Source organism: Neptunicella sp. (assembly GCF_048268085.1).
In the GTDB taxonomy this organism is placed as follows: Bacteria; Pseudomonadota; Gammaproteobacteria; order Enterobacterales; family Alteromonadaceae; genus Neptunicella.
On sequence record NZ_JBLWWF010000004.1, the window covers coordinates 57,672 to 115,342 of the forward strand.

At 43.9% G+C, this 57,671-nt stretch carries 51 protein-coding genes (2 of these 51 cut by a window edge); 21 read left to right on the forward strand and 30 right to left on the reverse strand.

Annotated features, from left to right (window positions below; all coding sequences use genetic code 11):
- The 4 genes from trxB to infA all read left to right on the forward strand — a co-directional run.
- On the forward strand, positions 1-759 hold the 3' portion of the coding sequence (trxB, locus tag ACTD55_RS04125) for a thioredoxin-disulfide reductase (protein WP_438863044.1). Its footprint begins 192 nt before the window's first position; the window shows 759 of its 951 coding nt (coding positions 193-951); its start codon lies beyond the left edge, outside the window; it ends in the stop codon at positions 757-759.
- A 48-nt stretch (positions 760-807) separates the two neighbouring features.
- Positions 808-1,518, forward strand: a complete 711-nt coding sequence (aat, locus tag ACTD55_RS04130) for a leucyl/phenylalanyl-tRNA--protein transferase (RefSeq protein ID WP_438863045.1) — start codon at positions 808-810, stop codon at positions 1,516-1,518.
- Position 1,519: 1 nt separating this feature from the next.
- Positions 1,520-2,218: an arginyltransferase gene (locus tag ACTD55_RS04135; RefSeq protein WP_438863222.1), complete on the forward strand. Its 699-nt coding sequence runs from the start codon at positions 1,520-1,522 to the stop codon at positions 2,216-2,218.
- Between the two features lie 124 nt (positions 2,219-2,342).
- Complete coding sequence (gene infA / locus ACTD55_RS04140) at positions 2,343-2,561, forward strand: translation initiation factor IF-1 (protein WP_006003271.1); 219 nt, start codon at positions 2,343-2,345, stop codon at positions 2,559-2,561.
- A gap of 87 nt (positions 2,562-2,648) precedes the next feature.
- Here infA and clpA read toward each other — a convergent pair whose 3' ends face one another.
- Positions 2,649-4,910, reverse strand: a complete 2,262-nt coding sequence (clpA, locus tag ACTD55_RS04145) for an ATP-dependent Clp protease ATP-binding subunit ClpA (protein ID WP_438863046.1) — start codon at positions 4,908-4,910, stop codon at positions 2,649-2,651.
- Between the two features lie 155 nt (positions 4,911-5,065).
- Complete coding sequence (gene clpS / locus ACTD55_RS04150; RefSeq protein WP_438863047.1) at positions 5,066-5,386, reverse strand: ATP-dependent Clp protease adapter ClpS; 321 nt, start codon at positions 5,384-5,386, stop codon at positions 5,066-5,068.
- Positions 5,387-5,593: 207 nt separating this feature from the next.
- Here clpS and cspD point away from each other — a divergent pair, with 207 nt between their 5' ends.
- Entirely contained in the window at positions 5,594-5,806 is a 213-nt protein-coding gene (cspD, locus tag ACTD55_RS04155) for a cold shock domain-containing protein CspD (RefSeq protein ID WP_438863048.1), read from the forward strand.
- A 68-nt stretch (positions 5,807-5,874) separates the two neighbouring features.
- Here cspD and ACTD55_RS04160 read toward each other — a convergent pair whose 3' ends face one another.
- Entirely contained in the window at positions 5,875-8,100 is a 2,226-nt protein-coding gene (locus ACTD55_RS04160) for an NADP-dependent isocitrate dehydrogenase (RefSeq protein ID WP_438863049.1), read from the reverse strand.
- A gap of 163 nt (positions 8,101-8,263) precedes the next feature.
- Between ACTD55_RS04160 and ACTD55_RS04165 the strand changes: the two genes are divergently transcribed.
- From ACTD55_RS04165 to ACTD55_RS04185, 5 genes are all read left to right on the forward strand, one after another.
- On the forward strand, positions 8,264-8,833 hold the full coding sequence (locus tag ACTD55_RS04165; RefSeq protein ID WP_438863050.1) for an rRNA large subunit pseudouridine synthase E: 570 nt from the start codon (positions 8,264-8,266) through the stop codon (positions 8,831-8,833).
- Positions 8,834-8,921: 88 nt separating this feature from the next.
- Positions 8,922-10,019, forward strand: a complete 1,098-nt coding sequence (gene mnmA, locus ACTD55_RS04170; RefSeq protein ID WP_438863051.1) for a tRNA 2-thiouridine(34) synthase MnmA — start codon at positions 8,922-8,924, stop codon at positions 10,017-10,019.
- A 1-nt stretch (position 10,020) separates the two neighbouring features.
- Entirely contained in the window at positions 10,021-10,656 is a 636-nt protein-coding gene (gene hflD / locus ACTD55_RS04175) for a high frequency lysogenization protein HflD (protein ID WP_438863052.1), read from the forward strand.
- 17 nt (positions 10,657-10,673) lie between these two features.
- The gene (gene purB, locus ACTD55_RS04180) at positions 10,674-12,044 is read left to right on the forward strand and encodes an adenylosuccinate lyase (protein ID WP_438863053.1); all 1,371 of its coding nucleotides are present in this window, start codon (positions 10,674-10,676) and stop codon (positions 12,042-12,044) included.
- 87 nt (positions 12,045-12,131) lie between these two features.
- Positions 12,132-13,340 carry an adenylate/guanylate cyclase domain-containing protein gene (locus ACTD55_RS04185; RefSeq protein WP_438863054.1) on the forward strand — a complete coding sequence of 403 codons (1,209 nt, stop codon included), beginning with the start codon at positions 12,132-12,134 and terminating at the stop codon, positions 13,338-13,340.
- A 7-nt stretch (positions 13,341-13,347) separates the two neighbouring features.
- Here the strand turns inward: ACTD55_RS04185 and ACTD55_RS04190 are convergent, their stop codons facing one another.
- The 8 genes from ACTD55_RS04190 to ACTD55_RS04225 all read right to left on the reverse strand — a co-directional run bounded on the left by ACTD55_RS04190 (position 13,348) and on the right by ACTD55_RS04225 (position 26,201).
- Positions 13,348-14,550, reverse strand: a complete 1,203-nt coding sequence (locus tag ACTD55_RS04190; RefSeq protein WP_438863055.1) for an MFS transporter — start codon at positions 14,548-14,550, stop codon at positions 13,348-13,350.
- Positions 14,551-14,578: 28 nt separating this feature from the next.
- Positions 14,579-16,312, reverse strand: a complete 1,734-nt coding sequence (locus ACTD55_RS04195; RefSeq protein ID WP_438863056.1) for a serine hydrolase domain-containing protein — start codon at positions 16,310-16,312, stop codon at positions 14,579-14,581.
- A complete protein-coding gene (locus ACTD55_RS04200) occupies positions 16,303-17,910 on the reverse strand; it encodes a tetratricopeptide repeat-containing sulfotransferase family protein (protein WP_438863057.1) in 1,608 nt (535 codons plus the stop codon). Before ACTD55_RS04200 ends, ACTD55_RS04195 begins: the two co-directional genes overlap by 10 nt.
- Positions 17,911-18,001: 91 nt before the next feature.
- A complete protein-coding gene (locus ACTD55_RS04205; protein ID WP_438863058.1) occupies positions 18,002-20,428 on the reverse strand; it encodes a TonB-dependent receptor in 2,427 nt (808 codons plus the stop codon).
- A 119-nt stretch (positions 20,429-20,547) separates the two neighbouring features.
- On the reverse strand, positions 20,548-21,396 hold the full coding sequence (locus tag ACTD55_RS04210; protein WP_438863059.1) for a carbon-nitrogen hydrolase family protein: 849 nt from the start codon (positions 21,394-21,396) through the stop codon (positions 20,548-20,550).
- A 126-nt stretch (positions 21,397-21,522) separates the two neighbouring features.
- The gene (locus ACTD55_RS04215) at positions 21,523-23,337 is read right to left on the reverse strand and encodes a PLP-dependent aminotransferase family protein (RefSeq protein ID WP_438863060.1); all 1,815 of its coding nucleotides are present in this window, start codon (positions 23,335-23,337) and stop codon (positions 21,523-21,525) included.
- A 30-nt stretch (positions 23,338-23,367) separates the two neighbouring features.
- Complete coding sequence (gene gabT / locus ACTD55_RS04220; protein WP_438863061.1) at positions 23,368-24,654, reverse strand: 4-aminobutyrate--2-oxoglutarate transaminase; 1,287 nt, start codon at positions 24,652-24,654, stop codon at positions 23,368-23,370.
- 89 nt (positions 24,655-24,743) lie between these two features.
- Positions 24,744-26,201, reverse strand: coding sequence for an NAD-dependent succinate-semialdehyde dehydrogenase (locus ACTD55_RS04225; protein ID WP_438863223.1), 1,458 nt, complete (start codon positions 26,199-26,201; stop codon positions 24,744-24,746).
- 103 nt (positions 26,202-26,304) lie between these two features.
- Here ACTD55_RS04225 and ACTD55_RS04230 point away from each other — a divergent pair, with 103 nt between their 5' ends.
- The 3 genes from ACTD55_RS04230 to ACTD55_RS04240 are packed head-to-tail and all read left to right on the forward strand — an operon-like array spanning position 26,305 to position 28,868.
- Positions 26,305-27,240, forward strand: coding sequence for a LysR family transcriptional regulator (locus tag ACTD55_RS04230; RefSeq protein WP_438863062.1), 936 nt, complete (start codon positions 26,305-26,307; stop codon positions 27,238-27,240).
- Between the two features lies 1 nt (position 27,241).
- The gene (locus tag ACTD55_RS04235) at positions 27,242-28,384 is read left to right on the forward strand and encodes a cupin domain-containing protein (protein WP_438863063.1); all 1,143 of its coding nucleotides are present in this window, start codon (positions 27,242-27,244) and stop codon (positions 28,382-28,384) included.
- 25 nt (positions 28,385-28,409) lie between these two features.
- Positions 28,410-28,868, forward strand: coding sequence for a GNAT family N-acetyltransferase (locus ACTD55_RS04240; protein ID WP_438863064.1), 459 nt, complete (start codon positions 28,410-28,412; stop codon positions 28,866-28,868).
- Positions 28,869-28,901: 33 nt separating this feature from the next.
- On the opposite strand, the gene ydiJ is transcribed toward ACTD55_RS04240, so the two are convergent.
- Complete coding sequence (ydiJ, locus tag ACTD55_RS04245; RefSeq protein ID WP_438863065.1) at positions 28,902-31,925, reverse strand: D-2-hydroxyglutarate dehydrogenase YdiJ; 3,024 nt, start codon at positions 31,923-31,925, stop codon at positions 28,902-28,904.
- Between the two features lie 191 nt (positions 31,926-32,116).
- Here ydiJ and ACTD55_RS04250 point away from each other — a divergent pair, with 191 nt between their 5' ends.
- On the forward strand, positions 32,117-32,344 hold the full coding sequence (locus ACTD55_RS04250) for a PGPGW domain-containing protein (protein ID WP_438863066.1): 228 nt from the start codon (positions 32,117-32,119) through the stop codon (positions 32,342-32,344).
- Between the two features lie 81 nt (positions 32,345-32,425).
- Here ACTD55_RS04250 and ppsA read toward each other — a convergent pair whose 3' ends face one another.
- Positions 32,426-34,798, reverse strand: coding sequence for a phosphoenolpyruvate synthase (gene ppsA, locus ACTD55_RS04255; RefSeq protein ID WP_438863067.1), 2,373 nt, complete (start codon positions 34,796-34,798; stop codon positions 32,426-32,428).
- A 223-nt stretch (positions 34,799-35,021) separates the two neighbouring features.
- On the opposite strand from ppsA, the gene ppsR reads away from it, so the two are divergent.
- Positions 35,022-35,834 carry a posphoenolpyruvate synthetase regulatory kinase/phosphorylase PpsR gene (gene ppsR / locus ACTD55_RS04260; protein ID WP_438863068.1) on the forward strand — a complete coding sequence of 271 codons (813 nt, stop codon included), beginning with the start codon at positions 35,022-35,024 and terminating at the stop codon, positions 35,832-35,834.
- A gap of 28 nt (positions 35,835-35,862) precedes the next feature.
- Complete coding sequence (locus ACTD55_RS04265) at positions 35,863-36,546, forward strand: DUF2461 domain-containing protein (protein WP_438863069.1); 684 nt, start codon at positions 35,863-35,865, stop codon at positions 36,544-36,546.
- A 69-nt stretch (positions 36,547-36,615) separates the two neighbouring features.
- Here the strand turns inward: ACTD55_RS04265 and ACTD55_RS04270 are convergent, their stop codons facing one another.
- From ACTD55_RS04270 to ACTD55_RS04290, 5 genes are all read right to left on the reverse strand, one after another.
- Positions 36,616-37,956, reverse strand: coding sequence for a class II 3-deoxy-7-phosphoheptulonate synthase (locus ACTD55_RS04270; protein WP_438863070.1), 1,341 nt, complete (start codon positions 37,954-37,956; stop codon positions 36,616-36,618).
- A 101-nt stretch (positions 37,957-38,057) separates the two neighbouring features.
- Positions 38,058-38,813, reverse strand: a complete 756-nt coding sequence (locus ACTD55_RS04275; protein ID WP_438863071.1) for an ATP-binding cassette domain-containing protein — start codon at positions 38,811-38,813, stop codon at positions 38,058-38,060.
- A complete protein-coding gene (locus tag ACTD55_RS04280) occupies positions 38,810-39,793 on the reverse strand; it encodes a FecCD family ABC transporter permease (protein WP_438863072.1) in 984 nt (327 codons plus the stop codon). The genes ACTD55_RS04275 and ACTD55_RS04280 overlap by 4 nt, the downstream gene beginning before the upstream one ends.
- On the reverse strand, positions 39,790-40,263 hold the full coding sequence (locus ACTD55_RS04285; protein ID WP_438863073.1) for a low molecular weight protein-tyrosine-phosphatase: 474 nt from the start codon (positions 40,261-40,263) through the stop codon (positions 39,790-39,792). The genes ACTD55_RS04280 and ACTD55_RS04285 overlap by 4 nt, the downstream gene beginning before the upstream one ends.
- A 103-nt stretch (positions 40,264-40,366) precedes the next feature.
- Positions 40,367-41,272, reverse strand: a complete 906-nt coding sequence (locus tag ACTD55_RS04290; protein ID WP_438863074.1) for a LysR family transcriptional regulator — start codon at positions 41,270-41,272, stop codon at positions 40,367-40,369.
- A gap of 108 nt (positions 41,273-41,380) precedes the next feature.
- On the opposite strand from ACTD55_RS04290, the gene ACTD55_RS04295 reads away from it, so the two are divergent.
- Complete coding sequence (locus ACTD55_RS04295) at positions 41,381-42,286, forward strand: DMT family transporter (protein WP_438863075.1); 906 nt, start codon at positions 41,381-41,383, stop codon at positions 42,284-42,286.
- Here ACTD55_RS04295 and htpX read toward each other — a convergent pair.
- A complete protein-coding gene (gene htpX / locus ACTD55_RS04300; protein WP_438863076.1) occupies positions 42,283-43,155 on the reverse strand; it encodes a protease HtpX in 873 nt (290 codons plus the stop codon). The genes ACTD55_RS04295 and htpX overlap by 4 nt on opposite strands.
- Positions 43,156-43,318: 163 nt before the next feature.
- Here htpX and pepE point away from each other — a divergent pair, with 163 nt between their 5' ends.
- Entirely contained in the window at positions 43,319-44,020 is a 702-nt protein-coding gene (gene pepE, locus ACTD55_RS04305; RefSeq protein ID WP_438863077.1) for a dipeptidase PepE, read from the forward strand.
- 48 nt (positions 44,021-44,068) lie between these two features.
- Here the strand turns inward: pepE and bioD are convergent, their stop codons facing one another.
- The 4 genes from bioD to bioB are packed head-to-tail and all read right to left on the reverse strand — an operon-like array spanning position 44,069 to position 47,778.
- Positions 44,069-44,740 (reverse strand): dethiobiotin synthase, encoded by a 672-nt coding sequence (bioD, locus tag ACTD55_RS04310; RefSeq protein WP_438863078.1) that lies wholly within the window; start codon positions 44,738-44,740, stop codon positions 44,069-44,071.
- A gap of 2 nt (positions 44,741-44,742) precedes the next feature.
- Positions 44,743-45,543: a methyltransferase domain-containing protein gene (locus ACTD55_RS04315; protein ID WP_438863079.1), complete on the reverse strand. Its 801-nt coding sequence runs from the start codon at positions 45,541-45,543 to the stop codon at positions 44,743-44,745.
- Positions 45,533-46,696 (reverse strand): 8-amino-7-oxononanoate synthase, encoded by a 1,164-nt coding sequence (gene bioF / locus ACTD55_RS04320; protein WP_438863080.1) that lies wholly within the window; start codon positions 46,694-46,696, stop codon positions 45,533-45,535. Before bioF ends, ACTD55_RS04315 begins: the two co-directional genes overlap by 11 nt.
- A gap of 32 nt (positions 46,697-46,728) precedes the next feature.
- Positions 46,729-47,778: a biotin synthase BioB gene (gene bioB / locus ACTD55_RS04325; RefSeq protein WP_438863081.1), complete on the reverse strand. Its 1,050-nt coding sequence runs from the start codon at positions 47,776-47,778 to the stop codon at positions 46,729-46,731.
- 133 nt (positions 47,779-47,911) lie between these two features.
- Between bioB and bioA the strand changes: the two genes are divergently transcribed.
- Positions 47,912-49,174, forward strand: a complete 1,263-nt coding sequence (gene bioA, locus ACTD55_RS04330; RefSeq protein ID WP_438863082.1) for an adenosylmethionine--8-amino-7-oxononanoate transaminase — start codon at positions 47,912-47,914, stop codon at positions 49,172-49,174.
- Positions 49,175-49,176: 2 nt separating this feature from the next.
- On the opposite strand, the gene ACTD55_RS04335 is transcribed toward bioA, so the two are convergent.
- Positions 49,177-49,647, reverse strand: a complete 471-nt coding sequence (locus ACTD55_RS04335) for a hypothetical protein (RefSeq protein WP_438863083.1) — start codon at positions 49,645-49,647, stop codon at positions 49,177-49,179.
- Between the two features lie 80 nt (positions 49,648-49,727).
- On the opposite strand from ACTD55_RS04335, the gene asnS reads away from it, so the two are divergent.
- Positions 49,728-51,125, forward strand: a complete 1,398-nt coding sequence (gene asnS / locus ACTD55_RS04340; protein ID WP_438863084.1) for an asparagine--tRNA ligase — start codon at positions 49,728-49,730, stop codon at positions 51,123-51,125.
- Positions 51,126-51,196: 71 nt separating this feature from the next.
- On the opposite strand, the gene ACTD55_RS04345 is transcribed toward asnS, so the two are convergent.
- Both ACTD55_RS04345 and ACTD55_RS04350 read right to left on the reverse strand, forming a co-directional pair.
- Complete coding sequence (locus tag ACTD55_RS04345) at positions 51,197-51,748, reverse strand: NAD(P)H nitroreductase (RefSeq protein WP_438863085.1); 552 nt, start codon at positions 51,746-51,748, stop codon at positions 51,197-51,199.
- A 75-nt stretch (positions 51,749-51,823) separates the two neighbouring features.
- A complete protein-coding gene (locus tag ACTD55_RS04350) occupies positions 51,824-52,456 on the reverse strand; it encodes an HvfX family Cu-binding RiPP maturation protein (protein WP_438863086.1) in 633 nt (210 codons plus the stop codon).
- A gap of 89 nt (positions 52,457-52,545) precedes the next feature.
- On the opposite strand from ACTD55_RS04350, the gene ACTD55_RS04355 reads away from it, so the two are divergent.
- A complete protein-coding gene (locus ACTD55_RS04355) occupies positions 52,546-52,734 on the forward strand; it encodes a hypothetical protein (protein ID WP_438863087.1) in 189 nt (62 codons plus the stop codon).
- A gap of 130 nt (positions 52,735-52,864) precedes the next feature.
- Here the strand turns inward: ACTD55_RS04355 and ACTD55_RS04360 are convergent, their stop codons facing one another.
- The 4 genes from ACTD55_RS04360 to ACTD55_RS04375 form a co-directional block, all read right to left on the reverse strand.
- Positions 52,865-53,185, reverse strand: a complete 321-nt coding sequence (locus ACTD55_RS04360; protein ID WP_438863088.1) for a P-II family nitrogen regulator — start codon at positions 53,183-53,185, stop codon at positions 52,865-52,867.
- 71 nt (positions 53,186-53,256) lie between these two features.
- Positions 53,257-56,394, reverse strand: coding sequence for an efflux RND transporter permease subunit (locus ACTD55_RS04365; RefSeq protein ID WP_438863089.1), 3,138 nt, complete (start codon positions 56,392-56,394; stop codon positions 53,257-53,259).
- A gap of 83 nt (positions 56,395-56,477) precedes the next feature.
- Complete coding sequence (locus ACTD55_RS04370; protein ID WP_438863090.1) at positions 56,478-57,413, reverse strand: efflux RND transporter periplasmic adaptor subunit; 936 nt, start codon at positions 57,411-57,413, stop codon at positions 56,478-56,480.
- Positions 57,410-57,671 carry the 3' portion of a TolC family protein gene (locus ACTD55_RS04375; protein ID WP_438863091.1) on the reverse strand. Its footprint extends 599 nt past the window's final position, so only the last 262 of its 861 coding nucleotides appear in the window; the start codon falls outside the window, past its right edge; it ends in the stop codon at positions 57,410-57,412. Before ACTD55_RS04375 ends, ACTD55_RS04370 begins: the two co-directional genes overlap by 4 nt.

The window sequence follows — 57,671 nt, forward strand, 5'->3', positions numbered from 1 at the left end:
TTAATGGTTCGTATGCAAAAACACGCTGAAAAATTTAACACCGAAATTATATTCGATCACATTAATAAAACTGATTTTAGCCAGCGCCCTTTCACGTTAACCGGTGACAATGGCACCTATACCTGTGATGCATTAATTATCGCGACAGGGGCATCGGCCAAGTATTTAGGCATGGAAAGTGAACAAGCCTTTATGGGTAAAGGTGTTTCAGCCTGTGCAACTTGTGATGGATTTTTCTATCGCAACCAGAAAGTCGCCGTTGTCGGTGGTGGTAATACTGCTGTGGAAGAAGCCCTGTACCTTTCCAACATCGCCTCTGAAGTTCACGTTATCCATCGTCGTGATAGCTTCCGCAGTGAAAAAATTCTAGTCGATCGTTTAATGGATAAAGCCCAAAACGGTAATGTAACGTTGCACCTGAACCGCACGCTTGATGAAGTCATGGGCGACGAAATGGGCGTGACTAAAATTCGCATCAAAGATACCCAGTCTGATAGCACTGAAGAAGTTGATATTATGGGCTTGTTTATTGCCATTGGACACCAACCCAACACAGCAATTTTTGAAGGTCAGCTTGAGATGCAAGATGGCTATATCAAAGTGCAAAGTGGTTCTGAAGGAAATGCTACTCAAACCAGCGTAAAAGGTGTTTTTGCTGCGGGTGATGTATCCGACCACATTTATCGCCAAGCAATAACCTCAGCGGGCACCGGTTGTATGGCCGCATTGGATGCCGAAAAATATCTTGATGCTTTATAGTAAGATAATGATATAAAGGCCTCTTTTGAGGCCTTTATATTCTTCTCCATGTCCTTAGTTCTGACCAAAATAAATCAACAATTAACCTTCCCGGACGTGGAAATGGCACTGGATGAGCCTGATGGTTTATTAGCATTTGGAGGGGATCTATCCATAGCCCGGCTTTTATTAGCCTATCAAAGCGGCATTTTCCCTTGGTTTAGTCAAAATGAACCCATTATGTGGTGGTCTCCCTCACAAAGAGGCGTTTTACCTTTAAGCGACTTTCATTGCTCCAAAAGTCTTAAAAAATTAATCCGCAAAAATCACTATCGGATTAGTTTAAATCAGGATTTTGAACAAGTTATTCAATTGTGCGCCAATATTCCAAGAATGGATAATGGTACCTGGATCACCAATTCAATGATTCAAGCCTATCAGCGACTCCACCACCATGGTCATGCACATTCCATTGAAGTCTGGCAGCAAAATGAATTAGTGGGTGGTTTATATGGAGTGTCTGTTGGACGGGTGTTTTGTGGTGAATCCATGTTTCATCTCCACGCTAACTGCTCAAAACTGGCAATGTTTTGGTTAGTGCACTATTTACAACTACATCAATTTGATTTTATTGACTGTCAAATGGTTACCCCGCATTTGGCAACCATGGGGGTCATCGCTATGCCACGTAAACAGTTTATTGACGCCCTGAATTTGTCAGTCAATCGTCAGGATACCTTGCCTGATGATATATGGAGTGCAAAAGTACTCAATGGCTAATATGAAATTCGGCATTACTCAAGTTTTTCAATGTGCTTATTTACCCGATCAGCAAGAGCGATTGATCGTATTAGCAGAGCAATCCGCAGAACTTCAACAACCCTATGAAAAATTACTCAATTCCGGTTTTAGGCGCAGCGGTGAGCAAATATATCGTCCACATTGTATAAATTGCCAAGCATGTCAGTCATTACGTATCCCCGTTGACGCATTCAAACCATCGCGTAGCCAAAAGCGCATTATGAATAAAAACCAAGATATAAAAATAGTCATCAATCGCATCGAACAAGATAACTATTACGCTCTCTACCAACGCTATATTAATCAACGCCATCATGACGGCAGTATGTTTCCGCCTAATAAAGAACAGTATGAAAGCTTTCTAACTCAAGATGTTGCCAAGCAATTGTTTATTGAACTGTGGCTGGATAATCAACTGGTTACTGTAGCTGTCACCGATGAAGTATCTAATGCGCTATCCGCGCTATATACATTTTATGCACCAGAATTAGATGAACGTTCACTTGGCACTTATGCCATACTATGCCAGATTAAGCAGGCCAAGATGCTCGGGAAACCCTATCTTTATCTTGGCTACCAAATTGATGCCTGCTCAAAAATGAACTATAAGGCGAAATATTACCCACATCAGCGCTTTATCGACAATAAATGGCTGGATTTCGTAAAAAATACAGACTAATGCTTTACTCTTAGCCGTTTATTGGGCAAAATCTGCGCGGCTTTTTATCATTGATCAAAACGTAACGTTATTCAGCAAAAATATATGATTGAGCGTTACTTTAAAACAGAGGTTTTTTAACTAGATGGCGAAAGAAGATTGTATTGAAATGGAAGGTACTGTTCAGGATACCCTTCCAAATACTATGTTTCGAGTTGAACTTGAAAATGGTCACGTTGTAACTGCACATATTTCCGGCAAAATGCGCAAAAACTATATCCGTATTCTGACTGGTGACAAAGTGACCGTTGAAATGACGCCATACGATTTATCTAAAGGTCGGATTATTTATCGCGCCAGATAGTGCTGTTTAAGCTTAATATAACCAAGCTTGGTACCAACAAAAAACCCAACTATAAAGTTGGGTTTTTTAGTATCTGTATTTGAGACGTTATTTCACTTTCTCTTTTTGCACCTGGTATTTGAAGTCAAGCTGATCATCTTTAACATCAATCACCACATCTCCCCCTTGAGCTAACTCACCAAATAATAGTTCATTAGCTAATGGTTTTTTGACTTGCTCTTGAATCATACGGGCCATTGGTCTGGCTCCCATACTCTTATCATAGCCTTTTTCAGCTAACCAAAGGCGAGCGGCATTGCTCACTTCGAGAGACACGCCTTTCGCATCCAGTTGAGCTTGCAATTCAACCACAAACTTATCAACCACTTGCAAGATAACCTCATTATCCAGATGATTAAACCAGACGATGCCGTCGAGACGATTACGAAACTCAGGAGTAAACACTTTATTGATTTCACCAAGCGCATCATGGCTGTGATCCTGCTGTTTGAAACCAATAGATTTGCGAATAGTTTCAAGTACCCCGGCATTGGTTGTCATTACTAACACAATGTTCCTAAAGTCCACTTTGCGGCCATTATTATCGGTTAGGGTACCGTGATCCATTACTTGCAATAAAATGTTGTAGATGTCGCTATGGGCCTTCTCAATCTCATCTAACAATACTACGGAATAAGGGTTTTTGATTACCGCATCGGTTAGCATACCACCTTGTTCAAATCCCACATATCCGGGAGGAGCGCCAATTAAACGACTGACCGCATGCCGCTCCATATATTCGGACATATCAAAACGAACCAGTTCAACTCCCATTATTTTGGCTAATTGTTGGGTCACTTCTGTTTTACCTACCCCGGTTGGGCCGGCAAACAGGAAGCTACCAATGGGTTTTTGTTCATTACCCAAACCAGAACGTGATAAGCGGATTGCATTAGTTAATGTATCGATAGCCTCATCTTGCCCAAATACCACCATTTTAAGATGGCGATCCAGGGTTTTGAGTACTTCTTTGTCAGAAGCGGAAACGGATTTTTCCGGAATACGGGCAATTTTGGCAATGATATGTTCAATATCGGCCACGCTAATGGTTTTCTTGCGCTTCGAGACAGGCAATAAACGTTGACTAGCTCCCGCCTCGTCCATTACATCAATAGCCTTATCCGGTAAATGCCGTTCATTAATGTATTTAGCCGATAATTCTGCCGCAGCCTTGATCGCCTGACGAGTAAAACGCACGCTATGATGTTCTTCATAGCGACTTTTTAAACCCAGCAAGATTTTAGTGGTATCTTCCACACTGGGTTCAACAATATCGACCTTCTGGAAGCGACGCGCCAGCGCCCTATCCTTCTCAAAAATACTTTGATATTCCTGATAAGTAGTAGAGCCAATACAACGCAACTCGCCACTGGATAGCTTGGGTTTTAATAAATTAGAGGCATCCATTACCCCTCCGGAAGCAGCCCCGGCTCCAATAATGGTATGGATCTCATCGATAAATAAAATCGCGTCCGGATCTTTTTCCAGTTCGTGTAATATCGCTTTTAAACGTTTTTCAAAGTCACCACGATATTTAGTGCCCGCTAATAAACTGCCTAAATCCAACGAATATACGGTGGCGTTCTCGATTACCTCGGGAACATCTTTTTGTACAATCCGGTACGCGAGTCCTTCAGCTATAGCGGTTTTACCCACTCCAGCTTCACCCACTAGCAAAGGATTATTTTTGCGACGACGACATAGTATCTGAATAGTACGTTCAACTTCGCCATCCCGGCCAATCAGAGGATCAATCTTTCCTTGTTCAGCCATCAAATTAAGATTACTGGAATAGCGTTCCAGCACACTGGTACGATCATCACCATCGCCAGATTCTTGTTCGGTTTCAATTTGAGCTGGGCGGTCTTCTTCGCTCTTGGACACACCATGAGAAATAAAATTGACCACATCCAATCGGGTTACATCGGACTTTTTCAGAATATATACCGCTTGAGATTCCTGTTCAGAAAAAATAGCCACTAACACATTAGCACCCGTTACTTCTTCTTTACCGGACGACTGCACGTGAAAAACAGCTCGCTGTAATACTCGTTGAAAACCTAAGGTAGGCTGAGTTTCTCGCTCGTTACTTTGCTCTTCTAAAATAATTGGTGTGGTGTCTTTTACAAAATCTTCTAATTCATTCTTAATACTTTGTATATTGGCTCCACAGGCTTGCAACGCTTCACAGGCCGAAGCATTGCCTAACAAGGCCAGCAACAGGTGCTCTACGGTCATAAATTCATGCTTATGCTCCCGAGCAAAGATAAAGGCTTCATTCAGGGTTTGTTCCAGATCTTTATTTAACATCTGTTGGATCCTCATACTGCGTCATTATTCAGTTCAGGCCAATGATCGTACTGTTTTAACTATCAATATCGTGATCAACTTTATCAATCACCTATCAGTTAACAGCATCCTATTGCTAAACCATCGCATGAATACTTCTATTCTATATGTCCAGTTTACGCCTGTTCCAATGAACACATCAATGGATGTTGATGTTTACGCGCGTACTGATTAACTTGCATCACTTTTGTTTCTGCCACTTCTGCACTATATACGCCACATACGGCTTTACCTTCATAATGCACAGTCAGCATAACTTGATTCGCTTTTTCAATATTCATATTAAAAAAACTCACCAATATCTCGACGACAAAATCCATTGGGGTGTAATCGTCATTATTTAGCATCACTTTATACATTGGCGGCGGTTGTATTTTTTTCTTAACCGCATCCAGCTGTTTTTCGTGGCTTATTCCTACTGCATTCACTTCTTTCATAAAATAATAGCTGTTGGGGTCTACTTTAACCCTATTTATACCGCGAAAGTGACTATTTAATAAAATAATTAAATTAGACTTGACACATTTAGGTTAAAAAACCTACAGTTTTAGGGAACATTTGGATTTCTCCAGATGTTTATGTCCCAATTAACAATATTGGGACAAGCAAGAGATAGTTCAAGGGATTACAGAGGAAACAGAAGTATGGCAGTTGGCAAAGTCAAGTGGTTCAACAATGCAAAGGGTTTCGGTTTTATTGTACCTGATGATGGTGGTGAAGACGTGTTTGCACATTATTCAACTATTCAAATGGATGGATATCGCTCCCTTAAAGCAGGTCAGGAAGTTAATTTTGAGGTAGAAGCCGGACCTAAAGGTTTGCATGCAGCAAACATATCCGCAGAACCCCAACAATAAATCATATAAACAATAAAAAAGCAGATGATAATTCATCTGCTTTTTTTTATGGTCAAAGAATAATAATTTTAACCAATAATATTATTCAGCGTATCGCTCGGGCGCATCACTTTGGCGACTAAGCTTTCGTCAGCATGATAATAACCGCCTAAATCAACAGCCTGTCCTTGTGTTGCCATGATTTCAGAAATGATTGTCTGTTCATTTTCCTGCAGGGATTTAGCAATAGGCTGGAAATGAGCTTGCAATTCAGCATTATTAGTTTGAGAAGCCAAGTCCTGAGCCCAATACAGCGCAATATAAAAATGGCTGGTACGGTTATCGTGCTGACCCACTTTGCGACTTGGAGACTGGTTGTTGTCGAGTAATTTGCCCACGGCAACATCCAAAGACTTAGCCATGATTGCCGCTTTATCATTACCTTTTAGGTTAGCCAAATGCTCAAGGGACGCACCTAATGCACAAAACTCACCTAAAGAATCCCAACGTAAATGATTTTCTTCCACTAATTGCTGAACATGTTTTGGCGCTGACCCACCTGCGCCGGTTTCAAATAATCCACCACCATTCATTAATGGCACAATGGACAACATTTTGGCGGAGGTACCGACTTCCAAAATAGGGAATAAGTCGGTCAAGTAATCACGTAAAACGTTACCGGTTACCGAAATAGTATCCTTACCGACTTTCATACGGGCTAATGACAATTCGGTTGCTTCAACTGGAGACATAATTTGAATATCCAGTCCTTTAATATCGTGATCTGGTAAATACTGTTGTACTTTTTTGATCAACTCTGCATCGTGAGCACGGTCTTTATCTAACCAGAATATCGCTGGTGAACCTGTGGCTTTGGCGCGATTAACCGCTAATTTTACCCAATCCTGAATCGGCGCATCTTTAGCCTGACACATACGCCAGATATCACCTTGTTCAACATCATGCTGATGGATAACTTCACCACTTTCGCTGACAACCCTAATTTGACCATTTCCCGGTGCCACAAAAGTTTGTGGATGGGAGCCGTATTCTTCCGCTTTTTGCGCCATCAATCCAACATTCGAAACACTGCCCATTTCAGCAGGATTAAACGCACCATGCTTAATACAGAACTTAATAGTTGCGTCATAAACGCCCGCATAGGAACTATCAGGAATAACGCACTTGGTATCAGCTTCGCGACCATCGGGTCCCCAACCTTTACCACCAGCACGGATTAAGGCAGGCATGGAGGCATCGATAATAACATCACTAGGTACGTGTAAATTACTGATGCCCTTATCAGAATTAACCATGTATAAATCGGGTTGCGCCGCAAAACATTGTTGAATATCAGCTTCAATGGCCGCTTTTTGGTCTGCGGGCAACGCCGCAATTTTGGCCACGACGTCGCCAAAACCGTTATTTGGATTAACACCTAGCTCGGCAAATAAATCAGCATATTTACTAAATAATTCTTTGCAGAAAACTTTGACCGCATAACCAAAAATAATCGGATCTGAGATCTTCATCATGGTCGCTTTCATATGTAACGAGAACAAAACACCCTGTTGTTTAGCATCGGCAATTTGTTGTTCTAAAAATGCACATAAGGCATTTTTATTCATTACGGTAGCATCAACCACTTCACCGGCTTGTAACGGAATATTGGCTTTTAGTGTTTCAACTTGATTGTCAGCGCCAATAAATTCAATAGCGACGTTTGTCGCTTTAGCAATAGTGGTAGATTTTTCATTATGGAAAAAATCGTTGTCGGCCATGGTAGCAACATGGGTTTTGGAATCGCTCGTCCACTCTCCCATGCTATGCGGATGTTTTTTGGCAAATTCTTTTACCGCTAATGGCGCCCGACGATCGGAGTTACCTTCGCGCAATACTGGGTTAACCGCACTACCTTTAATTTTTTCATAGAGCGCTTTTACCTTAGCGTCTTGTTCGGTTTTTACTTCATTCGGATAGGATGGAATGGCATACCCATGAGATTGTAGTTCTTTAATCGCTGCATCAAGCTGTGGAGCCGAAGCCGAGATATTAGGCAATTTAATCACATTTGCATCGGCCAGTTTGACTAAGTCACCTAACTCGGCAAGATCATCTGATTGACGTTGAGACTCGTCCAAAAAATCAGGAAATTGCGACAATATACGTCCCGCTAACGATATATCCTTGCTGCCTACCGTAATCCCCGCGGCTTTGGTATAAGCCTTAACAATGGGCAAAAATGATCCGCTGGCCAATTCAGGCGCTTCATCTACTTTGGTATATATGATGTCAGGCTTGTTTTCACTAGTCATGTTACTTTTAGGCTCCTGGATATTGCATATAAATGCTTAATTAAAAACAATTTGACGACAATAAATGCATTATCGTTCTTCAATGTGGTGTGGGATAATAAACAATTCAACAATTAGTGCAAATTGCCAAATCTTATTTTATATCCCAAAAGGATTATTCTCTATGGCTAAACATCGGCCTTCGAATAAAAATATCAGTAAGCAGAAAGTTGTTCTGTTTAATAAACCTTTCAATGTGTTATGCCAGTTTACCGACGCTGAACAGCGCCCTACTTTGAAAAACTTTATCGATATTACCGATATTTATGCTGCTGGACGATTAGACCGAGATAGTGAAGGTTTGCTGGTATTAACCAATAATGGCAAATTACAACATAAATTAGCCGATCCCAAACATAAAACCAGTAAAACCTATTGGGTTCAAGTAGAAGGACAAATCAATCAGGAAAAATTACAACAACTGGAAAAGGGCGTCGAGCTTAAAGATGGTATGACCTTGCCTGCCAAAGCCACGCTTATCGATGAGCCTGAACTGTGGCCACGTAATCCCCCAGTTAGATTTAGACAGCATATTCCAACTAGCTGGATCAGCCTGACGTTGACTGAAGGTCGCAATCGACAAGTACGCAGAATGACAGCCCATGTCGGTCACCCCACACTGCGTTTAATCCGTTACCGCGTTGGTAACTGGACACTCGATGGTATCGCCAGCGGTGAATATATTGAGATCTAATCTATTCCCATATCATGGGTGATTTTAAGCACCTGATTTGCTAGAATGCGCCTCCCATAATTTTCGGAAAAGTCCTTCGTTTTCAATCATGTCAGAAAATAGTCAAACAAAAGTCATCGTCGGTATGTCCGGCGGAGTAGATTCATCCGTATCAGCTTACCTTCTTCAACAGCAAGGCTATCAGGTTGAAGGACTATTTATGAAGAACTGGGAAGAGGATGATTCTGATGAATATTGCGCTGCGGCGCAAGATCTGGCCGATGCCCAAGCCGTTGCCGATAAGTTGGGTATGCCCTTGCACACCATCAATTTTGCCGCCGAATATTGGGATAATGTTTTTGAGTATTTTTTAGACGAGTACCGTTCTGGCAGAACACCTAATCCCGATATTATGTGCAACAAGGAAATTAAATTTAAAGCCTTCCTTGAATTTGCCGCCGAAGAGCTGGGCGCAGATTATATTGCCACTGGCCATTACGTCCAACGGGGTATGCAAAATGGCCAATGGCAGATGCTGCGTGGTCACGACAGTAATAAAGATCAAAGTTATTTCTTGTATACCTTAAGTCATGAGCATATTGCGCAAACGCTCTTTCCTATTGGCCATCTGCAAAAACCGGAAGTACGCAAAATTGCCGAGCAACAAGGCTTGGTCACTCACGATAAAAAAGACAGCACTGGCATTTGTTTTATTGGTGAACGTAAATTTAAAGACTTTTTGAGTCAATATTTGCCCGCCCAACCTGGCGTCATCGAAACTGCTGAAGGCGAAGCCATTGGTGAACATGAAGGATTGATGTATCACACATTAGGTCAGCGCAAGGGGCTACATATTGGTGGCTTAAGCCAATATGGTGAAGAACCTTGGTACGTGGTAGATAAAGATATTGCCCGAAATGTATTAATTGTTGGTCAAGGTGCCGATCATCCATTGCTTTACTCAACTGGACTAATTGCTAACCAACTGCATTGGGTCGACAGACTGGGACCACAAACTAGTTTGCGATGCACAGTGAAAACCCGCTATCGGCAGGAAGATATCCCCTGTCAGTTGACGGTGCAGCAGGACCATATTGAAGTACACTTTGACGAGCCACAAAAAGCCGTTACGCCAGGACAATCTGCGGTGTTTTACCAAAATGATGTGTGTTTAGGTGGTGGCATTATAGAGAGTTATATTCGATAACATGACTGATTCAATTCAAGATAAACATCTTGCCTTGGCGGCAATTTGTCAGGCGGCCTCGCTGGTTCAACAAATAGCCCGCAAACAACAGGTGGATGAAAATGCATTCCAAGCCAGTATTAATTCATTAATAGTGGTAGACGCAGATAATACCGAGCAAGTGTTTGGGAGCATGGCTAATCTAAAATTGGGATTTAATACGCTCAGTGCCCAGTTAAGTAATAAAGCGGTAAAAAAAGATGCTGAAATAACCCGTTATATTGCCGGTATATTGCAATTAGAGCGCAGGCTAACTAAAAATAACAAGAAAATGCAGGAATTAGCAGAGCGAATTAGCCAGCTACAACGACAGCAATCGCTGTATTCATTATTTGATAGCCAGATGCTGAGTAACATCGCTAGCGTTTATACTGATGTGGTCAGTCCCATTGGTGCAAAAATACAGGTTGCTGGAGAGCCAGAGCAACTTAAGCAACCACTTAATCAACATAAAGTACGTGCTTTATTATTAGCCGGTATTCGAGCGGCGGTATTATGGCGGCAATTAGGTGGCAAGCGTCGACAAATATTGTTTAGCCGCCGCAATATTTTGCAAGCGGCTCATCAGGCTTTGCAAAACATTAACCAAATTCATTAAATTTAGGAGTATACCCTTTGGAACTATCAGCCCTAACGGCCATATCCCCTGTCGATGGACGATACGGTAATAAAACCACTGAATTAAGAACTATTTTCAGTGAATTTGGTTTAACCAAATATCGCGTACAAGTGGAAGTACGCTGGTTACAAATGCTTGCCAGCCAACCTGACATTGCTGAAGTTCCAGCCTTGAGCAGCCAAGCGAATCAATTATTGGATAGCATTGTCAGTGATTTTTCATTGGCTGATGCACAGCGGATCAAGGATATTGAAGCGACCACTAATCATGACGTTAAAGCGGTAGAATATTTCTTAAAAGAAAAAGTGGCGGGCAATGCTGAATTGCATGCCATCAATGAATTTATTCACTTTGCCTGTACTTCGGAAGATATTAACAACCTGTCACATGGATTAATGCTAAACGAAGCTCGTGATAACGTAATTTTGCCTTATTGCGATAAGTTAATCAGTGAAATTAAACGCTTAGCGATTGAAAATAAATCAGTTGCCATGATGGCGCGTACTCATGGTCAACCGGCAACCCCAACCACGATGGGTAAGGAAATGGCCAATGTGATGATCCGTTTGCAACGTCAACGTGATCAGATTGCCGCCGTGCAAATTATGGGTAAAATCAACGGTGCCGTTGGTAACTACAACGCCCACCTAGCCGCTTATCCATCGGTTGATTGGCATCAATTGTCGGAACAGTTTGTCACCTCGCTAGGCATAAACTGGAACGCCTATACCACCCAAATTGAACCTCATGACTATATTGCCGAGTTATTTGACGCGATTGCCCGTTTCAATACCATCTTAATTGATTTTGACCGAGACATTTGGGGCTATATTGCGTTAGGCCACTTTAAGCAAAAAACGATTGCGGGTGAGATCGGTTCTTCCACCATGCCACACAAAGTCAACCCCATTGATTTTGAAAACTCAGAGGGCAACCTGGGCTTGGCCAATGCCATCTTTGCACATTTATCCGTTAAACTTCCGATTTCACGTTGGCAACGGGATTTAACCGATTCCACTGTTTTACGTAATCTAGGCGTCGGCGTTGGTTATGCGTTAATTGCCTATCAGGCATCATTAAAAGGCATTAGCAAACTGGAAATCAACGCGCAAAGCTTACTGGATGAACTGGATACAAATTGGGAACTATTAGCCGAACCTATTCAAACCGTGATGCGTCGCTACGGTATTGAGAAACCCTATGAAAAGCTCAAGGAGCTCACTCGCGGCAAACGGGTTAATCAAGTGATTATGGCTGATTTTATCGATAGCTTAGCACTGCCTGATAGCGTAAAAGTCGAGCTAAAACAACTCACGCCAGAAAATTACATTGGCCGAGCCATCGCCTTTGTGGAAGATTTAGCTTAATTCCCCATCTTTTATCCTGTCCTTTAATGACAAAACAGGTGCTTTGACTACACTTTTAGCATCTGTTTTGTATTAAAGGGATTTAATATGCATAAGATTATCTCGTTGTGGATCCGGGCGGGAAGCCAAGCAACTAGTTTAGATAATGTTAACCCTACTCGTATCACTAATATCATTGTATTAATTCTGGGACTGACCTTAACGGTTCAATTACCTTTGATGCTGTCATTCTGGGATCAGGGTGGTGCCAAACAATGCTCAATTAATCTATTTGCGATTTTATGTTGTCCGCTGGTACCACTTTTTAATCACCATCATCGCCTTTTACTGGCGAAACTAAGCTTAATTTTAATTTATATTTGTTACTTAATCGCCACCGCCATGCACCTTGGATCTCAAGCAAATGTGCATTACTTTTTCCTGTTAGGTATTTTTGTTAGCCCTTTTTTATTTCAATCCGACTCTCCACTGTTGAGCAAAGCTGTTATTGTTCTATTTGGACTATTGGCGCTATTATTCGGTTTTATTAATTTACCCACTGAGCAGAGCAATGTCAGCTATAGCCAACTGGTTGGGATAAGCAATCTGATAAATTTGGTGTTCGCAGGAACGCTGTGTGCGTTTTATATTCAGCTCAATACCCGAATGGACCGGGACAAAATCAATCTGGAAAGAAAACGCTCCGAGAGCTTGTTACTGAATATTTTACCAGCAAGCATCGCTCGGCGTTTAAAAGAATCCAATCAACCGGTAGCTGATTATTTTGAACAAGCCACCATCTTATTTGCCGACATTGCTAATTTTTCGACATTAACCAAGCAAATGTCAGCCATTCAATTAGTCGCGCTGCTCAATGATTTATACAGCGAATTCGATCTGATCCTCAGTCGCTATCGTTTAGAAAAAATCAAAACCATCGGGGATGAAATCATGGCCGTTTGCGGGGTTCCCACCACCGATAAACAACACGCGATTCAAGTATGTGAGTGCGCCTTGCAAATGCAACACTGTTTCGAACATTTTTGTAAAAGCCATAATATTAACAACGGTTTACGTATTGGTATTAATAGTGGCCCTGTGGTGGCTGGCGTGATTGGCAAGAACAAATTCAGTTATGATTTATGGGGAGAAGCCGTCAATATGGCTTCTCGCATGGAAAGTAACGGACAACGAGATAAAATCCAAATTACCGAACACACCTACCAACATGTTAAACAGCATTTTCAATGTAAGTTACGTGGCCAGATTGAAATTAAAGGAATGGGTAAAATAAACAGTTATTGGCTGCTTAAATAAACCATGTCTAGGCTAATTTGGATTTAATGTTATCGAGTAAACGAGCCGGTTTTAACACAACAATTGCGCACAGGATCAAAACAATTACTGAGACATTAATCACCACATCATATTGATCTTCACCAACTAACAACGCCGCTACCATGGGACCTGAAGCTAACCCCATTTTTGAAGCGAAACCACCTAATGCCGCTAACTGCCCCGCTTTATCCAGTTCGGAACAGATACCAAACATATAAGGCAATGCAAATGCCCAAGTGATACCAATAATAATATTTGCAATAAGATAAATTTGGCTACTCTGACTGTACAATAAAGCCCAACTGCACGCTGCGGTCAGTAATACTGAGACTAATAAAGGCATCGTGCGGCCAAAACGGGTACCGACCACAATCACTAAAAATGCGCCTAGCAACGCTATCCAACTCGCTGATGCCAGCGCAGGACTCATAAATTCAAGTGTGAGTCCGGAGGCTCGACCTAAACCAATCATATAGGCAAAAAGTCCCATATTGGCGGCTTGAAATAGAAAAATTCCCGCCAGAGTAAAAAACAGCGGCATGCGGCTGGCATTCGTTTGCTCTACAACAACGGTGGGTTGCTCCGGCACCGGATAGGCAGGTAAAAATGGTAACATTAACAAGGTCGCAACACTAAAAATGGCTAATGACAAAAATAATGCACCAGTACCAAACTCGGGGACTAATCCGGGTAAATACATGATCCCGAGTCCACCGAGTCCCCATTGAATAAATAACAAGTAACCAAAGGTTTTATCTGCTTCATTGGTCCGGGAAATAATACTAAAACCAATTCCTACCAGTAATCCCCCTACCAGTCCATGCAGTCCACGAATAACAATCATCAATTCCGCCGAACGAATATAAATACACAGCAGATCAATTGAAATTAAGCCCACCAATAAACAATATGACCACTTTACCCAATTAATTCGCTTAATCAGAAAAACCGCCGATAATGCTCCTGCCGCAGCTCCATATAGATTGGCCGAACTAACGAATCCGGCTTGCTGATTATTAAATTGCAAACCTTCAATCAAGCCACTTACTAGCGCGGGAATAATATTGATATAAAAAATTCCTGCGGTAGTTAAAAAAGCCAAAATTATTCTTGCGAACACACCATGAGGAGCCACTTTATACTTGGCCAAATAGGCGGTTGGCATGGATTGAGCCTGAGTTTGAGTCAAAATAGTGTTCTCCTGTGAAGGTGCTTTTTTATTGACAAATCGGTTTTATTTTATTCAATTCACTCACCGCGCTAGCCCAGTTATACTGGTGGGTATCGCTAAAATAGTAGTAAGTTAACTGATTCGGCAACAGTGCAACGGTAATGCCGCCAAAGCCGGACATAAAAGGTAACCAAGCGGAATGTTTACAGCCTAACTGATTCGTAAAATTTCTGGCCCAAAAGCCATTGCTGTATCGGATGTAATCATATTCCGTTACGTTTCCACTGGGTTGTCCTGTTCGCTGCAACGATTGTGATAACAGCGGCTGAGCTAACAATGCCTTTGACTGACTTAACTGAGTCTGTCGCTGAATAAATTGACTAATTTGTGCTATATCGTCAGCTGTATAAAATAATCCGTACCCCACAAAGGGCTGTTGAATGGCATCAGCGGTCGTTCTTGTTTGAGTGAATACCGGACTGAGCGGTACATCAGCCAACACCGTATCAACTAAAATGTCCTTAAATAACTCGGTACTTTTTCCAATTCGCTGTTTAATAAAATGACTTAGTGCCGTGCCAAGCAAATACGTATCTGAAGTGTGATAAACGAACTGCTGGCCCGGAGCTGATTGACGGGCATAGTGTTGGCAGCTAAAACGGATCTTGTCCTGATGGGTTAACGCATCAAAAAACACTAGCGTTTGCGCGGAGGCTTCATCAGCACCATAATCGGCCACACCGTAGTGACCTGAGGTCATATTCAACAAATCGGCTAATGTCACCCCCTGCCATGTTTTTGTATCACAAGCCTCGACCCACTTGGAGACGGGTTGTTCAAATACATCGCCAAAACGTTGTTCCAAATACAACATGGTTAACCCGGCAAACACAGACTTAGCGGTTGAATATGAAGGCAACACCTGTTGCTGACAGAAAGGATAATCCCCCATACGAGTCGTGCAATTCGATACATAATGTACGCCCTGATACACCACACCAACGCGGCTCATTTCTGCTGGTTGAATTGATGACTGCAACATTAGCTGACTTAGTTTTAAACCCGCAATGTTATCTGCCAGCGTCGCCAGCGGCATACTCGTCATTCGCAAAGACCGTTCGTGCTGATATGCTTGAATGATGCGCGGGGCTCCATCTATCTTCGAGGGTTGATAAGCAACTTGTCCGACTCCCCATAAATCGGGTTTAAAGTAGGCACAGGTTTCGCTACTGAACTGATAGTAAAAATGTGAGGCTTGAGATTGCTGGTCGACTAAAAACGTGACAACTCCGTTATGGACGCAGTTTTGATTTTTTTCCACCAAACTGAGCGGCAACGCAATACGATAATAGCCCTTATTTAGCGGATCGATGCCAATTTTGCCTACCCCTACAAAATAGTCCCAATAATCATGCTGGCTAACCTGTAATTCACGCTTAACCGGAATGAGTTCATTTTGATCATTTTGCACGAGGTCAAAAGACAACACGGGCAAGATAAATTGGGGTTTATTAGCTATCTGATTAATTACATTAGTCGCTGATAATGAATAGCGACTTTTATCCCTGGCAGGAATTAATTGAAACGTACCTTGGATGTTGATATCGACCGTTTGAGTAGACGCTAGATCCAAGTGTTCCATCATTATCGGACTCGTCACCTCATCCCCGCTAATTAGCGCAGATTCAAGCCTGCCCTCATCACTTTCGTTGCCGTGAACGACATTAGTACCGCATAGTAACAATACAATATGGCCGACGATGAACATGACTAATCGCATATAATTCCCGCCCGCTCAAGTGATTGTTTTAATCCAGCTAATGGTTTTTCATAATGGCGCCATTTAGCCACAGAACTATTATAAATTCCGCGACGAACCTGGCTGGCGCTGGCGGTATTCGATGGTGCCTGATTCGATTCAACCAAACTGCACTGGGGTTGCCAATCTAACTGACAATGCTCAATCAACTGTTTGGCTTGGGTGTCAATATCTGCCACGACGTTTTCATAACCAATGGTATAAATGGCTTGCGGGATAACGTCACGCCAATGCTGCATAAGACGATGATGAGCAATATAGTAACTGGCCAACTCATCCAGATCGTAGGAAAAAGGATAGCCTTGCACAAATAGTTGCTTAAATATGGCATAGCAAGTATCCAACGGATGTCGTTGCACATGGATTATTTTGGCTTGTGGCAAAGCTAAATGAATCAACCCTACATTAAGTGAATTTAACGGAAGTTTGTCGACAAAATGCTTAACATGACCGGTTTCTGGCCGTGTACTATCAATATAAGCTTTCCCCAGTGCGGTAACATCAAGATGTCGTGTTTGCTCCACCAGTTCAAGCCTATCTGCCGGTAATTGACCTAATTTTCGCCGACATTGAGCGACCATTTGCAAACTGAAATTGTTCAGCTCTCCAGCAGAGCTGACCTGAGTGTGGTGAGTCAGAATTCGTTCTATCAACGTCGAGCCTGTACGAGGTAATCCTAAAATAAAGATGGCTTCATTATTGGTATAGCCCGCTGGCGGCTTTACAAAACAGTCTTTATTAAAAACCTGAATAATTTTGTTAATCGTAGCTACATCACGCTGCACATCATATTGTATGTTCTTGCGGCGGAATAATGCCCCATGCTGCAAGCTGGTAAAACTTTGTGAATATTGTTTTATATCTTCCAGTTCTTTAGCTAAGGCGTAATTTATCTGACTTGTTTGTAAATCATTAAACCGATATTGCTGTAATAACCGCTGCATTTGTTCTATATGATTGCTTGCGATAGTTTGGGGGCGTAAATCAGCCCTTAACAGATAGGCTTCGGTATCAAAGGGATTAAGTTTAATCACCTGATTCAAGCTCTGCTCAGCCTCATCTAAACGTCCTAAATAACGTTGTACGGTAGCTAAGTTAAAATGCAGTTGTGGATCATCCGGAGTTTGTTGAATCGCTTGCCAATAATAGTGTGCAGACAACTCATACTGTACTAATTTGCTTAATACCAACGCAAACTCGGCATACAAACCAGCGTCTACAGGAAGATCCGCTTGATGTAGTTGTTCAGCTATCATCTGGGCGTGCTGTCGTTGTCCCAGCATCACTAAACAGTGTGCTTTGTGCAATAACCACCGGCTACCTGTCGGCTCTATTAACAAGGATTGTTCTATACTTCGCAAACCTTGATGAAAGTCAGCCAATTGAAATGCCAAAAAACTGGTCGCAAACCAACCATCAGCGTTATCGGAATAAGCCTGATTAAACTCCTGGCTCAGTTTTTTAGCTTGCGCGACATTTTGTTGATTAATCGCCAACCAAACATTGTCGAGCATTCGCTCGATTTGCTCAGCAGATTGCTGTGATGGAGATAATGGCATGATAGAGGCGCCTTGCTACGATAGACCCTGTTTTATCATCTCATTCATATCAGTAAAATACTGATATGAATGAGAAAGATGGACAATCGTATTAGAAACGATAGTTAACTGCCACCCCAACAGTCCTTGGCAGACTGATATAATCTTTCGAGGAATTACCTAAAAAGTTTTGATCCGGATTAGTCCCCATATAGCCTTCGGGGATCAAGCCAGTTACTCCGTCATCATTAAACAGGTTTTTCACGTACAGGGTCACATCCCATTCATCAGCACTAATTCGGGTACTGGCGTTCCATAGCGAGAAACCACTGATATTAGCTTGCAAAGTGGGACTATCTCCAAGGTAATTAAGTGAATCAGACTGATAATAACCATTGATTTGCGATACCCAGTACCAGCCATTATCCAATGACCGGGTATAGTCAACAGACAAACTAATTGTATTTTTGGGCGAGCTGGGTAACGTCGTTCCATCCTCAGCTTGTAACCGATATGTATCGGCTGAAAATGTGCTGGCTGGCGCATAAAAGTCATTGGTTAACGCGGCATCCACATAGGCGTAACCGAGAACATAGTGAATATCGTCGCTTAAATATCCCTGTAATTCTAGTTCGACCCCCTGTGTTCTGGCTGATTCACCATTAGCAACCGTAAAGAAGCCCCAATAGGATGCTGTATTAAGTTGTGGATCATCCCAGTCAATTCTAAATGCCGATAACGTATAGGTATGCGCCCTATCAGCCAAATACCCTTTCAAACCGATTTCATAATTTACTGCGCTGTCTGACTTATATTGCTGCCATTCAGGACGTTCAGCCAAATCTCCCTCCAGCGGCACCGCATTGGCACCGCCGCGACGATAACCTTCGGCAACAGTGGCATACGCCATGGTGTCGCGAGAAACATCATAAGACAAATTAAGCTTGAACAATGTCTTGCTTTCATCACTATTGAATTGAGGCTCGGCACTAAGATAAGGCCAGATAGGTAATTGCAATACCGTATTGTTAACGAAATCATTACTGAAGCTACGCAATCCTACTGTGGCCCTGAATTTATCTGAGATATGGTAGGTCAACTCGCCAAATACGGCTTTATCTTTAAAGTTTTCATCCCGTACATAGTGGAAATCGTTGTCGGTATAGGCCATACCATAGCTGCCCATCGTATCCCACCAACTAAAGGCTACTCCAGCCCACTCCTGATACCCCTGCATATAGCTATCTTGATTGGCTTGGCTATCCTGATTCATATAATACAATCCCACCACCCAATCGATATTGTGTTGAGTTTGATTGGAGACTAAACGTAACTCTTGCACAAAAGCTTCTTCTTCATAGCCACGGTATGCAGTAGCCATTGGGCGAGGCGTTCCATAATACAAATCAGAAAACCAATTTTGTTGGGCGTAAAACCCGGTATTGTCACTGGTTGAACTGCCCGCGTGACGATAATCAGACGAACTGGACGTTAATGTGGCAAAACCTAAATCCCATTCGACTTCCAACGAGGTTAATTTAACCTCACGATCAGAGGGTTCTAGCTGTACCGCACCGTTTTCATATTCACCATAAGGCTGCGCCGTTCCAGTCGTCCAATGGTTGCCGCGAGTAACTTGACGACGACCACCGATCTCATCTTTTTGTTGTTGGTGAGATAATAAAATTCGTAGATTGTCCGTGGCTTCATATTTTAATGAAGCACGTCCATAACGAATATCAACGGTATCCGCATCTTCCACCCGACGGAACGAAACGCCTCCTGCGGCTAAATCACCATTGTTAGCTGCCGGTGCATAATTATTACTATCAAGTTTGTACACATTGGCATAATCCACGATGCCATCATTATCAATTTTGCCCACATTAGCCCGAAAGGCTAACTTATCGGTTAGTGGGATATTAAGCATCGCGTCTATATTCAGATTATTACCTTCAGACCCCTTAGTCTGGCTATAAGCCATCGAAGCGCTACCATAAAAACTATCGGTTTCCGGCTGTTTCATCCGGTATTTAACCGTCCCGGCTAATGAACCGGAGCCGTATAGCGTGCCCTGCGGACCACGGAGGACTTCAACCATTTGCACATCTTTAAGGATGAAATTGGCAAACAGCGGGGTTTCATTAATATAGGACGCCACGGTGGGCACCGCCGACAACGCAACATCACCGTTGGCACCGCCATCGACATTAACACCACGAATAATGACCCCATTCACCGCGCCTGAATTACGATAACCACGATCCACCACCGTAATACCGGCGACATTACGCATCATTTCGGATGCATCAACAATATTACCACTTTCAAGTTTGTCACCGGACACCGCGGAAATATTATAGGGTACTTCCTGAACGCTCTGTACCCGACGATTGGCGGTTACTTCAATGCGTTCCACTACTTTGCTTTCAGACTCTGCCGTATCATCGGCCGCGACACTGAGTGTAGGAACCGAAAAAATAAGAGCGGTACTAACAGCAGTGGCTAACGTGGATTTTTTAAAACTTGCAGTATTCATTGTTGGCTCCGATTATTTTGTTGTATTTTTCGCCTGTTTTGAGAGTAGATCAGTCACGCTATGCAACCTAGTACCAGTTCCCATCAACTTATTGGTCCAGATTAAAAGCGTCCCTCCAATTAAGTTTTGTTTTGATCCGGTATGACTAAACTTCCGAGTTGATCTAAGCTAGTTGGCTCGCCTGGTTGATAAGCCGAAAATGTAATTTGATTATCGCGAAAACTTTTAAGTGGTTGACCTAATCCATGTAACCCCCGCTCCCGTTGCCGACGGATTTGATTAAAGTCAATTTCAATAGGAATGGTTTCTGCACCACTGCCAGCAAGATGAATAATATTGCCATCCGGCCCCACAACCACTGACTGACCATGACCTTGAGAAGCAGCAGCATTGATTGCAAACACATAACATTGATTCGTCGCGGCGGTAGATTGCGCCATCGCAACTTCAACTGTGCGATCAATAGTGCCAGTTAAAGTCGGATAAATCAGCACTTCCGCCCCCATACACGTTAAATTGCGAGCTACTTCGGGGAACCATAAGTCATAACAAATCGCTACACCTATCCGGCCTTGCGGCACATCAAACACCACAAATTTATCACCACAACTAACACCGCTTTCATAAGGGTAGAATGGGTATATTTTTCGGTATCGCGTAACCACTTCACCATGATTATTAATCACCGATGCCGTATTAAAAGTCTGCTCACCAACAATTTCAAAATGAGAACCGGGGATCAGCCACAGATTTAGTTTTTTAGCTAACTGACAATAAAACGCTTCGGTTTGACCGGGAAAAGATTCGGCATATTGTTTATCAGCACCGTAGCTACACAGTTCACTTAGCACCACCATATCCAACCATGGGAAACGGCGTTTATTCTTTTCAATTTCTGCTCCGATCGTAGCCAAGTTGTTTCCCGAAGGAAGCGCTAGTTGCAGACCTGCGATAGAAAAATAACTCATAGAGAATACCTAACAGCATCATAAATGATGACTCGGTTTAAATTTGTTAGTTTACTGTATGAGGGGGGAAGGAAATTAGATAGTGCCAGTTATAAAACTATTTTTGGTCCAGTTAAGGTTAATCTGCTATTCCGTCAAATATCCTTTGAGTTCCAATTGCCGCACGAAACAGTAGTTTTGATCAAACCATTTCATTTGATCACCATCCATAATGACAAAGAAGCCTTTAATTTCACCATAACCCCATAGTTTCCATTGGCGGTAATACAATCCATTTTCAATCCACCACCGCCCTACATCCACTTCGCTACCCACCCCAAGAGTTCTGCCTCGCATGCAGCCATCAGCTAACAACTCGATAATACAAGGCACGCCATATACCATTTGGCACTCCAAACGTGCTCCTGGCAACAATTCAGCCAATCCCCGGTTATCCAGCAACTTACCTCTGGCATTATCCAACTTTTCTTCATAATCAGCGGTGAGCAAATGGATCAAATCGGCTAGTTTACTCACCCCTTCTCGGATCTTGTCATTAGGAATACTGGTGACTCCCATACGGAAGCAGTTTTCAGGGTGCTCGGAACTGGCAAAATATCGCTTAACCGGCTCGATTAATATACCGAGCTCAGCTGCTTTTACTCGCAGGTATTCTCCGTCTAACTGGGCTGGCCCAGTTACCCAGTAGGCAGTCCCTCCCTGAATAGGTCCAGTATCAATACAGTTTGGAAGATAAATGTTAAGGGCTTCCCGTAACGTTAACCAACGTTCAAAAAACACTTTGTGGAGATGCATCATAAAGGCATCGTAATAGCCTAAGGATAAAAAATAGGCCACCGCGCGCTGATTATTCAATGGTGGATTACGCATGGCCATCTTACGTAACTTTTTCAGTTCGCTGATCACACCGCTATCAGCCACAATAAACCCAATTTGTACCCCTGACGCCAATACCTTAGACAGGCAAGATATATAAATAACCCGGTTATCTTTATCTAAACTGCGCAATGCCGGATGAGGCTGACCTAAAAAGTTACTTTCAAACTCAAAATCGTCTTCAATGATCAAGAAATCTTGTTGCTGGGCTTTTTTGAGTAATTCATAACGGCGTGTCATCGACATGGTAATACTGGTAGGCGTTTGATGACTGGGGGTGGTATAGACAATATCGCAGTTATCCAACTGCGGGTTTACCACCATACCGTTATCATCAATAGGCTGATAAACCAGCTTAGCACCATATTTTACCAGTAATTCGCGCATTTCCGGAAAGCCGGGATCTTCTACGGCGGCGGTAACGCTGTGATCAACAAATAACTGGCTCACCAGATTTAAAGCTTGCTGGGTACCGACCGTAATCAAGATTTCGGCACTACTGGCCTGAATACCACGTCTGGGCAATATTTTACTTCGAATTTGATCGAGTAACATGGGATCGTCTTCAACCCCCTGTAATTCAGACCATTGGTATATTTCTCTGGTGGTATTGGCTTTATTATTCGCATCACGCCACTCTCTAACCGGATAAAGCGAAGCATCATATTTACCGTCAATAAATGGATAGGCAAAGCGTTGCCAATTAGATGGACATGAGGTTTCACTAGTGGTTTTGAGTTGGCCTTTAAAACGGTGGAAGTTGTCTTTTGACTGTATATTATGTGTATCCACATCAGCATTGACCCAGCCTTTATGGATATCATCACTAACATAAATACCACTGCGTTCTTTACTGACAATGTAGCCTTCGTCTATTAAGGTTTGATAGACCAGTACTACAGTATTACGCGCAACCCCAATCTGCTCCGCCAGTTTACGAGAAGAGGGTAAACGGCTCCCCGGCATAAAGGAGCCCACTAAAATACCTTCAACCAACTTACGCCGAATTTGGCTTTGCAGACTTTCGTCCAGCTGGTGATCGATATGGATCAATCGACGTATCATCGAGGAATTGCCTCTGGAAGCGTTAATTTATTATGCATTAACCTGTTGACTAAACAATTGCTCAAACTTATCCAATCCCTCATCAATTATCTCATCTGAGATGGTCAACGCCGGTAAAAAACGAATGACATTAGCATAAAATCCGCAGGCCAGTAATACCAGACCCGCCTCTTTGGCGTTCGCTATAATAGCTTGGGTTAACCCATTGTTTGGTTGATTTGCATCACTATCGACGATCAGTTCAATTGCAATCATTGCCCCCTTGGTACGCACTTCACCAATGATGGCTGGAAACTTGTCTTGCAATTCACGCAGACGGGCAGTAAATCGAGCACCAATTTGTTGTGCTCGACTAACTAGTTTCTGCTCGTCAATGACATCTAAAACGGCTAAGGCAGCCGCACAACCTACCGGTGAACCACCATAAGTTCCCCCTAATCCCCCGGGAAGCGGAGCGTCCATAATATGACTCTTGCCCACCACGGCCGCTAATGGAAATCCCCCGGCAATCCCTTTAGCCATGGTGATCAAATCGGGCTCCACATTGGCATGTTCAAAGCAAAACATTTTGCCGGTACGCCCAAAGCCAGTTTGAATTTCATCGGCAATCAACACAATGCCATGTTTATCACATAGTTCTCGAAGCGCTTGTAACAATTCCACTGGCGCTGGATAAAAGCCTCCCTCGCCCTGCACTGGCTCGATGATAATCGCAGCCACATCGCTCGCAGCGATATCTACCTTAAACAGGTTTTCTAATGCATTAAGAGAATCTTTAACGGAAACATTATGAAGTTCCATCGGAAATGGCACATGAAAAATATCCGCCGGAAACGGACCGAATAAGTTTTTATACGGCGTGACTTTACCGGTTAAGGCCATGGTCATATTAGTGCGGCCATGAAAGCCGCCATTAAAAGCGACAATTCCCCTTCTGCCGGTATGGGCACGGGCTATCTTGATGCAGTTTTCTACTGCTTCGGCACCGGTAGAAACAAAAATCGCTTTTTTCTCCGACTCGCCCGGTGCCGCGACAACCAATTTTTCGGCCAATTCTATTGCCACTTCATAAGGGTTAACCATCATGCAACTATGACTAAACTTGTCTACTTGCTGTTTAATCGCCTCAACGACCTTAGGGTGGCTATGGCCGGTGTTACACACTGCAATACCCGTGGCAAAATCAATATAGCGCTGCCCTTCAACATCCCATATTTCAGCATTGTGGGCTTTTTCGACATAGGCAGGATAAATATTGCCCTGGCCTCTGGCGATAACTTGTAACTTACGATCTTGCAAACTCTTATTGGTTGTCATCTTAATTCCTGCTTAACCCCTGCCGGGAATAAAAATGCCGCTAGTTGCTACAAGCGACAACTCATTTAACTACTGATCAATAACTGAGGTTATTTATCCAACCCACCTAAACATAAATATTTAATTTCCAAATAATCATCTAATCCATACTTAGAGCCTTCCCGCCCATTACCTGACTGTTTGACCCCACCAAAAGGCGCCGCAGCGTTGGAAATCAAACCTTCATTAATCCCCACCATGCCGTATTCCAGACCTTCTGCCACACGCCAAATTCGACCAATATCACGAGAATAAAAATACGCAGCCAAACCGACGTCCGTATCATTCGCCATCGCGATCACTTCATTTTCATCAGTAAAGCTAATGATCGGTGAAACCGGGCCAAAAATTTCTGATTCAGCAATAGGCATGGTGTTTTTGACTCCGGTCATGACCGTTGGCGCATAAAAGTTTTTGCCCATATCAAGTGTACGTCCACCCAGTACCACTTTAGCCCCTTGAGCGACCGAATCTTCAACCAGTTTAGTCACACCAGATAACGCTTCTTGCGTAATCAATGGACCAATATCTACCCCTTCATCAAGACCGTTACCGACTTTAAGTTTGCCAACCTGCTCAACATATTTAGCGGTAAACTCCTCTACCACGCTCTGCTGGACAAAAATACGGTTGGTACACACACAGGTTTGTCCGGCATTACGGTATTTCGAGGCAATTGCGCCTTGCACTGCTGCATCGATATCGGCATCGTCAAATACAATAAAAGGTGCATTCCCACCTAGCTCCATAGAGACTTTTTTCACCGTGGTAGCACATTGTTCGATCAGGGCCTTTCCGGTTTGAGTCGAGCCGGTAAAAGTGAATTTAGCCACATCAGGATGTTGGGTTAATACCTTACCGATCCCTTTAGCATCATCCCCCACCACTACGTTGAATACGCCGGCCGGAATACCCGCGCGATCGGCCAATTCAGCCATGGCTAAAGCGGATAACGGAGTTTGTGTGGCTGGACGCACGACAAAAGTACAACCTGCTGCCAAAGCCGCAGCAGCTTTGCGGGCAATCATCGCGTTGGGAAAATTCCAAGGGGTAATCGCAGCTACCACGCCGATGGGCTGTTTTAACACCATAATCCTTTTGTCCGCAGCCGGTGACGGAATAACATCCCCATATATACGTTTACCTTCTTCGGCAAACCATTCTATAAATGACGCCCCATAAGCAATCTCACCTTTAGCTTCGGCTAAGGGTTTACCTTGCTCCAAAGTTAAAATACGACCTAAATCCTGTTGGTGTGACATCATCAAGTCAAACCACTTACGCATTAATTGAGCTCGTTCCCCAGCAGACTTTTTGGCCCAGGCCGGAAAAGCCTGTTTAGCCGCAGCTATTGCCTGTTCAGCTTGTTCAATACCGGCATTGGCCACCTGTGCAATACAATCATCATTAGCCGGATTGATAATATCAATGGCACCATTGCCCTGTTGCCATTGACCATCAATATAAGATGACTGCTTTACCAAGGATTTATCTTGTAGCTGTTCAATCTGCATTTTGTTCTCCTTATTCGGACTGATGTCTATTGAATCTTAAAAATGACTGGGGTTAAATACAAAACATTCAACCTTAAGTTTAATGTTGGTAAAACATTTGAAAAAAGCAACCGTTATACCAAAACCGGTTACAGAGTACGATTTACGCTTACTACGGATATTTCGTACCGTCGTTGAAAATGGTGGTTTTTCAGCAGCAGAATCCGAGCTTGGGATCACCCGCTCGACTATTAGTGTACATATGTCTAACCTTGAAAAGCGTATGAACCTGGTTCTGTGTCGACGCGGCAGAGGCGGCTTTACTCTCACTGAGGCCGGTCAATCGGTTTATCATGGCACCATCAGACTTTTCGAATCGTTAACTGACTTTTCGTTACTGGTCAATTCATTAGGCGCTGAATTAAGTGGCGAATTAGTTATTTTATGTTCCGATCAACTCGACTTAAATAAACAAAAGCAGTTAGCGAAGATTATTCAATTTATCCATGATCGCTCGCCGAATCTTCACCTCGTGCTAGATGGTGATACGATTCATAATATAGAGAAGTCGTTATTACATGATAAAGCCCATATTGGGTTATTTCCCGACTATCAGCAAATTCAGGGACTCAGTTATCAGCCGTTGTTGTGTGAACCAATATTTTTGTGTTGCTCTAATTTACACCCTATATTTGCATTAGATGACAGCCAAATTGATGATCGTACTCTTGCCGAGGCGCAGGCCATTCATCCCGGCATCGATATTGATGCGCAAGGTCGGGAACAATTAAAAAAATTAACCTTAAGCGCTAAAGCTTACCAGTTCGACACCCGAAAAATCATGATATTATCCGGACGCTATATTGGTTATCTGCCACAAAGTTACATCCAACAGGAAATCGCCCGGCAACAAATCAGAATCATCCGTCCTGATTCGATGAGTTACACCTTTAATCTCTCTATGGTGTTTAAAAAAGAGCCTAGAGAACTAAATAAAATTGAATTATTAAAACAAGCATTTACTCAAGTTTTTGCTTCCGAACAGGACCGCTAAAATGAATAACTATCAGCTCGCACGTCTTTCTCCAGAGCAATTTTTAGCGACTTACTGGCAAAAAAAGCCCTGTGTTATCCGCCAAGCCTTTACCGATTTTGTCGATCCTATTGACGAACATGATTTAGCTGGATTGGCCAGCGAAGAAGGTATTGATTCGCGTATCATCAGCCAGTCTGTTGCCGGTTGGAATATCACCCATGGCCCTTTCAGTGAGTTTGATTCGGTGTGTGTCGATAAATGGTCATTACTAGTACAAGGAGTCGATCGACATATTCCCGATACCCAACCGTTAATGAATGCATTTAATTTTTTGCCCTACTGGCGTACTGATGACTTAATGGTTAGCTTTTCTGCCAAAGGTGCGGGAGTCGGTCCACATTTGGATCAATACGATGTATTTATTGTACAAGGCAAAGGCAGCCGCCGGTGGCAAGTGGGCTTACCGGGCAAGCATCAGTCAATTTATCCTCATCCACACCTGCGACAGATTGAAATGTTTGACCCCATCATCGACGAAATCCTTTATCCGGGGGACTTAATCTATATTCCGCCTGGCTTTCCCCACAATGGCGTAGCGATAGAGGAGTGTCTGAATTATTCCATTGGCTTTAGAGCGCCATCCCAGCAAGATTTACTTTCATCACTAGCTGATTACGCCTTACAAACCAATCGCTTTAATCAACGATATTCAGATCCTGCGATTACATCACGTCCATCTGCTGCGCTGATTCAGCACCAGGAAATACACGCATTTAAAACCTTGATGATAGAGAGTATTAACAGTCCTGACTTTGACGACTTTTTACTATCTCACCTAAGCCGATCCGACAATATTGATGAGCAGGATGAAATAGCAACGCCATATCATCAGCAACGTATATTCGAATTACTCCAACAGGGACATGCCTTTTTCCCAATCGGTGGACTAAAGCCGGTTTATCAGGCTACTCAAACCACAGAATTCAGGTTTTATCTCGATGGACAAGGATTTACAGCTCCTTATCATTGTCAGCCCCTGTTTATTCAATTATTCGAACAAACGCCTTTTAAAGCTCAAAATATAACTAAATCGGCACAATGGTTAGACTTTGTACAACTGTTAACTATTCTTATTAATGCAGGGTATTGGTTCCCTGAATAATTCGAAGGTACAAAGGAGAGCATTTATGCCGTTTCGAGTTAAAAACGTCGATTGGAATAATGCTAAAGACAAGCTGACACAACTGAGAGAAAAAGTGTTTGTATGTGAATGGCGGATCCCTCGTGATATTGAATTTGATCAACAGGATCCTCTTTCATTACATGTTTTAATTTTTGATGAGCAGGAAAATCCTATAGCCACAGGCCGTATCACGCCCGAGGGTGAATTAGGTAGAGTCGCAGTGGATCGGCACTGTCGTCATCCGGAAGTCTATCAAAAGCTGTTCAAGGCTTTACTGAGGCTAGCCAAAAAACAGCAACTCAATGCGGTCATTGTGCAGTGTGAGTTAGCCGGAATAAATTACTTTCAACAGCAGGGATTCAAACCAGTTGGCAGTGTGTTTATGGATGCAGGTATTCCCCGACAAAGAATGGTCTGCCCGATAAAACAATGCCAATGTTCCGATTTTCAATATACACACTAAATGGGGGAGCAAAATGGCCCCCGCTTTTTTAGCCTATTTAACCAGTCCCAGTAACACCTGAACCGGATGTTGCGGTTTAAACCCTTCCAAGCGTTTGACTTGACTACGACATGAATAACCTGTTGCCAGTATTTGCTCTGGCTGTAATGCGGTAACTTGCTGTTGCCAGCTCAAATTGTAAATACCGATCGAGTTATCCAGATTGGATTTTTCATGCCCATAGGTACCGGCCATGCCACAACAGCCGGTTTCAACAAGTTGTAACGATAATCCCAAACGAGTATAGATTTGCTGCCATTGGCTGGCACTGACCGGCAAGGCGGTTTTCTCAGTACAATGGGAAAACAAATAAAACTCGGTGCTGGATTGTAAGCTGGGCAAGGTTTCCAGTGTGGCTAGCCATTCGTGTACCAATAGCACTTCAAACTGCCCGCGCTTGTTACCCAAGGCTTTTAGATATTCGTCGCGGTAACACAATACCAAAGAGGGATCGACACCAATCATTGGACAGCCTAAGCGCGCCAGTCGATTTAAAAATTCCGCCGCATTGTTAGCCGTAGCAGCAAATTCCTGCAAAAATCCTTTAACATGCTGTGGTTTACCATTAGGCACAAAGGGAACCAAAACAGCTTGATACCCCAACTTCTGGATAAACTGCAAGTAGTCATCAACGACATCGGCTTCGTAATAACTGGTAAAGGGATCCTGCACCAATAATACCACTTTTGCTCGCTGCTCAGCGCTCATGCCTTCCAATTCATCTAGATCAAAGGCATAGCGATGTTGAATACGTTGTTGCAACGTTGGAGTAGATAATAGCGGTGTATCCACGTAGCCAATAGACTGTTCAATCAGTTTGTTAAGCCATTTTTGTTGTAAAAAGAAATTTACCAGGTTGGGCAATTTAGCCATTAGGGGCGCCATTTTTTCGATATTACCAACCAGCATATCCTTCATTGGACGGCGATAACGTTGATAATAAATCGATAAAAACCGCGCTCTAAATGTGGGCACATCCACGTTTATAGGACACTGACTGGTACAGGCTTTACAGGCCAGACAGCCTTCCATGACTTCAAGTACTTCATGAGAAAAATCCGCCTGCTGATGATCACGGCTATTGCGCCATTTAGTAAACCAGTTTACCTTCGCAGGAGTGCGTTCTAACTGATTAATGTCAACATTCTGCTTAGCCAATAAGCGCAGCCATTCACGCATCATTCCAGCCCGACCTTTGGGGCTATGGCGACGATCTCGGGTAATCTTGCTGGATGGACACATTGGCGATTGCGTGTCGTAGTTAAAACACAGTCCATTACCGTTACAATTCATCGCCGGGGCGAAAGATTCGCGAATGGCTACCGGGATCTGTCGATCATACTGGCCCCGTTTAACGTCATCGACTTTAACCAGCGATTCGGAACTTTGATAGGGAGTACAAATTTTTCCCGGATTCATTTTATTGTGGGGATCGAATACGGCTTTGATCTTTCGTAATTCAGTAAACAGTTCTTCACCAAAAAATGCCGGAGCATATTCAGAGCGATAACCTTTACCGTGTTCTCCCCACATCAGGCCACCGTATTTGGCTACCAGCGAGACAACCTGATCGGATATTTCTTTCATTAATCGTTCTTGCGCCGGATCACACAAATCCAATGCCGGACGAACATGCAGCACACCTGCATCCACATGCCCAAACATGCCGTATTGCAGACCATGGGCATCCAATAGTGCTCTAAATTCCAATATAAAATCAGCCAGATTTTCCGGAGGAACACCGGTATCTTCAGCAAACGGGATCGGTTTTTGCGCCCCTTTGGCTTTACCTAGTAACCCTACCGATTTTTTACGCATCGCATAGATATTGCTAATCTGGCTGGGATCACGAGTAATTTGATAACCGATTACACCATTTCTTTGCTGTTCAATATCCGCTTGTAGTGCCGATTCCAGTTTTGCCAACTTGTCATCGAAATCGCTTTCCGATTCACTATTATACTCGACCATATTCAGGCCTTGCATATCCTTACCCGGCACATCGCTAATCATATCTTTAACGCTGTACCAGATAATATCTTCACGGGCCAGATTAAGTACTTTGCTATCGAGTGTTTCCACCGAGGTTGCTTGTGCAGCGACCATTTGGGGAGCATGCCGCAAGGCTGATTCAAATGAATCATATTTGATATTAACCAACGCCTTATGTTTGGCGATAGGAGTCACATTCAGTGTGGCTTCAGCCACAAATACCAGTGACCCTTCCGAACCGGTAATGATTCGACTGAGATCGACCTGAGATAAATCGTCACTGATTGCATGTTCCAGATCATAGCCGGTCAAAAAACGGTTCATGCGTGGAAACTTAGCAAGAATTTGGTCGCGTTTACCCACACATGTAGCGATGATTTGTTGGTAAATTTTTCCTTTCACCGTGTCGCTTTGAGCTTGTTGCTCAGCTAATTCGGCACTTAGTGGTGTTGTGTGTAAAATATCACCGTTAATCAATACCGAGGTTAATCCCAGCACATGATCGCTGGTTTTACCGTAAACTAAAGATCCCTGCCCTGATGCATCAGTACTGATCATTCCGCCAATAGTAGCGCGGTTACTGGTGGACAAATCCGGCGAGAAGAAATAGCCATAGGGGCGTAAAAAATCATTTAATTGGTCTTTTACTACCCCGGCTTGCACTTTGACCCAACCTTGCTCGGCATTAAAGTCAATTATTTGGTTCATATGCCGCGACACATCCACCACTAAACCTTGAGTCAATGACTGACCATTCGTACCGGTACCGCCGCCTCTGGCACTAAAACGCACATCAATAAACTCTGGCTGACTGGCAATTCGGCCAATCAGACTAAGTTCATCAATGGTTTTAGGAAATATCACGGCTTGAGGCAGTGCTTGGTAAACAGAGTTATCGGTAGACACGGCGAGACGGCTGGAATAAGACGTTTCTATCTCGCCAGAAAATCCAGCGTGAGATAGCGCGGCTAAAAAATCCAGATAGGATTGTTCCAAACTGGCTTGGGGATCAACAACAGGAAGCATGAATTCACAAATACAATTCTAGAGTGAGCGCAGTATACCGAAACAAACCAAACCTCGCTATTGTCGCTATATGCAAATGCTATCTGTTATATGCCCGTTCATTAAACATTTGTAACATCTGTTACTTACCTAATGAGTTTACTTTGGCATATAGTAAGCAAATAGATAGGTTTAAAAAGGCAACGAGATTAATGAAAAGAGTGATTAGAATGGTTCTTGGTGCCACATTAGTGCTATTTGGACTAGTCACATTCTTTATCTTGCCTGGTTCCATTTTGACTATTGTTATTGGCCTGGTGCTACTCAGTTTTGATTACCCGCCAGCTAAACGTTGGCTTAAGGTAAGCCAGCGCGCCATGTCACGCTCAGCGCGTAAACTGGATAGCTTTTTATTGGCTAGAAAACATCGTCGAAGCTAGACGTTGATCAATCATGGAGTCGATTAAAAACGAAAAAGCCAATCTTGCGATTGGCTTTTTATTATTTTAACTGACAGGCATTCAAGCGTGTTTTTCACCCAAATATAACCAAGTCTCGACCACAGAATCTGGGTTAAGGGAAACGCTATCAATTCCCTGCTCCACTAACCAGGCCGCAAAGTCTTCATGATCGGATGGACCTTGACCACAAATACCGACATATTTACCACGGGCTTTAGCCGCTTTAATTGCCATCGACAACAAGGCTTTAACTGCATCATTGCGTTCGTCAAACAAATGGGCAATCACACCTGAGTCCCGATCCAGTCCCAAGGTTAATTGAGTTAAATCGTTAGAGCCTATTGAGAAACCATCAAAAATATCCAGAAACTGATCCGCTAACAAAGCATTGGATGGCAATTCACACATCATAATAACCCGCAATCCGTTTTCGCCTTGTTTAAGGCCCTGTTCGGCGAGTAATTCAATGACTTTGCGGCCTTCTTCCACAGTACGTACAAAGGGGATCATGATCTCGACATTAGTTAATCCCATTTGGTTACGAACCCGTTTAATTGCTTCACATTCCAAAGCAAAACAATCACGAAAGTCTTCTGAAATATAACGACTGGCACCACGGAAACCCAGCATTGGATTTTCTTCATCCGGCTCGTATTGATAGCCACCAATTAAGTTAAAGTATTCATTCGATTTAAAATCCGACATACGAACAATAACTTTCTGTGGTGAGAATGCCGCACCAATAGTTGAAATCCCCTCAACTAATTTAGCAATATAGAACTCCACCGGCGATTCATAACCGGCCATCATTAAATCAATGTCATGTTTAACATCGTCAGGCTGCAACTCATAGTTAAGTAGCGCTTTGGGATGCACCCCAATCATTCGATTAATGATAAATTCCAATCGAGCCAGTCCGACCCCCGCATTGGGTAAACGGGCAAAGTCAAAAGCACGATCCGGGTTCCCCACATTCATCATGATTTTAAGTGGCAAATCAGGCATGGAATCTATGCGTGATGTGGTTACATCAAATTCTAACTGTTGGTCATAGATATAACCGGTATCGCCTTCGGCACAAGAGACTGTGACTTGATCACCATTGCCGATTAAATCTGTAGCATTACCACAACCCACAACGGCAGGAATACCCAGCTCACGAGCAATAATCGCGGCGTGGCAGGTACGACCACCACGATTGGTGACTATCGCCGAGGCCCGTTTCATGATCGGTTCCCAATCCGGATCGGTCATATCGGTAACTAATACGTCACCTGGCTGAATTTTTTCCATTTCTTCAACCCCGCTAAGAACCTTAGCGGTGCCACTACCTATTTTATGACCAATGGCGCGACCTTCGGCGATAACCTTAGCCGTGCCTTTGAGGTTAAAGCGCTCAATAACTTGAATATCTTCACGGCTGCGCACTGTTTCAGGACGAGCTTGGACGATATACAACTTGCCATCAATACCGTCTTTAGCCCATTCAATATCCATCGGGCGCTGGTAGTGTTTTTCGATAATTTGCGCTTGCTTGGCCAACTCGGTGACTTCAGCATCATTAATTGAAAATGTGCGGCTTTTTGCCTGATCCACATCCACAATCTCAACCTGCTTACCATGATCTTCACTGGCAGAATAAATCATCTGGGTTAATTTACTGCCCATATTACGTCGCACAATGGCAGGTTTGCCCTGATTTAACGTTGGTTTATGTACGTAAAACTCATCAGGGTTTACCGCTCCCTGCACCACCATTTCACCTAAACCGAAAGACGAGGTAATAAACACTACATCCTCAAAGCCGGATTCGGTATCAATCGTAAACATGACTCCGGAAGAAGCACAGTCACTGCGTACCATGCGTTGTACGCCAGCAGAAAGCGCCACGCCTTTGTGATCGTAACCTTGATGCACACGATAAGAAATCGCCCGATCATTAAATAGAGAAGCATACACATGCTTGATTGCGACCATGACCGCATCATAACCTTTAACGTTCAAAAAGGTTTCTTGCTGACCGGCAAAAGAAGCATCAGGCATATCTTCAGCCGTGGCAGAGGAACGCACCGCGAAAGACGCTTCATCCCCCATTTCACCTTGAAGTTGACTAAATGAGGTTTTAATTTGCGCTTCTAACTCAGGTAAAAAAGGCGTTTCAACAATCCAGTCTCGAATCGTTTTGCCCGCTACCGCTAATGCACTAACATCATCGACATCCAGTTCATCCAATAACTGATGGATCCTGTCGTTTAAACCACTTTGCTCAAGAAAATCGTTAAATGCTAAAGCCGTTGTTGCAAAACCACCTGGTACCTGCACACCAGCATTGGCCAAGTTTGAAATCATTTCTCCCAGAGACGCATTTTTGCCCCCAACCCGATCAACGTCGGTCATGCCCAACTGTTGATACCATAAAACATATTCTTGCACTGTAGAGTACTCCTGCCGGTTTATGTTAATGGAGACGTTATGCCCCAACAATTTTCAATTTTTGGCACCTTTGAGTTTACGCGGCCAACTTTTCGCTTATTGTTTTTTTGATCGTTATTATGAATACTGGCTTTTTGCGCAGATGATTTTAGAATGTTGGTTATAAGAAAGTAAACTTTTATTTATTTTCGTAATAAAATTACAACATTGTTAAGGAATTGTTATGCGCTCATCTTTTTATATTTCCGACGGAACCGCGATCACTTCCGAAGTTTTTGGCCACGCACTGCTGTCTTTGTTTCCCATTGAGTTTAAACATTACACCATTCCTTTTATCGAAACGGCCGAACAAGCTGTCGAGGTGAATAAAAAAATTACTGAAAGTTTTCAAGATTCTGGACAGCGTCCGTTAGTTTTTCACACCATAGTCAATCCCGAAGTACGCGATATCATCTCTAATTCCGATGGAATTAATTATAATTTCCTTAATCAATTCGTTCCTCCTCTGGAAAAAGCCTTGGGCATTCAAGCTAAACCAGAAAAACATCGTACTCACAGTATTCACGAAAAAACCTATGATATTCGAATCGATGCGGTCAACTTCGCGCTGGCAAATGATGACGGCTCCAACCTTAAAGATTATGGTGCGGCAGATATTATTTTGACGGGGGTATCACGCTCTGGAAAAACGCCCACCAGTTTGTATCTGGCGCTGCAATACGGTATCAAGGCAGCCAATTATCCTTTTACCGAAGATGATATGCTGGATGTATTAAAACTTCCGGCGGCACTGCGGACGCATAAACATAAATTATTTGGTTTAACTATTGCCCCACAGCGGTTGCATCAAATCCGCTCTGAACGTCGAGCGAATAGTCGTTATGCCTCATTACAACAATGTATGATGGAGCTACGTGAAGTAGAAAACCTGTATCGGCGGGAAAAAATTCCTTTTTTGAACAGTACCTCGTTCTCCATAGAGGAAATATCCGCCAAAATATTAGCGACAACCGGATTAGAGCGACGTAAATACTAAATAAACCAATTCAATTAACGAGGATCCAATGGCACAACATTTTACCCCTGAATTAATGCACTTTTTACAAGCTCTGCGGGCCAACAATGACAAGAGCTGGTTTCACGACCATAAGTCAGATTACGAAGATCTGGTGCGCACTCCCGCATTAAATTTTATTCAGGAAATGGACAGCTGGATCAAAATGATCTCCCCTCACTATGAAGCAATCCCAAAGAAGATTGGCGGATCATTAATGCGGGTTTACCGCGATGTACGATTTTCCAAAGACAAATCTCCGTATAAAACCAACGTAGGGATCCAGTTTCGCCATGAAGTAGGCAAAGATGTCCACGCACCGGGATTTTATCTGCATATCGAGCCGGATAATGTTTTTCTTGGTGTGGGTTCATGGCATCCCGCTTCAGATGAACTTAAAGCCTACCGCGACCATATTGTGGCTAAGCCCGGCCCCTACCAGGACGCTATCGAACATCCGCCCTTTACCGAGCGGTATCAAATGGTTGGAGAATCCTTATCTCGCCCTCCCCGCGGGTTTGACGGTGACCATCCGTTGATTAACGAGTTAAAACGCAAAGATTTTATTGCGCTTGCCCCTATTTCCGAATCATTACTGTATCAGGATGATTTAGCCGAGCAGGTAGCCCGTATTTATGGTCGCGCACAACCATTACAACGTTTTTTGTGTGAGGCCTTGGGATTGCGGTTTTAGCGTAACTCGCAATATAAAAAAACGGCCTCAATGGAGGCCGTTTTTATATCACCGTTTTAAGCGACCGATTTAGGCTTTCAAATGATCGGCAACTAAAAAGGCCAATTCAAGTACTTGATCGGCGTTCAATCTTGGATCACACTGGGTTTGATAGCACTCAGCCAGATCGGCATCGCTGATCTTATAAGCACCACCGGTACATTCCGTTACGTGCTGGCCGGTCATCTCTAAATGAATTCCACCGGCATGAGTACCTTCGGCACGATGCACCTGAAAGAACTGCTGAATTTCGCGCAAAATGTCATCAAAATTACGAGTTTTATAACCACTGGATGCCTTGATGGTATTACCATGCATGGGATCAGAGCTCCACACCACATGACGACCTTCCTGTTTCACTCGCTTCAAAAGACGCGGTAAATTTTCAGCCAGATTATCCGCGCCCATGCGCGTGATAAGGGTTAAACGACCAGCTTTATTATCTGGGTTTAATGTGTCAATCAGTTCGATTAACTCATCTTCCTGCATGGTTGGACCCACTTTGACCCCAATAGGGTTATTAATACCCCGGAAAAATTCCACATGGGCATGATCAAGCTGGCGAGTACGTTCACCAATCCACAACATATGCGCGGAACAGTTATACCAGTCCCCTGTCATCGTATCGCGACGGGTTAACGCCTGTTCGTAATTGAGTAACAACGCTTCATGGGAAGTAAACAAAGTAGTTTCACTGATGGCTTTGTGATTATCGGCATTAATCCCCACGACAGACATAAACTCCAGCGCATCATGCAGATTATTGGCCATCGTTTGATAACGCTCTTTAAGCGGATTGTTTTCCACAAAGGCCATATTCCAGCGATTCACTTCATGCAAATCAGCCAAGCCCCCCTGGGCAAAAGCGCGCAACAGGTTTAAGGTAGAAGATGCGCGGTGATATGCCTCTACCATCCGCTGCGGATCTGGACGGCGAGCCGCTTCGGTAAACTCGAAGCTGTTAATAATATCGCCGCGATAGCTGGGTAATGATACGCCATCAATAGTTTCAAAATCGCCAGAACGAGGTTTGGCATATTGCCCAGCCATACGGGCCACTTTCGTTACTGGGCATTTTCCTGCGTAGGTCAACACCACTGCCATTTGAAGTATCACTTTAAAGGTATCGCGGATCTTGGGGGCATTAAATTCGTCAAAAGATTCGGCGCAATCACCGCCTTGTAACAAAAAGCCCTTCCCCTGTGACACGTCGGCTAACTGAATAAACAATTGGCGAGCTTCAGCGGCAAATACAACGGGTGGATAGCTATGTAGACGCTGTTCAACTTCTTGAAGTTGTTGCGCATCTTCGTATTGAGGTTGTTGTAAAATTGGCTTTTGTCGCCAACTATCAGGTTGCCATTGACTCACTATGATTCCTTTTTAGTCTGTTAGTAATTGCCTAGAGAATAGCTCACTTTGCTTTAGGGCAATATTAGCGTACGAGCTTGGGAGCGAGAAAGATACGGAGGTTAACGGCCTTTTTCAACTGTTTGAAAGATCTTTTTACCTTCTAATGTAGTATGAATAGCAATAAGGCAATCGAAGGCTTGTGAAAGTGTTTCAGGCTGCATTACCACAGCGGTTTGGTCATATCCTTGCAGCACCCCATCTTTTAATAAACAGACCTTATCCGCATATCGATAACAGCAATCCAGATCATGATTACTGATTATGACGATATTTCCCCACTTAGCGATATCAGTCAATAACCTCATTAACAGTGCCTGATGCCGCAAATCAAGGCCTTGCAAAGGCTCATCCAGTAACACCAGTCCTTCGCCGGCCTGAATAGCGGGCCAAATTTGCAATAACGCCCGGGCAATTTGCACTCGTCGTAATTCTCCACCGGAAAGCTGTTGCATCGATTTAGTCAAAAACGGCGTTATTTCCAGCGCGTTTTCCAGATTGGCAGGTATAGCGTCTAACTCCTGTATAAAAAAGTGCAGCGCTTCGGCCACACTAACCGCAAAGACTGAATATTGGCTTTGTTCTTGTAATGTCCTAAAGCCAGCCAACTCAGCCAGACTATATTCCTCTAAAGACCGATTGGCATAGCTGATTTTCCCCGATGAAAGCGGAATCAATCCAGCAATCACATGTAACAAGGAAGATTTACCGGCACCATTAGGTCCCAGTAAATGAATAAATTCCCCCGCTCTGGCTGACACGTTAATTTGGTTTAGTCGATTGGACAAACAGACTGATTCAATGGTCAATAAACTCATTGCGACAACCTGCCGATACGGCTCAAGGAATACAGAAAAACCGGTCCACCTAAACTGGCGGTTAACATGCTTACCGGGACAGCCACGCCTCCAAAACTCTTGGATAAAATCAACACTAACATCAATAACAAAGCACCTCCCAGCGCAGAGGCCGGCAGAATAAAACGGTTGTCATGGCCACAAAAATTACGTAATAAATGGGGGACTAATAACCCCACAAAAGCAATGGAACCGGCCAGTGAAACGGCAATACCAACCAATAAAGCACTACAAAGCAAAATATGGCGGTTAAAACGACTTACATCCAATCCCGCCAACAAAGCCGTTTTATGCCCAAAATACAACCAGTTAAGTGGTTTCGCCTGACGAATACTGTACCCCACCAGCAACAGGATTACCGGCAACGTCATGCTAATGAGAGCCAAGTCTGTTTGCATCAAACTCCCCATTAACCAGAAAGTCAGATTACGCAAGGCTTGCGCGTCAGAGAAAAAATACAGCCAGGCAATAATGGCACCGGCTATCGTTGAAATACCTATACCGGCGAGGATAACTGAGCTGCCATTTAAACTCACAAGCCGCCGAGCCAGCATGTAAATTAATAACGTCGATAACATTGCACCGGCAAAACAAAACAGCGGCAAACCATACTGCATTCCGGTCCAACCCCAGACGCCACCGGCCAGCAAATAGATAGCGGCAAACAAACTGGCACCACTACTAATACCAATAATGCCCGGATCCGCCAGAGGATTGCGCAATAACACTTGCAGCAATGCCGAACTTACAGAAAGGGCGGCTCCAACAGCGATTGCAGTTAATACCATTGGTAAACGGATTTGAATTAAAATTTGCTGTTCGACACTTGAGCTAAAAGGGGCACTCAGCCCGTCAAACAACACAATGCTGCAACATAAAAAGAGCGATAAGCTGAGACAAGCCAGCCAAGTAATATGACTGGAACGATAACTGGGGATCACTGTTTGGCTGCTTTAATATGCTCCAGCAATCCATCGGATGCCAGCTCAATCAGATCCAATACGTATTCAAAGCCTTTAGCCCCACCGTAATAGGGATCGGGCACGGCTTCTTCATCACAATCGCTAAAGGATAAGAACAACTGGATCTTATGTTGATGTTCAGGTGGACAAACGTCGATTAGATCAGCCAAATTGGTGTGATCCATGGGTAAAATCAAATCAAACTTTTCAAAATCATCAGCCACTACTTTTCTGGCATGTAAACCCGAAAAATCATAACCACGAGCAGTACCAGCCGACACCGCTCGTTGGTCCGGTTTAGCATTTTTATGGAAGCCTTGCGTACCGGCACAATCGGTTGTGACATTAATCCCTGCTGCTTTGGCTTTATGCCGAAATACTGCATGTGCCGAAGGTGACCGACAAATATTGCCCAGACAGACAAACAGGATGGCGGGATAATGACTCATAATGTTGTGTTACCAATCAAAAATGTTTGCACAGGACGCCTATACTACCCAGCCGGGGAAGGTATTAAAAGCAAATGTTGTGTTATAGCCTAGAAAGCACTGCTTAGACAATTTGGTAGGCTTGCGTCCATTCAATCACAAAATCGATAAATACCCTTAATCGGGCTGATACCGTCTGGCGGTCACGATATAAAAGATAAACGGGTCGTTGTTGCCCCATCCACTCCGGTAGCACAGCTTGCAGACTACGGCTGTCTTTTTGGCCTGCGCGAAAATAGTAATTTGGCACCAGCCCAACCCCCAAGTCGGCCGCAATGGCATCAATCGCCAAATGAAAATCATTGGTACGAAAGCGGCTTTGTGGATTCAATCCCACTACTTCACCGCTATGCTGATGCTGGAGATCCCATACCGAAACGGGTTCGGCCACTATGAGTTTTTTATCAGCCAGATCTTGCGGATGGCGGATATCCCCTACCTGTTGCAAATAAGATTTTGACGCACACAGTCCCATGTGGGTGGTCAAGACATGGCGGGCTATCCAGTTTGGTTCATGCGGTTCACCGACTCGAAATGCCGCATCAAACTGCTGTTCAACCAGATTCTCATAATGATTGGACAGCACCAGTTCCAGATGAATCTGCGGGTAACGTTTGGCAAAATCGAAAAAACAGCCGCTTAACCAGCGTTGGCTCAAACTAATCGGTGCGGTGATTTTTAATCGGCCGCACAGTTTGTGCTGGTGGGTTTCCAGTGTCTCGACAATAGAATACAAATCGGTCAACAGCGGACTGCATTGTGAATAATAACTTTTGCCCATTTCGGTTAACGAAAAATGATGAGCACTGCGCTCCAGTAATCGTCCGCCCAAGGCTATTTCCAATGCTTTCAATCTGCGACTTAGTGTTGCTGGCGCGATTCCGGTGACTGCTGCTGTGGCATTAATCCCCTTGTATTGCACGACAAGCTGAAACAGATGCATATCATCGAGCGAAAACTTTGATTTCATATTTGAAATAATCCAGTCCATTTTTGGCTATTTAAAAGCATAAACGAAATCATTATATTCACCAACATCCAAAATTGACTATCGTCATCACAAGAGCTAACAGCGATTATGAATAAAAACACGTTTATATGGCCACTGGTCATCCTCAGCACCTTTTTTTGGGGGAGTAATTTCAACGCAGGTCAGGCAATCGCGGGTTCAGTAACATCACTAACCGCCGCGGCCGAACGATTTTTTTTGGCCATGCTAATATTTTTGTTGTTCAGGCTAGTCAAAGGTAGGCCAGAATCAACCATGCAATGGCGTGACGCAGGGATATTAATCCCTCTTGGTATCATTGGGGTATTTGGATTTAACTTCGCTTTTTTTACCGCCTTGCATACCACACAAGCACTGAATGCGGCACTGATAATGGCGTTATCACCAATGGTTTCAATGCTGCTGGCAGTGTGGCTGCTCAAGACTCGTATTCAGCGATTTCAATTGCTTGGTATGCTTGTCGCGTTTGCGGGAGTAAGCCTGGTTATCACGGGTGGAAATTTTGCCCTGTTGCATGTGGCTATAGGCGATATTTGGATGCTTGGCGCCTGTTTAGCCTGGAGTTTATACAGTGTCGGATCCAAACGATACGCATCTCATATACCGTCATTACAATTTGCCCGCTGGACCGTTTCTATCGGTGCAATTGCGCTTATTATCGTCGCTTTTTACCTTGACGCTCCCTATCAAAATATACCGCAACTTTCCTGGCAAACTCACAGTATCCTGTTGTATATGGCATTATGTGGTTCGGTACTGGCGTACATTTTCTGGTTGAAGGGTATCCAGATATTGGGGCCGGAAGGCTCTGCCATTGCCTTTAATCTGGTACCGGTTTTTACCCTGCTGATCAGTATCACTCTTGGAGTAGTACCGGACAAGATGCAAATAATGGGTTTATTGCTGGTCCTCTGCGGTATGTTGGTGTTTAGCGGATGGCGGCCGCGCAAAGCACGGCAGGCTTGTCCCGTTTAATGCTGCCGCAGCGCATCAATCCGCTTTTGTAACGGTGGATGGCTTAAAAACCATTCACTGAAAGAGCGTTTACCACGGATCCCAAAGGCCATCAGGGTACCGTCCAAACAAGATTCCTGACTTAACTTTAAGCGCTGCAGCGCCGCAATCATTTTATTACGACCGACCAATTTGGCAGCTCCGGCATCCGCTCTAAACTCACGATGGCGACTAAAAGCCATCACAATAATACTGGCCAACAAGCCAAACACCATTTCAAGTACAAACACCACTGCCATATAGGAAAACATGCCCAACCCACCAGATTGTCGGTTATTTCCCCGTAACGCGTTATCGATTAAATGGGCAATCACTCTGGCCATAAAGATAACGAAGGTATTCACTATGCCTTGTAACAGTGTCATGGTAATCATGTCACCATTGGCGATATGACTGATTTCATGAGCCAGCACCGCTTCAACTTCATCTTTATTCATGCTGTCTAATAAACCAGTTGATACTGCAACCAATGCACTATTGCGGTTAGCTCCTGTAGCAAAAGCATTCATATCACTAGATTGATATAACGCCACTTCAGGCATACCAATATCTGCTTGTTTGGCAAGACGTTGCACTGTGGCAACCAGCCAGCGTTCGGTTTCTCCGACAGGTTGAGTTATGACTTTAGCCGATACCGCCCTTTTGGCCATCCACTTGGATAACAGCAAAGACACAAATGCCCCACCAAAACCAAAAATACTGGCAAAAACCAACAAGCCCCCCATTCCCTGCGGATTTATATCCATAGCGGCAAACACAATATTCAGCACGACCGACAATACCAGCACAACGGCCAGGTTAGTCGCTAAAAATAACAACACGCGTTTCATAAAATCTCCAACAAGAAAACCGATTCTTGGTTAAGGGATATGTTGTGCTGAAAATTAATTTATTCAATAGTCGTTAGTCACCAAATTAGTCACTAAAGTGTCAGCAAATATTTCACCGCTAGTGATATACTCAGCTCCCTATCGAACCATGTAGGGAGACAAGATGAATCTTTTACTGTTAAGTAGCTCTAGAGAAGGGCAAAGCGAATATCTGCAACACGCTCAAACAATGATTAATTCTCATTTAGTTAATAAGACTGAGGTGTTATTTATTCCCTTTGCAGGTGTTACCGTCGATTGGGACAGCTATACCCAAATGGTTCAACAAGCATTGCCACAATTCCAGATAACCGGAATTCATCAAACCACCAATGCCAAGCAGGCAATCGAAAATACACAAGCGATTATGGTCGGTGGCGGTAATACGTTTAATTTGCTCTATCAATTATATAAACAGAATTTATTGACTGTTATTCGCAAAAAAGTCAGTGAAGGCACTCCCTACGTTGGATGGAGCGCAGGCTCCAATATTGCCGGTAATAGCATACGTACGACTAATGATATGCCGATTATTGAGCCACCGTCCTTTGATGCTCTTGAGTTAGTACCGTTTCAACTCAATCCCCATTACACCGATTATCAACCACCTGGACACAATGGTGAAACGCGTGCCCAGCGCCTAGCCGAATTTATGATACTCAATCCTACAATGCCGGTATTGGCCATCAGGGAAGGCAGCGCTCTAAAGCGCCAAGATCATCAGTTAACCTTGCTTGGCAATAAAAGCGGACTGGTATTTATTGGTGGACAGCAGATAGATATTGAGCCCGATCAAGACTTGTCGGCTTACTTATCTCACCAATAAACCAATAACCTGATGTGAGCCAAATTACCTTTTGTCACAGCAGGTTATTTATAAGAGTGGCGTTACGTCCAGATAACGTGCTGCGCTAGCTGCATCTGCGACTTGTGGCACGCAGCCCAATAAGGGGGCATCTATCAGTACCTGCAATGCCTCAAGGTTATCGTCTAACAATGCCATACTGCTGTCGATAACATTGGCTACCCAACCAACAATGGGGAGTCCGTCATGGGCAATCGCTTCCACCGTCAAGCGTGCGTGATTCAAGCAACCTAATCGAACCGGAACAATTAATACGACCGACATTTGTTGCTGTACGGCAAAATCTGACAGGAACAGATTATCAGACAGAGGTAAACGCCAACCGCCAGCGCCTTCGGTTAGAATAAAATCAGGCTGATATTGCTGTAAGTTGTCGAATGCCCCATGAATACGGTTTAAATCAATTGACTTTCCCAGTTTCTTAGCGGCCAAATGAGGCGCAACGGGTTGCTCAAAAGCGATGGGATTAACTTGTTGATAAGATAATGCTTGGGTACTGCGCGCCTGCAATGCCAAGGCATCCGAATTACGTAATCCATGGCTGGTTTGCTCACAGCCTGCAGAAACGGGTTTAAATCCTAAAATCTGAAAACGTCGATCGGCCAGTTCTTGCATAATGGCTTCAGACATAAAGGTTTTCCCCGCATCGGTATCGGTTGCGGTCACAAATATTTTTTTCACGTTCAATCCGGCTGTTTAGTTAACTGTAAAAAACTGATCTGATAACTTAAAGGCAATAAGCCTTGTTCATTACGATAAGCCTCGTAATGGCGATTAAGTTCCAGTAATGATTGCCGCGTTAATGGGCGACAATCATTCGATGTCATGTGCGTCTTGACGTTCGCTCCAATACTTTTTATTGAACCGATTAATTGCCGCACATCCGTATGAAAAGTCACATACTCTTGTTGCTTGGCCATCACCTTAAATCCGGCTTGAGTCGCGGCACTGCACAATAAATCATGGCTTGGAAACGGATTAATTGGCGCCCTCCCCTGAGAATGTGTCCAGCATCGCTGCCACTGTTTGAAGGAACCCTGCGACATGATTGCCAGCACGCCATCAGCGGATTTATCCATCACCCGAAAGCACTCATTAAAAACCCGTGGAATCGACTCGCACCATTGCAACGCCATGGATGAAAATAATGCCTGAATACTGTTGTCCGCTAGGGGCAATTGCTCAGCATCTCCGGCTATCCAGTTTAACTCAGCCTGATGTTGACTAGCCGAGCGCTGCCGGGCAAATTGCAACATTCCTTCGGCCAAATCCAAACCGATGACCTTGGCATGTTGAGGTTGCAAACATTGGGTCACCCTACCCGTGCCGGCCCCAATATCCAAAACCACACCCTGACTTGGTTTGAGCATTTTCAGAGCATCTTTGGCCACTTGCCATTGCACATCGGCGGCTTGATCATAATCGGCGGCCGCCCGGCTAAACTGCCGGGCAATACGTTGTTTAAGATCCATACTAGTCTGCATTATTTAATGCTCTAGCCAAGGATATTAATAACTGCTCCAGCATGGTTTGCTGGTGCGATGCGGTTAGTGTGATACGCAATCTATCCGTTCCTTTGGGAACAGTTGGCTGACGAATGGCACTCAACCATAACCCCTGTTGTTGCAATACTTGGCTGATGCTAAGTGCCCGCTGGGGGTGGCCAATCATCACAGGTTGAATGGCGCTATCCGATGGCATTAATGGAATACCTAGTTGGGCAGCGCGAGTCTTGAAATAACCGATATTCTCCTGCAGTTTATGCCGACGCCAGACTTGCGAACGGATCAGAGTCAGACTGGCATCAGTGGCCATGGCTTGAGCGGCAGGTAAATGAGTGCTGTAGATATAATGACGGGCGGTATTAAGCAGATAGTCAATCAATTCTTGACTACCGGCAACAAAAGCGCCTGCGGTTCCCACGGCTTTACCAAAAGTCGCCATTAAGATGGGTAATCGGGATTGTGATAAATCATGTAATTCAGCACTTCCCATCCCCTTGTCACCCAGCACTCCAAAACCGTGTGCATCATCCACCATTAACCATGCGTTATTGTCGGTACATAAACGGCTTATATCAGTTAAGGGGGCTGCATCTCCGTCCATGCTAAAGACGCCCTCGGTAACAACTAATTTATTGTCGTGGGGAGATACGATTAAACGCTGTAAATGCGCAAGATCATTATGTACATAACGCTGTAATTTGCCGTTACTGGCAAGCGCACCGTCAATTAACGACGCATGACTGAGTTTATCGGCGATGATCACCCCGTCTCCGGCCATTAAACTTTGACAAACCGCCTGATTCGCAGCAAAACCAGAATTAAACAACAAGACCGCTTCACGACCTAAATAATCAGCCAAATGGTTTTCCAGAGTATGATGAGCATGGGTATAACCCGTCACCAGGGGGGAAGCCCCACTTCCTGCTGGGTACTGACAAATCGCGTTTTGCCATGCCGTTTTTAATTCAGTGGATTGGGCTAAGCCCAAATAATCGTTACTGGCAAAATTAACGTAACGCTGACCATTTATTTCAATGCGGCCATCATCACAAGGGATTACCGCTTGGCGCTGTCGATACAACGAATTAGTCCGACGCTTTGCTAGCGCCGAACTAATAAATTCAAAGGCCATAATGGTTCTCTATCTAAGACGTAAATGCGGTATCATGATGCCGCATCATAAAAAAGAGGCGTTTGTTGTTGCTCAACAATAGCATCAGACAGTGCCGCTTGATGTACTTCATCAGAAAACCCTTGTCTGGCTTCGGGGCGAATTCCCAACTTTTGGAATAACAACTGATCAGAATCTGCTTCCGGATTGGCTGTGGTTAATAATTTGCTGCCATAAAAAATAGAGTTCGCACCTGCAAAAAAACATAAAGCCTGCATTTGCTCGTTCATTTCTTCACGGCCAGCCGATAATCGTACATGAGACCGGGGCATCATGATTCTGGCTACGGCAATGGTACGAATAAACTCAAAGGGATCCAGATCCACCTCATCCTGTAATGGTGTCCCCTCAACCTTAACCAGCATATTAATTGGTACACTTTCCGGTTGCTGAGGCAAGTTAGCCAGTTGGACTAATAATCCGGAACGGTCATTAGCGCTTTCCCCTAAACCGACAATTCCTCCGGAACAAATTTTCATTCCGGAATCTCGGACATTTTGCAAGGTATCCAACCTGTCAGCATAAGTGCGAGTAGTAATAATCTCGCCATAAAACTCTGGTGAGGTATCCAGATTGTGATTGTAGTAATCTAATCCTGACTCTTTAAGCATGGCGGCCTGTTCACGACTTAACATGCCTAAGGTCATGCAGGACTCCAATCCCAAGGCTTTTACCCCTTTGACCATTTCGATAATATACGGCATGTCACGATCTTTCGGATTACGCCATGCGGCACCCATACAAAAGCGGGTTGACCCCAGTTCTTTGGCTTTTTTTGCTTCAGCCAATACTTTTTCTACTTCCAGTAAACGCTCTTTTTCCACATCAGTAGTGTAATGAGCGCTTTGCGGACAATATTTACAATCTTCCGGACAAGCGCCGGTTTTAATCGATAACAAGGTGCTGACTTGCACTTCATTAGGATCAAAATTGGCACGATGAATACTTTGTGCTTTAAACAGTAAGTCATTAAAAGGTAGAGCAAATAATGAATTTACCTCAGCCACTGTCCAATCATTGCGAATATCTGCAGAGCCAGTCATAGTGTTCCTTTACAAGTTATGAATGCTGGCTTAGTCTATTGCTCGCTTCAAACTTGTCAACCCAATCGATTAAAACAGGTTAACAGAAGCCTTATTTTTAACCACTCATTAATCCCAAAGGTAAATCATCACCATGGATCTCTCTTTCGATCAGCAGCATATCTGGCATCCCTACACCTCTGCGACCCATCCGTTACCCTGCTACGGTGTTGACTCGGCTCAGGGGGTCTATTTACATATGCAGGATGGCAAGCAATTGATTGATGGTATGTCATCCTGGTGGTCAACTATCCATGGCTATAACCACCCCGTACTGAATCAAGCGGCTAAAGATCAAATCGATCGCGTCTCACATGTAATGTTTGGTGGCTTGACCCATCAACCGGCTATCGATTTGTGTCGCGCTTTAATTGACGTTGCACCGCAAGGCCTAGAACGAGTGTTTCTGGCTGACTCGGGTTCGGTAGCAGTTGAAGTTGCGATGAAAATGGCCATTCAGTATTGGGCTTGTCAGGGCAATACGGATAAATTTCGCTTTGTTACGCCTCGTAACGGTTACCATGGAGATACTTTTTCAGCGATGTCTGTGTGTGATCCGATTAATGGAATGCACAGTCTGTTTAGCAAAGTATTACCCCAACAACTTTTTGCTCCCGCCCCACAAACCCGCTTTGATCAGCACTGGAATGAAGATGACTTTATGCCAATGCAAGAATTGGTTGAACGTCATCATCACGAATTAGCGGCATTAATACTCGAACCTGTTGTACAAGGTGCAGGGGGAATGCGTTTCTATCACCCGATGTATTTGCAGCGCTGTCGCCAACTCTGTGATCAGTACGACTTATTATTAATATGTGATGAAATTGCCACTGGATTTGGCCGTACTGGAAAATATTTTGCTTGTGAGCATGCCGATATTAGTCCGGATATTTTATGTCTGGGTAAAGGGTTAACCGGTGGATATATGACTTTGGCCGCCACCTTATGTACGGAAGATGTGGCCGCGGGGGTGTGCGAAGGCCAGCCGGGTGTATTTATGCACGGCCCGACTTTTATGGGTAATCCTTTAGCTTGCGCAGTTGCCAATGCCAGCTTGAGTTTGTTGGCCAACAATGATTGGCAAACACAAGTGGCGAATATAGAAACTCAACTGCAACAACAATTAACCCCATGCCTTGATTTAGCTAATGTGGCCGATGTGCGGGTGTTAGGCGCAATTGGGGTAGTTGAAACCAAGCAACCAGTAGAGATGGCCATTATTCAGAAAAAATTCGTTGATGCCGGGGTGTGGATCCGTCCTTTCGGCAAGTTAGTATATATTATGCCGCCTTATATTATTCAGCCGGAACAACTCAGCAAATTAACAGAAGCGATTTTTAACGCGTTAAAGTAGTTCTATATTTCAACATTTAGCAGTAAATAAACCAACGATGCACTGGCAATTAACATCAAAAAAAAGATATTAACCCACAGTGCATCGGTTTTGCGTCTGGCACGTCGGCTACGCAGCACAATCATCAATACAGACATCACCACACAAAACACTAATAACCACACTAGCCAGCCCACTAATGAATGATTCCAGCCTTCACGGGTATCAATATCCAAAAAGCGGCTAAATCCGGTTTCCAGCTCTGGCCGGGCAAAATGAAATACGGCTAATGCAGCGACAAAAAATCCCCACGCAAGCACATTGCTTAGTACCATTAAGCGAGAAAGTAGATCACCCTTCTGATGCCGTTGATCACTGAAGTAAGTTTTATTGTCATTAGGCATTATTTTTACTTGAGTCTGTCCACCAGCCAAGTAACATTGGCGGTCTGAATGAAAGAGTCTTATCTTGGCATTGAAAAAGCTAATTTTCATCCCAAATATCCATAAATCGACTCAAAACACTAAAAACAATCCAAAATCAGCTGTCGGTTGATTTTGCTATGGAGATACACATGACGCACACCCCAATTACTGACGTACTCGCTGGTAAATATTCAGCCGGTTCGGATGTGGTAGTAAAAGGTTGGATCAGAACCCGACGCGATTCTAAAGCAGGTTTATCCTTTTTGGCCGTACACGACGGTAGTTGTTTTGATCCGGTGCAAGTCATTGCCTTAAATTCGTTATCCAATTACGAAGAAATCAAAAAACTGACCGCAGGTTGTTCAGTCGCAGTTACAGGTAAAATCAAACCGTCCGAAGGACAAGGCCAAGCGTGGGAAATCGATGCAGAGCAAGTTGAGGTTATCGGCTGGGTAGAAAACCCGGACACTTACCCTATGGCGGCTAAACGTCATTCGTTAGAATATTTGCGCGAACATGCCCACCTGCGTGCCCGTACAAATGTGATGGGTGCCGTTACTCGTGTCAGAAACTGTTTATCCCAAGCCATTCATCGTTTTTTCCATGAGCAAGGCTACTTTTGGATCAGTACTCCCATTATTACAGCCAGCGATTGCGAAGGTGCCGGCGAAATGTTCCGGGTATCCACACTGGATATGGTCAACTTACCGATGACCGACAAAGGTGAAGTAGATTATTCACAGGATTTCTTTGGTAAAGAGGCCTTTTTAACTGTGTCTGGCCAGTTAAACCTGGAAACACTGTGTAGCGCTATGTCCAAGGTCTATACCTTTGGCCCCACATTCCGTGCCGAGAACTCCAATACCAGTCGTCATTTGGCCGAATTTTGGATGATTGAGCCTGAAGTTGCCTTCGCCGATTTGAATGATATGGCGGTACTTGCAGAACAATTACTCAAGTATGTGTTTAAGGCGGTATTGGCCGAACGACCTGATGATATGGCGTTTTTTGCAGAACGTATCAACAAAGACGTGATTACTCGCCTAGAACAAGTGGTATCACAGGATTTTGTGCGCATGGACTACACCGATGCGATTGAAATTTTAAAAGCCAGCGGTAAAAAGTTCGAATTCCCGGTTGAATGGGGTATCGACCTATCTTCTGAACATGAACGCTATTTAGCCGAAGAACATATTGGCGCACCGATCATCATGCAAAATTATCCCAAGGATATTAAAGCATTTTATATGCGCCAAAATGAAGATGGTAAAACCGTGGCGGCAATGGATGTATTAGCACCGGGTATCGGTGAAATTATCGGTGGCGCGCAACGTGAAGAACGTTTGGATATTCTTGATCAACGCCTCGAAGAAATGGGGCTGGATGCGGCTGACTACAGCTGGTATCGCGATCTGCGTCGTTATGGTACCGTACCTCATGCTGGGTTCGGTTTAGGTTTTGAACGTCTGGTGGCGTATGTTACCGGTATGCAAAACGTGCGCGACGTGATTGCCTTTCCACGTTCACCTGGTAACGCCAATTACTAAGTTATGAACAGTGAGCAACAAAAAAGCACCTTCATTGGTGCTTTTTTGTTGGCTAAAGCGAGTTAAGGGTTCTATTCCCAAATTTCAAAATACTGACTGGAATCTTTAGCGGCCGGTGTGGCGGATTTTCCCATCGCAGTTCCTACATACAAGAAACCGATAATTTCATCTTCTTCGGCCAAATTTAGCGCATTTTTAACTTCATCAAATCGTGCATAGGCGCCAGTGCGCCATACTCCCGCAAACCCTTGGGCGACTGCGGCCATTTGCATCGCATGGATGGCACAAGATGTCGATGCCACCTGCTCTACCCACGGCACTTTAGCGTGTTCAACAAATTTGCTAATGGCCACAATCACCATGGGTGCGCGCAACGGTAAATCCGGTGCCCGTTCAATATCTTTGTCGGACATATCATTGGCAATCGCGGCTAGCTCAAATATATCGCCCAATTTACGCAATCCACTGCCTCTACAAACAATAAACTTCCATGGCGTTAAACCAGCATGATCGGGCGCTCTTAATCCCGCTTGCATTATATTTTCCAGCACCTCCCCCTGAGGTGCTGGTTCCTGTAATCGGGGTTGAGATGAACGGTTTAATAACAGATCCAGAGCTTGCATAATTTGCCTTAATTGTTGGGCTAGTTATATTGTGCTTAAGTTAGGAAAACCCACGCTCGATTACAATAGAAATTTTCATTTTTTGACGGTTGGCATAAACCGTTTGCTTAACCAGTAGTCAACGCTAGTGAATTTTCCACCGCCAATAAAAAATAGGGTTAATAGCATGACAAAATACGTTGCCGCAAATTCAATACCGTTATTCAATATAACGAAATTTCCGCTGCTGGTTAGCCAATCGTAATTACCGTGCTGTTGCAATATCTGCCGGGCAAACTCCAGCTTTTTAGGCGTTTCCATCACGTTATCATTACGCAATATTGTGCCATCTGCCAACCAACTAGAGGCATCGGCAATCGCCAACCAGCCGTTCTGCCAATGCACCGTGATGGCAGCAACAAGCATGGTGATCATTAATGGAATGGAAATCCAACGAGTGGCCAGGCCGATAACTAATAAAATAGCCCCAATCAATTCACTACCAACGGCTAAACTGGCAAACACCTCAGGCCAAGGTAATCCCAACCCCCAATCAGAATTACCAAACCATTCAACGGTATCGTCAAAATACTGAAATTTGTTCCAACCGGCTTGCATCAATATGGGAGCCAGATATAAACGCAATAAAAGAGGGGCAACTCCTTCAACAAGGCGAGTTTTATTTAACGCACGATGTAATGGTTGATATAAGTCGATAAATTTTTTCATTATTATTCCTGTTGTTAGTGACCAGCACATCAATCTGCAGTTGTTTGGTATAAGATAGACAGACAACATAAAAACTTTCGTTTGACACTATGACAACCCCAAAAAAATCACCTTTAAATAATCTGTTTGAGCGTCAACAACCCAAAGTTAACGCCAAACCTGATATGGGAAAATTGTTAACCTGTCTAGCCGAAGAAGATCATAAAAGGATCGCCCAATTAATTCAGAAGTGGTTAAACGAAAGCGAGGCTAACCAGACTGGTAAGCCCCGTAAATAAAGGAGGCTATTCTATTGCTTAGCCAACTGTACACAATTGCGTCCAACCGCTTTGGCTTTATATAAGCACACACGGCTAGTGCAAAAAGAGCGTTATCGAGAAGCTCGGCTTATTCAGTGTTCAGGTTAAATTAATTTTCGGTACCGTTAATTGGTAGTACTTGCTCAATTGGACTGACATAAATCCAACCGGATATGTTGGTTCCAATTTTCCCCGCATTACGAATAATGGTCGTAACCTCATCCACCCGCTCATCTTCACATACAAGTGATAATTGTACTTCAGATATAACCACGCCAGCTTCTGACGAATACTCTAACTCATGCTCTCCCAATGGATTTAAAGTTCCCTTGACATCAAGTAATGAGATGTTTATGTAACCTCTACCGCGCAATGTATCGACAACATCAGCAGAGCGAATGTGATGTATAAAAGCTTTAATCTGTTTCATATTAATACTCCAATAATAAATATTTTTGCTGGAAAACAGAACGCGAAATACACCACGCTCCGTTACCAAAACTAAGCGGTAGAATCGCTATTTTCATCAATCGAATTTGACTTTCGCCAAGCTAAACGATACAGGCCTGGAAGTACCAAAAGGGTGAGTAATGTTGAAGATATAATCCCCCCTATTACAACCGTCGCTAATGGTCTTTGCACCTCAGCCCCAGTACTGGTATTGAGAGCCATGGGTAAAAATCCCAATGCGGCGACCAGAGCGACCATCAATATAGGCCGAAGTCGAAGCATGGCTCCATCAAGAATCGAATATTCAATCGATTCGCCACGTTTAAGTGCATCTCTGAATGCTGATACCATCATAACGCCGGTCAACACTGATACTCCGCACAATGTAATAAACCCAACACCCGCGGTGATAGAGAGGGGAATATCGCGAAACCAAAGTGCAATAACACCACCGGTCAAAGCCAGTGGTACACCACTGAAAACCAGCGCCGCATCCTTTGCCGAACCGAAGGTCATCATCAATAACGCAAAAATCATCACCAATGTCACAGGAACTAACACACTTAATCGTTGAGATGCCGATTGTAATTGCTCGAAAGTCCCACCATATTCCAGCCAGTAGCCGGGCGGAAGTTTGACTTGTTGAGCTATTTTGCTTTGAACTTCTGTTACAAACCCACCCAAATCGCGACCTTTTACGTTAGCACTCACCACTAAACGACGCTTACCGTTTTCACGTGAGATTTGATTAGGCCCTGGGGCCAATTTGAGGCTAGCCACTTCTCGCAAAGGCACATAACCACCTTCAGGTAACAGAATGGGGAGCCGTTCCAGCGCACTTATGTCTCCCCGTATTCGTTCCGCCACCCGAACCACAATTGAAAACCGTCTATCACCTTCAAAGATTAAACCGGCTTCCTCTCCACCTGTAGCGGCGGCCAACACATCTTGTACATCCGCGACATTCAACCCATAGCGATAAAGAATCGAACGATCAACTTCGACGGAAAGAATGGGCAAACCCGAGACTTGTTCTACTTTAACGCCTTCTGCTCCTACAATACCGCTTAATACTGAGGCGATTTCTCCACCGGATTTAAGTAGTTGTTCTAAATTATCTCCAAATACCTTAATACCCAGGTCGGAACGCACACCCGATATCAGTTCATTAAAGCGAAGTTGAATAGGTTGGCTTATTTCAAACGCATTGCCCGGTAATAACGCCATCTTTTTACCCATTTCATCCACTAATTGAGCCTTGGATTTATCAGGATCGGGCCATTCACTGCGATCTTTTAACATCACATATCCATCGGAAATATTTGGCCCCATGGGATCACTAGCGACTTCGGCTGTACCTACACGAGAAAAATAGGTTTTAACTTCCGGAATTTCCAATACGGTTTTTTCCAATTGAAATTGCATATCCAGGGATTGATTGAGGCTGGTACCAGGAATACGCAATGCTTGGACGGCAATATCGCCCTCATCCAAATTGGGGATAAATTCAGTCCCCATCTTCATCGCAAGAGTTCCAACCAAGACGACAAAAATCAATGCGGCGGATAACACAACAAGTCGAAATTTAAGGGCCCAGCGCAATATTGGTGTGTAAATTTGCTTGGAATAACGCACGATAAAATTGTCTTTTTCCTCAATATGCCCGGTCATGATCAGAGCCACAGCGGCGGGGACAAAGGTAAGTGACAACACCAATGCAGACAACAATGCCATGATCACCGTCATTGCCATCGGCGTAAACATTTTTCCTTCTACCCCTGTGAGCGCCAATATGGGCAAATTAACCAAGATAACGACTAATACACTGATTAAGCTAGGGGTAAATACTTCGCGGGTGGCGGTAAACACGGTTTGAAAGCGTTCATCTAAACTCAGTGTTCGCCCAAGATGATGTTGTCGACCTGCCAAGCGTAAAATACAACTTTCAACAATGATTACCGCCCCATCAACAATCAAACCAAAGTCTAGTGCCCCAAGACTCATCAAATTAGCACTCACTTTAGCCTGTACCATGCCCGTCATCAGCATCAACATAGATAAAGGGATCACCATCGCGGTCAGTAATGCGGCCCTGACATTACCCAGCATAATTAAGAGTACAACGACCACTAATACCGCGCCTTCAGCCAAATTGGCTTGCACTGTCGCAATAGTTTTATCAACCAGTACCGTACGGTTATAAACCGGCTCAGCAACAACCCCCTCCGGGAGTGTTTTATTGATTTCTTGCAACTTTGTTGACACCGCTTGGGAAACAGCTCGACTATTGCCTCCCAGTAACATTACAACAGTCCCCAAGACCGTTTCTTTACCATCACGTGTCGCGGCTCCAGTACGTAGCTGTTTACCAAATCCAACATCGGCGACATCCGCAACAGTGATAGGTAAACCGGCTCGGTATGCAACAATGATTTTCTCAATCTCCGGTATATCTTTTACCTGCCCAGGTGCACGGATCAAATATTGCTCACCGTTTTTTTCAATATAACCCGCACCGACATTGGCATTATTTTTATTCAGCGCAGCGACCAAATCATCAAAGCTGAGCTGGTAAGCCAGCAGTTTTGATGGTTCTGGAGTAATATGATATTGCTTTTCAAAACCGCCAATGGTGTTGACTTCCGTCACTCCTGGTACCAACCGCAATTGTGGACGAATCACCCAGTCCTGCAAAGTTCGTAACGCAGTCGCATCATAAGACTCTCCATTTTCTTGTAAAGCTCCCGGCTTTGCATTAATTGCATAGTGGAATATTTCACCGAGTCCGGTGGCAACCGGTCCCATAACTGGCTCAATCCCCGACGGCATCTCACTTTTTGCCTGCTGCAACCGTTCATTAATCAGGTTACGAGCAAAATAGATGTCTGTCCCTTTCTCAAACACCACTGTCACTTGAGATAATGCATACCGCGAAATCGAACGGGTGCTCTCTACATAAGGCAAACCAGTAATCGCTAATTCCACCAGGTAGGTTATACGTTGCTCTACTTCCAGCGGTGAGTAACCTGGCGCTCCTGTGTTGATTTGCACTTGAACGTTAGTAATATCCGGTACGGCATCAATAGGCAGATTTTGATAGTTCCAGCCCCCCAATGTAGCCGTTACCAGAACAAGAAACATCACCAACCAGCGCCGAGCGATAGAAAATTGAATCAATTTATCGATCATAATGAACTCCTGCTCTTAAACCATATGACAGATTGAAATTGATACGGCCGATCGGCGTTTTAAGCGGCACTAAACAAGATTGATTAATGACCATGTTCAGCATCCTCCTTACCCAATTCTGACTTCAGAACAAAACTGTTTCTGCTGACGTATATTTCTTTGCTGCTCAGGCCATTTAAGATTTCACTTAAATCTCCATCGGTGCGGCCCAAAGTCACTAAACGCGGTTCGAAACCTTTCTCACCTTGTACAAATACAACAGGGTTACCTTCGATTATTTGTATTGCTTCATTACGCACGACCACCGGAGCTGTAATTTCTGCTTGTGTAATTTGGGCATTAACGAAAAGGCCGGGCTTCCACTCCCCTTTAGGGTTTTCAACTAGGGCACGAGCGGTGACAGTTTGATTAGCACTGCCACCTTGGGGGGCAATATAGATAATTTTTCCATCGGAAAAATGTTTCGAATCGAGGCTGATAATACGAACGTTCTGGCCAAGCTCAATCAAACTAACATCTCGAGGAAAAATAGACAGTTCCACCCAAACGCTGGAAAAATCCTGAACCACCAACAAGGAGGAGTCAGTAGTGTGCTCACCAACGTTAGCATTTCGTTGGGTGACCACGCCGTTCAACGATGATTTTATCGTATAGGTTTTCAAGCTGTCGTTGGCTTCAACGGTCAATAGCGTTTCACCTTTTTCAACTTGATCTCCAACACTTTTATTGACATTGCGAATAATGCCGCTAAAACGCGCCTTTATTGATTGAATTCGCTCTGCATTGGGTATAACAACGCCATAAACTGGCAATACATCACGAATGGTGCCTGATGTAGCACTTAGCATTTGAATATCTGAATATTCGATTTGCTGCTCAGTCAGCTTAATGTGAACTTCTTCACTATGCTCCTCTTGAATACCAATTTCGGCGAAAACTGGGCCGGAGAACAAGATCATAGCAAAACAATAATTCATAAGGTGAGTAAATAATTTTTTCTTGCGAGAGATTAATTTCATTGTGGTGTTCCTGAAAAAGTATTGTCGTCAATATTCAGCGGCTCTGCGGTTAGTTGCTCAATTTCAGCACCATAACTTAAAGCTGCAGCGGCGGCTTCAATCTGAGTGCGTTTGGCAGTCAATAACTCTTGACGTGCACTGACATATTCGAGATAACCGTAACGACCGCGCTGATAGGCAGACTCCGTTTCTATTAAAGCCTCTTCAAGAGCTGGAATGATGGAAGCGTTCAGAGTATTAACAGTGATGATGGCTTGT

Coding starts and splice junctions, on each gene's coding strand:
- aat (WP_438863045.1), top strand. CDS start 808: ATGTCCTTAGTTCTGACCAAAATAAATCAACAATTAACCTTCCCGGAC.
- ACTD55_RS04135 (WP_438863222.1), top strand. CDS start 1,520: ATGAAATTCGGCATTACTCAAGTTTTTCAATGTGCTTATTTACCCGAT.
- infA (WP_006003271.1), top strand. CDS start 2,343: ATGGCGAAAGAAGATTGTATTGAAATGGAAGGTACTGTTCAGGATACC.
- clpA (WP_438863046.1), bottom strand. CDS start 4,910: ATGTTAAATAAAGATCTGGAACAAACCCTGAATGAAGCCTTTATCTTT.
- clpS (WP_438863047.1), bottom strand. CDS start 5,386: ATGAAAGAAGTGAATGCAGTAGGAATAAGCCACGAAAAACAGCTGGAT.
- cspD (WP_438863048.1), top strand. CDS start 5,594: ATGGCAGTTGGCAAAGTCAAGTGGTTCAACAATGCAAAGGGTTTCGGT.
- ACTD55_RS04160 (WP_438863049.1), bottom strand. CDS start 8,100: ATGACTAGTGAAAACAAGCCTGACATCATATATACCAAAGTAGATGAA.
- ACTD55_RS04165 (WP_438863050.1), top strand. CDS start 8,264: ATGGCTAAACATCGGCCTTCGAATAAAAATATCAGTAAGCAGAAAGTT.
- mnmA (WP_438863051.1), top strand. CDS start 8,922: ATGTCAGAAAATAGTCAAACAAAAGTCATCGTCGGTATGTCCGGCGGA.
- hflD (WP_438863052.1), top strand. CDS start 10,021: ATGACTGATTCAATTCAAGATAAACATCTTGCCTTGGCGGCAATTTGT.
- ACTD55_RS04185 (WP_438863054.1), top strand. CDS start 12,132: ATGCATAAGATTATCTCGTTGTGGATCCGGGCGGGAAGCCAAGCAACT.
- ACTD55_RS04195 (WP_438863056.1), bottom strand. CDS start 16,312: ATGCGATTAGTCATGTTCATCGTCGGCCATATTGTATTGTTACTATGC.
- ACTD55_RS04200 (WP_438863057.1), bottom strand. CDS start 17,910: ATGCCATTATCTCCATCACAGCAATCTGCTGAGCAAATCGAGCGAATG.
- ACTD55_RS04205 (WP_438863058.1), bottom strand. CDS start 20,428: ATGAATACTGCAAGTTTTAAAAAATCCACGTTAGCCACTGCTGTTAGT.
- ACTD55_RS04210 (WP_438863059.1), bottom strand. CDS start 21,396: ATGAGTTATTTTTCTATCGCAGGTCTGCAACTAGCGCTTCCTTCGGGA.
- ACTD55_RS04215 (WP_438863060.1), bottom strand. CDS start 23,337: ATGATACGTCGATTGATCCATATCGATCACCAGCTGGACGAAAGTCTG.
- gabT (WP_438863061.1), bottom strand. CDS start 24,654: ATGACAACCAATAAGAGTTTGCAAGATCGTAAGTTACAAGTTATCGCC.
- ACTD55_RS04235 (WP_438863063.1), top strand. CDS start 27,242: ATGAATAACTATCAGCTCGCACGTCTTTCTCCAGAGCAATTTTTAGCG.
- ACTD55_RS04240 (WP_438863064.1), top strand. CDS start 28,410: ATGCCGTTTCGAGTTAAAAACGTCGATTGGAATAATGCTAAAGACAAG.
- ydiJ (WP_438863065.1), bottom strand. CDS start 31,925: ATGCTTCCTGTTGTTGATCCCCAAGCCAGTTTGGAACAATCCTATCTG.
- ACTD55_RS04250 (WP_438863066.1), top strand. CDS start 32,117: ATGAAAAGAGTGATTAGAATGGTTCTTGGTGCCACATTAGTGCTATTT.
- ppsR (WP_438863068.1), top strand. CDS start 35,022: ATGCGCTCATCTTTTTATATTTCCGACGGAACCGCGATCACTTCCGAA.
- ACTD55_RS04265 (WP_438863069.1), top strand. CDS start 35,863: ATGGCACAACATTTTACCCCTGAATTAATGCACTTTTTACAAGCTCTG.
- ACTD55_RS04275 (WP_438863071.1), bottom strand. CDS start 38,813: ATGAGTTTATTGACCATTGAATCAGTCTGTTTGTCCAATCGACTAAAC.
- ACTD55_RS04285 (WP_438863073.1), bottom strand. CDS start 40,263: ATGAGTCATTATCCCGCCATCCTGTTTGTCTGTCTGGGCAATATTTGT.
- ACTD55_RS04290 (WP_438863074.1), bottom strand. CDS start 41,272: ATGAAATCAAAGTTTTCGCTCGATGATATGCATCTGTTTCAGCTTGTC.
- ACTD55_RS04295 (WP_438863075.1), top strand. CDS start 41,381: ATGAATAAAAACACGTTTATATGGCCACTGGTCATCCTCAGCACCTTT.
- htpX (WP_438863076.1), bottom strand. CDS start 43,155: ATGAAACGCGTGTTGTTATTTTTAGCGACTAACCTGGCCGTTGTGCTG.
- pepE (WP_438863077.1), top strand. CDS start 43,319: ATGAATCTTTTACTGTTAAGTAGCTCTAGAGAAGGGCAAAGCGAATAT.
- ACTD55_RS04315 (WP_438863079.1), bottom strand. CDS start 45,543: ATGCAGACTAGTATGGATCTTAAACAACGTATTGCCCGGCAGTTTAGC.
- bioF (WP_438863080.1), bottom strand. CDS start 46,696: ATGGCCTTTGAATTTATTAGTTCGGCGCTAGCAAAGCGTCGGACTAAT.
- bioB (WP_438863081.1), bottom strand. CDS start 47,778: ATGACTGGCTCTGCAGATATTCGCAATGATTGGACAGTGGCTGAGGTA.
- bioA (WP_438863082.1), top strand. CDS start 47,912: ATGGATCTCTCTTTCGATCAGCAGCATATCTGGCATCCCTACACCTCT.
- ACTD55_RS04335 (WP_438863083.1), bottom strand. CDS start 49,647: ATGAAAATTAGCTTTTTCAATGCCAAGATAAGACTCTTTCATTCAGAC.
- asnS (WP_438863084.1), top strand. CDS start 49,728: ATGACGCACACCCCAATTACTGACGTACTCGCTGGTAAATATTCAGCC.
- ACTD55_RS04345 (WP_438863085.1), bottom strand. CDS start 51,748: ATGCAAGCTCTGGATCTGTTATTAAACCGTTCATCTCAACCCCGATTA.
- ACTD55_RS04350 (WP_438863086.1), bottom strand. CDS start 52,456: ATGAAAAAATTTATCGACTTATATCAACCATTACATCGTGCGTTAAAT.
- ACTD55_RS04355 (WP_438863087.1), top strand. CDS start 52,546: ATGACAACCCCAAAAAAATCACCTTTAAATAATCTGTTTGAGCGTCAA.
- ACTD55_RS04360 (WP_438863088.1), bottom strand. CDS start 53,185: ATGAAACAGATTAAAGCTTTTATACATCACATTCGCTCTGCTGATGTT.
- ACTD55_RS04365 (WP_438863089.1), bottom strand. CDS start 56,394: ATGATCGATAAATTGATTCAATTTTCTATCGCTCGGCGCTGGTTGGTG.
- ACTD55_RS04370 (WP_438863090.1), bottom strand. CDS start 57,413: ATGAAATTAATCTCTCGCAAGAAAAAATTATTTACTCACCTTATGAAT.